The sequence below is a fragment of the Mesorhizobium sp. B1-1-5 genome (assembly GCF_006443065.1).
In the GTDB taxonomy this organism is placed as follows: domain Bacteria; phylum Pseudomonadota; class Alphaproteobacteria; order Rhizobiales; family Rhizobiaceae; genus Mesorhizobium.
In genome coordinates, this window is record NZ_VFWS01000033.1 from 1 (window position 1) to 44,537 (window position 44,537).

A 44,537-nucleotide genomic window follows, 5' to 3' on the forward strand; every position below is an offset into this window, starting at 1 on the left:
CCACCTTCTCCCACAAGGGGAGAAGGGAAGCCGGTGCTTGCCAAACGCATTCCCCCTGCTATTCTCTCAGCGAAAATAATTTTACACACAGGCAAACTTGTTTCTCGCTCGGAGGAGGGTTTTAGATGAGCCAGTCGCCCTACCCCGCCGTCCTGTCCGGACCGCCCAAGCCGAGCCTGATCCTTAGGCCCGGCCAGATCAGCCTGCCGCCGGGAACGGAGCGATATACCGTCCAGGGCAATGGTGCGGCGCTGATCGACGTCGAGGCCGGTGACAGCGTCAGCGTGAGCAATGTCGAGGGCGGCCAGCCCTGTGAGCTGCTGGCCTGGGACAAGTCCGGCATCACCGACCCCGGCATTTTTAGCGAACGATCGAACAGTAACGCCGCCGGCATCAAGGCGCTGCTCGCCGAAGACGACGACGGCCTTGCGGCGCTGCGCCTCAGCCTCGAGCGGCGGCAGGTGCAACTCGACCAGCCGAAGGCCGTGCGTGTGTTCGGCGGCGCCACGCCCGCCGGCACGGAGCAGAGCTTTGCCATCCAGCGCGGGGGCGCGCTGCTGATCGCGGCGCCCGGCGGGCCGATGCTGGTCGACGGCCACAACACCGCGACGCCGCTTACCGTCCTGGTGCGGCGCGCCACGATCCGCCTGAAGAACAGGTCGCAGCTTCCCGATCCGCTTGCCGATCCCGTGCTTGATCTTCGGGTGAAGTCGGCGACCGCAGAGGCCTATTTCGTCAAGGCCGGCGACTATCTGCAGATCATCGATGTCGATGGCCGGCAATGCACCGACTTCCAGTGTTTTTCCGCGCGCAAGCTGGACAAGGGCCGCGACCTGCCGCTCGACGTGACGACGACCCGCACGCTGATGGGTTCGGCCTATCCGATGCCCGGCTTGCATTCGAAATATTACGATCAGGACATGGAGCCGCTGGTCGAGGTGGTGCAGGACACATGCGGCCGGCACGACGCCTTCGCGCTCGCCTGCGCCGCCAAATATTACGACGACATCGGCTATCCCGGACACACAAATTGCTCGGAGAATTTCAACAAGGCGCTCTCGGACAACGGTGTGACGCCCCGCCCCGGCTGGATGGCGATCAACTTCTTCTTCAACACGGCGATCGATGCGCATGGCGTGATGGTGTCGGACGAGCCGTGGTCGCGGCCGGGCGACTATGTGCTCTTGCGCGCCCTGACCGACATCGTCTGCGTCTCCTCGGCCTGCCCGGACGACACCACGCCCGCCAATGGCTGGGATCTCACCGACATCCATGTGCGCGCCTATTCAGGCCAGCACAAATTCTCGCGAGCGATCGCCAGACGCATGAAGCCCGACTCGGAACCGAAAATGACCCGCGAGACAGCCTTTCATTCGAGCTTTGCCAAGCACACGCGCGACTTCGTCGAATATCGCGGCTATTGGCTCGCCAATTCCTTCGCCAAGGAAGGCCCCATCGCCGAATACTGGGCCTGCCGGCAGGCCGCGGTGATCATGGACCTGTCGCCGCTGCGCAAGTTCGAGGTCACCGGTCCGGATGCCGAAGCGCTGCTGCAATACACGCTGACCCGCGACGTCAAGAAGCTCGGGGTCGGCCAGGTCGTCTACACGGCGATGTGTTATGAGCATGGCGGCATGATCGACGACGGGACGTTGCTCAGGCTCGGCAAGGATAATTTTCGCTGGGTCGGCGGCGACGATCTTTCCGGCGAATGGCTCCGCGAGACGGCGAAAAAACTCGGCCTCAACGTGCTGGTGCGCTCCTCCACCGACCAGATGCACAACATCGCCGTGCAAGGTCCGAAGAGCCGCGACATCTTGAACGAAGTCGTTTGGACCTCGCCAGTGCAGCCCTCGATCAGCGAGCTCGAATGGTTCCGCTTCGCCGTCGCGCGCATCGGCGGCGGCAATGGCGTGCCTGTCGTGGTCTCGCGCACCGGCTATACCGGCGAGCTCGGTTACGAGATCTGGTGCCATCCGCGCGACGCCGAAAAAGTGTTCGACGCCGTCTGGGAGGCCGGCCAGCCGCACGGGCTGAAGCCGATGGGCCTGCAGGCGCTCGATATGGTGCGCATCGAGGCGGGACTGATCTTCGCCGGCTACGAATTCTCCGACCAGACCGATCCGTTCGAGGCCGGCATCGGCTTCACCGTGCCGCTCAAGACCAAGGCCGAAGACTTCATCGGCCGCGACGCGCTGATCCGGCGCAAGGAGCATCCGCAACACAAGCTCGTCGGCCTCGACATCGATGCCAATGTCGCCGTCGGCCATGGCGACTGCGTCCATGTCGGCCGCGCCCAGATCGGCGTCGTCACCTCCGGCATGCGCTCGCCGGTGCTCGGCAAGACTATCGCGCTGGCACGGCTCGACGTTACCCATGCCGAGATCGGCACGGAGGTCGAGATCGGCAAGCTCGACGGCCACGCCAAGCGGCTGCCGGCGCGTGTCGTGGCCTTCGCCCATTACGATCCGCAGAAAACCAAGCCACGTTCCTGATAGCGGCAACCCTTGCCTTCTTCCCTTGTGGGAGTAGGCAAGCGCCTGTTTCGCAAGTGCGATGTGCATGACATCCACAAAACGCTTGACGCGAAAGCGCGCCGGATCAATCTTCACTCTTAAGAAAAAAATACGACTGAGTGGAAACACGACAGGCCGACGCCGATTTGCCGGGGAGCAAGCTTCGCAAGAGCCGAAGCATCGCTGGCGGGGAACAACAAAAAGGGGAAGACACAAGATATGAGCACGATAAGCACGGCCCTCGAGCAGCCTGTCGAAAGCAAGCTGCTCAGGCATATCGACTGGCGCGGCGCCTTCTGGGTGGCAAGCGGCGTTCCAGCGCTGGTCCTGTTCTCGATCGGCGGCATTGCCGGCACGACCGGAACACTGGCCTTCCTGATCTGGACGGTGTCCATGATCATGGGTTTCCTGCAATCCTTCACCTATGCCGAAATCGCCGGCCTGTTCCCGAACAAGTCCGGCGGTGCCTCGATCTATGGCGCCACGGCATGGCTGCGCTATTCCAAGTTCATCGCGCCGCTATCGGTGTGGTGCAACTGGTTCGCCTGGTCGCCGGTGCTGTCGCTCGGCTGCTCGATCGCCGCCGCCTACATCCTCAACGCACTGGCGCCGATCCCGGCCTTCACCGAGACGTCGCCGGAAGTCGTCGCCTACATCGCCGCGCATGCCGGAACGGCGCCTGCCGACGCCATCGCCGCGGTGGCGGCTGCCGCCACGCCCGCGATCCGCACCTGGTCGCTGTTCAGCCATACGCTGGGTCCAGTGTCCTTCACCTTCAACGCCACCTTCTTCATCGGCGCGGTGCTGATGCTGATCATCTTCGCGATCCAGCATCGCGGCATCCTCGGCACGGCCAATGTGCAGAAATATATCGGCCTTCTGGTCATCATCCCGATGCTGATCGTCGGCGTCGTGCCGATCTTCACCGGCCAGATCGACTGGGCGAATTTCTCGCCGCTGGTGCCGTTGGCGACCGCCTACGCGCCCGACCCGGGTTCATGGAACATCGCCGGCTGGACGCTGGTGCTGGGCGGCATGTTCATCGCGGCATGGTCGACATACGGCTTCGAGACGGCCGTCTGCTACACGTCGGAGTTCAAGAACCCCGGCACCGACACGTTCAAGGCGATCTTCTATTCCGGCCTGCTCTGCATGCTGCTGTTCATCCTGGTGCCGTTCACCTTCCAGGGCGTGCTCGGCCTGAACGGCATGCTGGCGACACCGATCGTCGACGGCTCGGGCGTCGCCGACGCGCTGGCCGGCATGGTCGGCGGCGGCAAGCTGATCCACAGCCTGCTGGTCATGCTGATGATCCTGGCCCTGGTGCTCTGCATCATGACGGCGATGGCCGGTTCCTCGCGCACGCTCTACCAGGGTTCGGTCGATGGCTGGCTGCCGCGCTATCTCAGCCACGTCAACGAGCATGGCGCGCCGACGCGGGCGATGTGGACCGACCTCTGCTTCAACCTGATCGTGCTGGCGATCGCCTCTGCAGACGCGACGAGCTTCTTCTTCATCCTCGCCGTGTCGAATTGCGGCTACATCATCTTCAACTTCCTCAACCTCAATGCCGGCTGGATCCATCGCATCGACAACGGCCATATCAACCGTCCCTGGAAGGCGCCGACCTGGCTGCTCGGCATCGGCGCGATCTTCGCCTATGTGAACGCCATCTTCATGGGCGCCGGCGCCAAGGTGTGGAACCCGATGGCGCTGTGGGCCGGCCTGATCACCGCTGCCTTGATCATTCCGGTGTTCTGCTTCCGCCACTACATCCAGGACAAGGGCAAGTTCCCCGAACATATGCTGGCAGACCTCGGCATGGCGGGGGCCGACCTCTCGGTCAAGAAGGCGGGCATGCTGCCTTACCTGACGCTGATCGCCGGCGTGGCGGTGATGCTGATCGCCAACTGGGTGTTCGTCATCTGACACGGCAGCCTGAAGACAGACGGGCGCGCCTCGGCGCGCCCGTTCTTTTTTTGCCGATCGCCTCGATCTCGGCATCAAACCGGCCTTTCGGACCGCCTCGCTTGCAAAGAGCCGATCTTCTGGACGCTTCGGGCCGAGATTCTCGCGCAGCGTCGAACCTTCATCCGCGTTGCTGAAAAGCAATTCTGTTTTGCCGAAATCTTGCCCCAGCCCCCGCGGACCTTTGATGCAGATCATCCGCCACCGGCTTTCACCGATGGCGGATGATGCAGGTTGCCACGTCTATTTCTATTCCGCAGCCAAGGCCAGCTGCGGTCTTTCGATGCCTTCGACCTTCTCCGGCTCGGGTGCCTGCTCGTCGGCCTTGGCCTTCTTCGGCGCGCGTCCGAAGAACAGGGCGTAGCCGGCCGGCAGCACCAGGATGGTGAGCACGGTGGCAACGAGGATACCGCCCATCATGGCGTAGGCCAGCGGCCCCCAGAAGACGCCGCGCGAGATCGGGATCAGCGCCAGGACGGCGGTCAGCGCGGTCAGCATGATCGGCCGGAAGCGGCGCACGGCTGCACCCACGATCGCTTCCGATCGCTCCATGCCGGCGGCGATATCCTGGTCTATCTGGTCGACCAGGATGATCGAGTTGCGCATGATGATGCCGAGCAGCGCGATGACGCCGAGGATGGCGACGAAGCCGAACGGCGCGCCGCTGATCAGCAGCGCCGCGGCGGCGCCGATGATGCCGAGCGGACCGGTGGCCAGCACCAGCATCGACTTACCGAAATGCTGCAGCTGGACCATCAGGAGCACGACGATGACGGCGAGCATGATCGGCGCCTTGGCGGCGATCGAGGCCTGGCTTTCGGCCGAGTCCTCGGCACCGCCCTGGATCTCGACCTTGTAGCCGGGAGCGAGGCCGGCGCGCAGGTCCTTCATGTCGTTGTACATCTTGGTGACGACGTCGTTCGACTGCACCCCATCCGGCAGCGTGGCGCGCACGCTGATCGTCGGCAGGCGATCGCGCCGCCATTCGACGCCCTGCTCCATCACCGGCACGACCTTGGCCACTTGCGAGAGCGGCACCGAGCCGCCGAAGTCGGTCGGGATATAGACCGAGTCGACTGAAGAGAGCAGGTGACGGGTCGCCTCCGGCTCGCGGGCGACGATCGAGACCGTCTCCTCGCCGTCGCGGAAGTCGTCAAGCGGCGCGCCGGACATGGTGGCCTGCAGCATCTGGCGGATGCGCTGCGAGGTGACGCCAAGCGCCCGGGCTCGATCCTGGTCGATCACCAGCTTCATCGCCGGCACCGGTTCCAGCCAGTCGTCATGGATGGCGCCGAGCAGCGGATTGGCCTGGAATCTCGCCTTCACCTCGTCGGCGATACGGCGCACCTCCTTGCGGTCCGGGCCCATGACGCGCATCTGCACCGGCCAGCCGGTCGGCGGACCGAGGAAGAGGCGGTCGACCTTGCCACGGATCGAGGGGAAGTCCTGCGCCAGGATCTTGCGCATCTTGACGATCAGCCGCTCGCGCGCCGGCTCGTCCTTGGCCATGACCAGCAGCTGGGCGAAATTCGGGTTACGGAGCTGCTGGTCGAGCGGCAGGAAGAAGCGCGGCGCGCCTTCGCCGATATAGGTGGCGATGAAGCGCTTGTCCGGATCGCCCGCCATCTTGCCCTCAAACGACCTGGCCTGGTTTTCGACATCCTTGATCGAGGTGCCTTCCGGCAGCCACAGGTCGACCAGGATTTCCGGGCGCGAGGATTGCGGGAAGAAGTTCTGCGGGATGAACTGGAAGGCCCACAGGCTGGTGGCGAAGGTAACCAGCGTCATCACCAGAACGATGATGCGGTGGCGCACGGCCCAGGTGACCGTGGCGCGCAGCCGGCGATAGAAGCCGGTGTCGAACACGTCGTGATGGGTGCCGGCATGCTTGCGCTGCTTGAGGATCATGTAGCCCAGCCACGGCGTGAAATAGACCGCGACGAACCACGACACGACCAGCGCGATGCCGACGACGTAGAACAGCGTGCGCACATATTCGCCGGCGGTGGAGGCGGCGAAGCCGACCGGGATGAAGCCGGCCGTGGTGATCAGCGTGCCGGTCAGCATCGGGAAGGCGGTCGAGGTGTAGGCGAAGCTCGCTGCCTCGATCTTGACCAGCCCCTCCTCCAGCTTTCGCTCCATCATCTCGACGACGATCATGGCGTCGTCGACCAAAAGACCGAGAGCAATGATGAGCGCGCCGAGCGAGATGCGCTGCAGGTCGATGCCGATCTCGTACATGATGGCGAAGGTGGCGGCCAAGACGAGCGGGATGGCGATGGCGATCACCAGGCCCGAGCGCCAACCGATCGACAGCAGCGAGACTGCAAGCACGATCAGCAGCGCCTCGCCGAGCGCCTCCATGAACTCGCTCACCGCGTCCTTGACGACCTGGGGCTGGTCGGAGATCTGATCGACCGACACGCCGTACGGCAGCCCTGCCTCAAAGCGCTGATAGGTCGCCTCGACATCCGTGCCGACGTCCCTGACATTAAAACCCTTGGCCATGACGACGCCGAGCTGGACGCTCTGATGGCCGTTGAAGAGGTATTTGTTGTCGTAAGGATCCTGGAGGCCGGAAGAGACCGTGGCGATGTCGCCGAGGCGCGTCACCTGGTTGCCGGAGCGCAGCCTCAGCTCGCGGATATCCGCGGCCTTGGTGACGTCGCCCTCGACCGAGATGCGCACCGAGCGCAGGCCGGTGTCGACCGAGCCCGCCGGATCCACGGCATTCTGCCCTTTCACGGCGTTCTGCAGGTCAAGGATGGTCAGGCCGCGCTCGGCCAGCGCCTTGGACGAGACGTCGATATAGATCTTCTCCGGCTGGTCGCCGATGATGACGGCCTTCTCGACGCCCGGCGTCGTCAACAGCATGTCGCGCGCCTGGATGGCGAACTTCTTCAGCTCCGGATAGGTGAAGCCGTCGCCGCTGATCGAATGCAGCGTGATGAAGGTGTCGCCGAACTCGTCGTTGAAATAGGGGCCGAGCAGGCCCTGGGGCAATTCATTGGAGATGTCGCCGACCTTCTTGCGCACCTGGTAGAAGGCGTCCTTCACTTCATCGGTGTTGGTGTCGCCCTTGACCTGCAAGGTGATGATGGCGCTGCCGGCGCGGGTGTAGGAACGGACGAAATCGAGATGCGGCGTTTCCTGCAGCTTGCGCTCGATCTTGTTGACGACCTGATCCTCCATGTCCTGGATCGAGGCGCCGGGCCAGATCGCCTGCACCACCATGACGCGGAAGGTGAAGTCGGGGTCTTCCTTCTGGCCCATGCGCATCAGGCCGAGCGCGCCGGCAAGGATGATCAGCCCGAACAGGAATCGCGCGATGCTTGGATGTCCGATCGCCCAACGCGAAAGATTGAAGGGCCGCTTTTCAGTGCTGCTGTCGCTGGTGGTCATGGCATACTTCCAGTCCAATTGATCGGCAAGGCACGCTCGCTCGGCATGCCGCTTCCAGTTCGGTGGGCTTCCGGGCGGCGAGACCCCTCAAGCGGAGAGAGACTCGCAAATCGCGCTTGACGCGGCACTGCTGCGGGGGAGCCAACATGCCGGCATCTCACGATCGGGGCGTTCGCCGCCCGGAACCCATGCTTTCCCCGGCTCGCGGCGCAGGCAGCGAGAGCGGGAAAGGCGTTCGTTACGCCTGACTTCAGGTTTTAGTTCGATGCATGTCGTTGTCCCAAAACCGCTTCGCACTTTTGGGCGACAAGCATCAGTGCAGGCTGCTGGTGGTCGCGACGTCGTCCTCCGCCGAGGCGGATTGCTGAGCGTCGCTTGCAAGCTTGACCTTCAGGTTCTCGGTCATGAACTGTGTGCCGGCCGCCACCACGACGTCGCCCTGTTTAAGGCCGTCCGCCACGGCGACACCGTCGGCAGTGAAATTGGCGACTTTGATCGGGCGCGGATGGACTGTGTCGGAGGCGCGGTCGACCGTCCAGACGATCTGCTTGCCATCCTTCTCGGTCATCGCGGTCAGCGGGATCGACACGAGCTGCGCCTTGCTGCCGACGGTTGCCTCGACATTGGCCGTCATGCCGAGCAGCACGCGCGGATCGTTGGGCAGCGAAACCCGGACAGCGAAGGTACGCGACTGCGGATCGGCGCTTCCGGCGACCTCGCGGACCTTGCCGTCAAGCGTCAGCCCTTCGTCCGACCAGAAGCTCGCCTTGACTTCCTTGCCGGGCTTGAACCCTGCAATATCCATCTCCGGCACCGCGATCGAAACTTCCTTCTCGCCGTCCACCGCGACCGTCATGACCGGCGTGCCGGCGCCGACCACCTGGCCGACATCGGCGGAGATGGCGGTGACGATGCCGGCCTGGCTGGCCTTGAGATCGGTGTAATGGACCTGGTTCTGCGCCTGGGCCAGCGTCGAGCGGGCGGCATCGCGCGTCGCCACAGCCTGGTCGTAGGCCAGCCGCGCCTGATCGAGCTGCGACTTCGGCGCGAAGTTCTTGGCATAGAGCTGCTCGGCGCGCTTTCTGGCGAGATCGACGGTCTCGACCTGGCGTTCGGCGGCGTCGAGGCTGGCCTGCGCGCTCTTCACCGACAGCTCGTAGTCAGACGGGTCGACGCGGGCGAGCACGTCGCCTTCATTCACATGCTGGCCGATATCGACCAGACGCTCGGTAACCTTGCCGGCGATGCGGAAGCCGAGATTCATCTCGGTGCGGGCGCGCACCGAACCGGAGTAGTCGAGCTGGCGAGTGGTCCGCGCCTCGCCGATCTCGACCACCTTGACCGGCCGGACGACTTCCTGAACGACCTCGGCCTTTTCCTGGCTGCAGCCGGCAAGGGCAAGCGCGGCGACGACGATGCCGATGGCGGGGAGGCCGGCGGCCGGCAGCCTGCGGAGGATGGAACTGGGCAAAGACACTTTAGCACTCCCGAACTGGAGATGATCTGTCGACCGCACGCGGCGGACGGCTTCTATTTCAAGGCTCTGATGGCGTAGTCGATAAGTTCGTCGGGCATTGCCCGGTTGGTCTTGGCAAGGCACTGCGCCACCATCTGCGGGTGGCACAGAATGACGGTGGCGGCGCCGAAGCAGCGCGCGGCGGTTTCAGGATCCTGCTGCCTGAACTCGCCTGCCTCGATGCCCTCGCGGATCACCTCGGCGAACAGGTCGTGGATACTGTTGACGTGCTTGTCGATGACGGACCAGTCGCGCTCCAGCGCGACGATGACCATCTCATGCACCTTCTGCTCGTCCAGCATGGTCTCGAGCGTCATCTTGTACTGGGCATGAATATAGCGGCTCAGTCGCTCCTCGGCGCTGATCGGGAGGTGCATGATCTCGTAGGCCATGTTGTAGCTGGCGCCGAGCATGCGGCCGCAGACGGCCTGGTGGATTTCGACCTTGGAGGCAAAGAAGCGGTAGATGTTGGCGGGCGACATGCCGAGCTCGCGAGCGATGTCGGCAACATTGGTCTTGCCGTAGCCATAGTGGCGGAACAGGCGCTCGGCGCAGTCGAGAATGCGGGTCACATTCTCCTGTCTGGCGGGGTCTGCCACGATGTTGGCGGCTTCTGACATAGCGCTTTCGTTTTGATGAGTGACGAATTTCAATTTTCATCAGTCGTAAAACGAAAGCGGCGAGGAGTCAACGCGAAATCGACGTACGCGTATAATTTGGTGACAGGTGGTGACAGGAACAAGCATGCGATGAGCGATGTTGGCGGTTGCATACTGCGGCTGTGACGTCGTCATCCACGGGCGGAGCAAGGAGCGAAGCGACGCGCGCAGACCCGAGGATCCATTCCGCGGCATTTGCCGAAGAACGAAGCCGGCTCAACAAGTTACGCTGATATCCGCCTAACATTCGCTGACGGCTATTGTCGACCCGTTGGAGCACGGCCGCATGGTCACGGAATGGATCCTAGGGTTTCCGCGACGTCGCTTCGCGACTGCTCCACCCTAGGATGACGACCTCACTGGTGCCGGCGAAAATTGTCGGAGTCCTGGGGGCTGCGCTCACACCCCCTTCGCCATCTCCCGTAGCCGGAACTTCTGGATCTTCCCCGTCGACGTCTTCGGGATTTCGGCAAACACCACCGCCTTCGGCACCTTGAAGCGCGCCAGCAGCCCTCGGCAGTGCTCGATGATCTCGGCCTCGGTCGCGCTCTTGCCGGGCTTCAGCTCGACATAGGCGACCGGGACCTCGCCCCATTTGTCGTCCGCGCGGGCAACCACACCGCACGAGGCAACCGACGGATGCCTGTAGAGAGCGTCCTCGACCTCGATGGACGAGATGTTCTCGCCGCCCGAGATGATGATGTCCTTCGAGCGGTCCTTCAACTGGATATAGCCGTCCGGATGCATGACGCCGAGGTCGCCGGAATGGAACCAGCCGCCGGCGAAGGCCTCGTCGGTCGCCTTGCGGTTCTTCAGATAGCCCTTCATGACGATGTTGCCGCGGAACATGACCTCGCCGATGGTCCCGCCGTCGGCCGGCGTCTCCATCATCGTACTGGGATCCATCACCGCAAGACCTTCGAGCGCGGCATAGCGCACGCCCTGGCGCGCTTTCTTCTGCGTCCTCGGTCCCTTCTCCAGCGCGTCCCACTCATAGTGCCATTCGTTGACGACGGCCGGCCCGTAGGTTTCGGTCAACCCATAGAGATGGGTGACGGCAAAGCCGGCATCGGCCATGCCGGACAGCACGGCCTCCGGCGGGGGCGCTGCGGCGGTGTTGAAGGTCACGGTCTGCGCGAACTGCCGCTTGTCCTCGTCCTTGGCATTGATCAGCACCGACATGACGATCGGCGCGCCGCACAGATGCGTGACGCCGTGGTCGGCGATGGCGTCGTATATCGGCTTCGCCCGCACCCAGCGCAGGCAGACATGGGTGCCGGCCTGCACGGCCAAAGTCCAGGGAAAGCACCAGCCGTTGCAATGGAACATCGGCAGCGTCCACAGATAGACTGCGTGCTTGGCCATGCCGGCATGGATGGTGTTGGTATAGGCCATAAGCGCCGCGCCGCGATGGTGATAGACGACGCCCTTCGGATTGCCCGTGGTGCCGGAGGTGTAGTTGAGCGAGATGGCGTCCCACTCGTCATCGGGCATCGACCAGGCGAAAGCCTCGTCGCCGGCGGCGACGAACTCCTCGTAATCAGCTGAGCCGATCCGTTCGCCCTTCGGATAGGGCGCGTCGGCGGCATAGTCCGGATCGTCATAGTCGATGACCAACGGCTTCACCTTGGCCAAGGCCAGCGCTTCCTTGACGACGCCCGAGAACTCGCAGTCGACGATCAGCACCTTGCTGTCGGCATGGTCGAGCTGGAACGCGATGACGGCGGCATCGAGGCGGGTGTTCAGCGAATGCAGAACCGCCTTGGTCATCGGCGCGCCGAAATGCGCTTCCAGCATCGGCGGCGTGTTGGACAGCATCACTGTCACCGTATCGCCTTTGCCGATGCCGTGCTTCGCGAGCGCCGAGGCAAGCTTCAGCGAGCGACGCCAGAAATCCCGGTAGGTGATGCGCTGGCGGCCATGGATGATGGCGACATGGTCGGGATAGGTCTTGGCCGCGCGCTCGAGATAGGTGAGCGGCGTCAGCGGCTGGTGATTGGCGGCGTTCCTGTCGAGATCCTGTTCGTAGGGATTGGCCATCCCATTCTCCCCGATGATCTTTTCGAACTTTCTAACCTTAGGGCCGCCGTCACGCTATCCCCCCTTCGTGGCTGAAAATGCTATGCTGCGCCGGCTTGGTGGAATGGCGATCCGGATTGCGCCGCACCGCTAGGCGATCGCCGCTCACGCATGCAAATTTGACTTTTGTCGAGAGCCGTGACTAATGTCAGCCGAGGAGGCGGCATGGCGATCAGACCGGCAGAACAGCTCATCCACAAGGCCGCCTGGCTTTACTATGCGCATGGCCTGCGTCAGGACGAAGTGGCGAGCCAGCTCAACATTTCTCGCGCCTCGGTCGCCATGTATCTGCGCAAGGCGCGCGAGACCGGCATCGTCAACATCTCGACCTCGACCCAGCTCTTCACCGACGACGTCATGGCGCGCAAGGTTGAAGACGCCTTCGGGCTCGACGCCGTCTGGATCGCGCCGGAAAATGCTTACCTTGCCGATCCCTCGACCGATATCGCCGTGTTGGCGGCGAGCGTCTTTCTCGAGCTGGTGAAAAAAGGCGACCGCATTGGCGTCGCCTGGGGCCGCACCGTCTACACCATCGCCGACATCATGTCCTATGCCGACCTGCAGGACGTCACCGTCGTGCAGCTCTGCGGCAACCTCGGCGCGCCCTATTCCTACCGGCCCGACCAGTGCACGATGGAGATCGCGCGACGGCTGAATGCCAAGGGCCTCAACTTCTACGCCCCGCTGGTTCTGTCGACGGAAGGCCTGGCGCAAGGTTTGCGCGCCGAGCCGGTGATCCGCGACCAGCTGGCCGGCATCGCCGATTGCGATCTGGCGCTTTATTCGGTGGGCGCGGTCGACGCCGACAGCCATCTGGTGAAATGCGGCGCGCTGTCGCCGGCCGAGATGGAAGCGTTGCGCAGCCAAGGTGCCGCCGGCGTCATCGCCGGGCAGATCATCGACACCAGGGGCGAAGTGCTCGACTGCAGCTACAACAGGCGCGTCATTTCCGCCGAGCTCGCCTCGCTACGCGCCATCGAGAAGCGACTGATGGTGGTGCAGGAAGACACCAAGTTCGAGCCGCTGCTTGCGGCCATCGCCGGCGGGCTGTGCACGCATCTGGTGGTCGGCGCGCATATGGCCGAGCGCCTGCTCCAGCACGCCGGCGCGGCAACGAAAAAGGCCTCGTAGAAAACCACCTTCGCCGCTTCTGTCATCACGACGTCGCGGCCTTCTGTTCATGAGCAAGAAAAGACGGAATCGGACGGATCGACATGCAGAACCTTTGGAATGACGCCGACGCGGAAAAGATGGTTGCCGACTATGCCAGGAAGGGCGTCGGCCGCGACCTTGCGCTGCGCGTCTACACGACCCGACTGCTCGGCGGCGAGCCGCGCCTGGTGCTGCATGGCGGCGGCAACACCTCGTGCAAGACCAAAGCCACCGATCTGGTCGGCGACGAATGGGACGTGCTCTGCGTCAAGGGCAGCGGCTGGGACATGGCCGTCATCGAGCCGCAGGGCCTGCCAGCGGTGAAGATGGGCGCGCTGCTCAAGGCGCGCTCTCTGGACAAGCTCTCCGACGAGGACATGGTGGCCCTGCAGCGCTCCAACCTCATAGATCCGTCCTCGCCCAACCCGTCGGTCGAAACGCTGCTGCATGCCTTCCTGCCGCACAAGTTCGTCGACCACACGCATTCGACGGCGATCCTCGCCATCGTCGACCAGGAAGACAGCAAGCCGCTGATCAAGACCGTGTTCGGCGACAAGATGGGTTACGTGCCCTACATCAAGCCGGGCTTCGACCTCGCCAAGGCCGCGGCGGAAGTCTTCGACGCCGACCACAAAGTCGAGGGCCTCATCCTCGACAAGCACGGCATCTTCACCTTCGGCGACGATGCCAAGCAGGCCTATGACCGCATGATCCACTATGTGACCATGGCCGAGGACTATGTCGCCAGGAACGGCAAGCCGCAGCCGGCCAAGGCAGCGCTGCCGGCGAAGCTTGCCAAGCCCAGCGACATCGCGCCGACATTGCGCGGTGCCGTTGCCGTGGCGCGCGGCGAAGGCCGCTTCGACCGCATGATCAGCGACTTCCGCACCTCGGACGCGATCGTCGACTTCATCAACACCGCCAAGATCGCCGAGCTGGCCGGGCGCGGGGTGTCGACGCCGGACCTGTCGATCCGCATCAAGACCGGGCCGATGGCGGTACCGGCGCCCGACGTGGACAAGCCCGGCGACTATAAGGCTGCCATCCGCAGCCATGTCGATGCCTTCGTCAAGGACTACACCGCCTATTTCGAGACCAATGACGCGCTGGACGACGTCAAGCGCACCATGCTCGACCCGATGCCGCGCCTGACTCTGGTGCCGGGCCTCGGCATGTTCGGCCATGGCCGCACGCTGAAGGACGCCAAGATCGCGTCGGATGTCGGCGAGATGTGGATCGAGGCGGTGCGTGGCGCGGAAGCCATCGGCAATTTCCATCCGCTCTCCAAGGCCGACCTCTTCCCGCTCGAATACTGGTCGCTCGAGCAGGCCAAGCTCGCTTCGAACAAGCCGAAGCCGCTGACCGGCCAGGTGGTGCTGATCACCGGCGGCGCCGGCGCCATCGGCGCCGCGACGGCAAAGCTGTTCGCGGCCAATGGCGCGCATGCTGTGATTGTCGACCTCGATCCCGCCAAGGCCGCGGAAGCGGCGGAGGCGGCCGGCAACAACTCGATCGGCGTCGGCGCCGACATCACCAAGCCTGACGAGATGCGCGCCGCCTTCGACAAGGCGGTCGCCATCTATGGCGGCGTCGATATCCTGGTCTCGAATGCGGGTGCAGCCTGGGAAGGCCGCATCGGCGAATTGGACGATGCCACGCTGCGCAAGAGCTTCGAACTCAATTTCTTCGCCCACCAGTCAGCGGCGCAGAACGCGGTGCGCATCATGCTGGAACAAGGCACCGGCGGCGTGCTCCTCTTCAACACCTCCAAGCAGGCGATCAATCCCGGCCCGAAATTCGGCGCATATGGCATCCCGAAAGCCGCGACATTGTTCCTGTCGCGGCAATATGCGCTTGACTACGGCGCGTATGGCATCCGTTCCAATGCGGTCAATGCCGATCGCATCCGCTCGGGTCTCTTGACCGACGCGATGATCGCCAGCCGTTCCGGCGCGCGCGGCGTGTCGGAAAAGGAATACATGTCCGGCAATCTGCTCGGGCAGGAAGTGACGGCCGACGACGTCGCCCAGGCTTTCCTGCATCAGGCGCTGGCCGAGCGCACCACGGCGAATGTGACGACGGTGGACGGCGGCAACATCGCGGCAGCCCTGCGCTAATGCCAGTCCTGTAAAACAGCAGGCTTGCGGGAATGCCCCTTTGTAGCTACATTGTAGCTAAAAAGGAGTCGAATATGGCAACAGATACGGTAGTCCGCGCTCGGATCGATAGCGCAACCAAGGATCAGGCCATGGAAGCCTTGGCGGCTATGGGCCTGTCGGTTTCCGACGCTATTCGCATACTGCTGGTCCGTGTCGCCGCCGACAAGGAATTTCCCTTTCCGGTGAAAGTCCCGAACGCAACCACACGAAAGGCGATGGCCGAATTGGAGAAGGGTAAGGGCAAGCGTTTCGCCTCGGCCGACGAGTTGTTCAAGGATCTGGAAATCTGACATGTTGATCCCCGTTCGCTCCGGGCAATTTCGCCGGGATGTGAAGCGTATGGAGAAGCGTGGCAAAGACCTTGGCAAATTGCGTGAGATATTGGGTCTGTTGATCGGCGAACATGAACTGCCGCCGATTTACAAGGACCACCCGCTGAAAGGCGAATGGAAAGGCTATCGCGACGCTCACATCGAACCGGATTGGCTTTTGATCTACCGCGTTGCCAATGACGAACTGCAGCTTGCACGAACCGGTTCTCATTCGGACCTTTTCAACGAGTGAGGGCCGCGACTGACGGTGGCAACATCGCGGCCGCGCTGCGCTGACCAGGCAATGGCACCCACTCCTGGAGCGGTTCGTCATTCTACGAAAACGAAGACGTCCCCGTGTTGACGCGGTTCCGGACTGAAGGCCTCTCAGGCTTCTGCTGAAGAACTGCTGGACCCCGTCAAAATCCACTCCAATCCTTCGCGTAATGCTCAGCCAGTTCAAGGGGCGCCTGGTGTTTCGCATGCGGGGCTCCAACCTTGATCACTGGTGGAGTTCCAGATGGCGGCAAAAAGACTTCGTATCGGCGTGCTCTTCGGCGGGCGCTCCGCCGAGCATGAGGTATCGCTGCTTTCGGCAACCAACGTCATGGCTGCCTTGGAGCTGGCGAAATACGACGCCGTGCCGATCTTCGTCACCCGCGAAGGGCAATGGCTGCTGAGCGGCTTCGAGGATGGCGCGCTGGCGGCGCCGTCGGCCGGCACTCAGCTCTGCCTGGTGCCGGGCGGCCATGGACGGATGCTGGCGATCTCCGCCGGCGGCGTGCCCCACGACCTGCCCGCCATCGATATCCTGTTTCCGGTGCTGCACGGCCTGCATGGCGAGGACGGCGCGGTGCAGGGCCTGGCCGAGGTGGCGCGCGTGCCGCTCGCCGGCTGCGGCATCCTCGGCTCCGCGACGGCACTCGACAAGGATATCGCCAAGCGGCTGCTGAAAGCGGCCGGACTGCCTGTCGCGCGCTCGGTGACGATCGGTGAAGGTGCCGCGCCTTCGCTCGCCGAACTGGAGGACCAACTCGGCCTGCCGCTGTTCATCAAGCCGGCGCGGCAGGGGTCGTCGGTCGGCGTCGCGAAGGTCAATGCCAGCCAGGAATTCGATCGGGCGCTCGAGGAAGCCTTCCGGCACGACCGCAAGCTGCTGGCAGAAGAATTCGTCCGTGGCCGCGAGATCGAATACAGCGTGCTGGAGAGCCCCGCGGGCGAACTCTTCGTCTCGCGACCCGGCGAGATCGTGCCTGCGGAGAGCCACGGTTTCTACAACTATAACGCCAAATATGTCGACGAGAATGGCGCGGCCTTGATCGTGCCGGCCGACCTTTCACCGGAGGTCGAGGATGCCATGCGCGATGCGGCTGCAAGAGCGTTCAGGGCGCTCGGTTGCGACGGCATGGCCCGCGTCGACTTCTTCCTGATGCCGGACATGCATTTCCTGATCAACGAGCTCAACACCATTCCTGGCTTTACCAACATCAGCATGTACGCCAAGGCGATGGCGGCGAGCGGCGTCAGCTATCCGGAGGTCATCGACCGCCTGGTGGCGCATGGGTTGGCGCGCGCCGGCCGGTGAAAAAGACCTGAGGAATTGGACGCGAGTTGCCGTTTGTCTTGGCGCAGGATCTCCGCCCATTTTCGTGAAATCGGCGCAAACGCCGGGAATTGGTTGAAGCCGCCCCAACCTCGTCATTCTATGGCGGAGCAAGGAGCGAAGCGACGCGGCGAAGACCATATTCCATTCCGCGACTTGAAAGCGCCGCCACGGTGCAGAATTCTGCTCCGTTGCACGCCTTGGCGAAAGTAACGGAATGGATTCCAGGGTCTGCGCGACGGAGCTTCGCTCCTGCTCCGCCCTGGAATGACGACCGCGATGGGCGTTTCGGCCAATCTCCAACGCATGCCACCTGACAACGCAAACAGAGCCGACGGGTCAAAATCCTGCGCTGGGGCGACTAGGCCGTCATCGTGGCCACATCACTCCGGCAGGCCGGCTTTGCGGAAGCCGTCGACGAAATGCTCAAGCATCGCGTCGTCGCGGAACGGCTCCGTCTCGACCCAGCGCTGCGTGGAGAAATGCGGATTGCCGACGAGGAACAGCGCGACCTCGGTGCGCGCCTCGTCGAGACGGCCGAGCTGCGCCAGGCTTGCCGCCAGAAAGCGGCGCGAGCTTGTGCGGTAGGTCTCGTCCCGACGCAGCGTCTCGACGGCCGCTTCGTAGTCACGGGCCGCATACTGTGCCTGGCCGAGCGTCAGATAATACCAGCTCGGCGGAAAGGGGTTGAGCCGGAAGGCCTTGCGGATGTGCTCCAGGCCCTCGCCTATCCGCCCGCCCAGCACGTCGATGTCGGACAATGTAGCCCAGATATCGGCCTCGTTCGGATCGAGCTCGATCGCCTTGGCGAATTCCGCCTCGGACCGTTCGAAATCGCGTTCATAGGCGAGAAGGTTCGCCAGAACCCAGCGGCAACCGGCATCGTTGGGATCGATCGCCACGGCCTTGCGCGCCAGTTCCAGGGCCGTGCTGCGGGCGGGCTCGAACGGCTCGCCCCAATGCACCCAGCCCATCCAATGGTTCATGGCCAGCCAGCGATAGGCCTCGGCATAGTCCGGGTCGAGCGAGATCGCGCGCGTCAGCATCAGATGCGCTTCGCGCGCCATTTGCGGCGACTCGTCGAACAGTTTTCGCGCCCGCACGACGAGATCATAGGCTTCGAGGCTCTTCGGCCGGTTGCGCTCCGGCAATGCGCGCAGCCGCCCGAGCAGCGCTTCCACAATCTTGCCTGTCGCCTCGTCCTGAACGGCGAAGATGTCCTCAAGGCCGCGATCGAAGCGCTCGGCCCAGAGATGCTCGCCGCTCAGCGCGTCGATCAGCTGCGCGTTGATGCGCACCCGCCTCGCGGCGCGCCTGGCACTGCCCTCCAGCAGGTAGCGCACGCCAAGCTCCCCGGCGATGGCCCGCACATCCATGGCTTTGCCCTTGTAGGCAAAGACCGAGTTGCGCGCGATGACGAAGAGGCCCGGGATCCGGGAGAGATCGGTGATCAGGTCTTCGGTCAGGCTGTCTGCGAAAGAATCCTGCTCGAGATCGCTGCTCAGATTGACGAATGGCAGCACAGCGATCGACGGCTTGTCGGGCAGCGGCAAGGGTTTGCGTGTGGCGTCGGGCCGTTCGACGGTACCTGTGAAGCGGTAGCCGACACGCGGCACCGTCGCGATCCACTCGCCGCCACCGGCCGCCGGGCCAAGCAGCTTCCTGAGCTGCGCGATCTGGACGGTGAGATTGCCTTCCTCGACGGCGGTGCCCGGCCAGGCCGCATCCATCAGCTCGGCCTTGGCCAGGATTTCGCCCGGACGTGCGACGAGCGCCTCCAGCAGCTTCAGCCCGCGATGGCCGGCTGCGACGGGAACATCGCCCCGGAGCAGCGTTCCCGCGCCCGGATCAAGCACGAACGGTCCGAAAGCGAAGCGCGATCCCTGCATGCGGCGATCTATAGAGCAATTCCAGGAAAAGTGTGAAGCGGTTTTCCGTCCGGAATTGCGTAAAAACAAGGGGATAGAGCGTCTCACCGTTTCCGTGAAACGGTGAGACGCTCCAGCCGATTTGGAAGTTTTGAGAACTATTTGGGACGGCTTAATTACGCCGCCGGCCGCCTGCGGCACACTGCAATCTCAATCAGGTCGAGGGTTCAAAACCCTCATTCGATGGAGGTTGCCATGAACGATAGCTTCACGCCCTCTACGTGTCTGGCGGCGGCACCGGCAACGCGCTCAAGGCGCGGGCGCTTTAGCCTGGCGGCCTTGCGCAGCCTTATCGCCGAGCGGCGCAAGCAGGCCTATTTCCGCTTCGAGCTCAAGCGCATGGCGACGGACAATCCGCATCTGATCGACGATATCGGGCTGACGAGAAAAGAGCTCGAGGCGGAGATCGCCAAGCTGCCCTTCTGGCAGCGATAGACCGCCTCGGACCGGCTGAAAAACAGAGAGCGGCTCGTTGGACCGCTCTCTTCATTTGCGACCGTCCGAACTTTACTTAGCGTTCGGGTTCGGCATCCAGGCAGGCATCGCGACATCGGCATGGGCGAACTGCGGCAGCTTGGCCGACAGGTCCTCCATGTTCTTGATGTCCTTGTCGATCAGCTCCTTTTGGGTGATCAGCGTCGGCGGCACGATGACGTTGTGGCCGGGATCCTCGCCGGCGAGCAATTGCGCCAGCGCTCGCACCGAGACCTGGCCGACGACGGCCGGGTTGGTGGCGGCGGTCGCCGCCCAGGCGCTGTCCGGCTCGCGCATGGCGGCGATGTCCGAGGTCGAGATGTCGGCCGAATAGATCTTGATGCCCTTGTTCAGCCCCGCCTCGTCGACGGCGATCTTCACGCCCTTGGCGAACTCGTCATAGGGCGCGAACATCACCTTGATGTCGGGATGCGCCTGCAGCACCGAGCGCGCCTGGTTGGCGACGGAGTTGGCGATCGGGTTGTCGAGCGTGCCGAACATGGCGACCTCGCTGATGCCCGAGTACTTCTTCTTCACGTCGACCCAGGTCTCGTTGCGTCGGTCGAGCGGGGCGATGCCGGCGACATAGACATAGCCGGCCTTCCAGCTCTCGCCATTGTCCTTGACGGCCTGCTCGAGCGCGAGCTTCGCCAGGTCGCGGTCGGACTGCTCGACCTGCGGGATCTTCGGGTTCTCGACATTAACGTCGAAGGCGACGACCTTGATGCCGGCGTCAACAGCGCGCTGGGCGGCGTCCTTCATCGATTCCGTCAGGCCATGCTGGATGATGATGCCCTGCACCCCGAGCGCGATCGCCTGATCGACCATGTCGGCCTGGAGCGCTGCGTCCTGGCGGCTGTCCAGCACGCGCAGATCAACGCCGAGCGCCTTGGCCTGCGCCTCGACGCCGGAGAGATAGGCCTGGAAGAAGTCGCCGGTCGACAGATAGCGCACCAGCGCGATCTTGACGCCCGGCTTGTCGAACGGCGCCGGACGGTCCGCGGCAAGCGCCGTTCCCTGCATCAGCAGCGCCGCACCGGCGAGGCCGAGTGCCGCCTTCCCCAAAAGTCTTCTTGTGATGCTCACTTGGTTTTCCTCCATTTGTTATGCCCCGGTCGAAACTATCTCTTGCCCCTGCCGGAAAGGGCGAAGGTGAAGACAAGGGCGACGACAAGCACCGCGCCCTTGACGAAATCTTGCGTATAGTAAGGGGCGTTCATCATCGTCAGGCCTTGCAGCAGGACGCCGACGAACACCGCGCCGACAGCCGTGCCGAAGGCGTTTGGCTTGGCGGCGCCGAGCACCGCGTAGCCGATGAGCGCCGCCGCGACTGCGTCGAGCAACAGATTATTACCCGAGGCGATGTCGCCGCGTCCAAGCCGGGCGGCGAGCAAAATCCCGCCGATCGAGGCGAAAGCTCCCGAAATCACATAAGCCCAGATCTTGTATGCCTTGACAGGCGCGCCGGCGAGCTCGGCCGCCCTCTCATTGCTGCCGACGGCATACATCATGCGGCCGAAGCGGGTGTATTCTAGGAAGAACCAGATCAGCACCGCGAGCACGACGAGCACGACGACCGAAACCGGGATCAGGCTCGGGATGAAGAAGTCGATGCGGTGGCGGCCGAGCGCCAGGAACGCCTCGGAGAACTTGCCGTTGGCGATCGAGCCGTCGGGCATGGTCATGCCGGTGGCGATCGAGCGGCCTTCCGTCGGAATGCGCTGCAGGCCGAGCAGCAGGAACATCATGCCAAGCGTCGCCAGAAGATCGGGCACGCGCATATAGACGATCAGCCAGCCATTGATCAGGCCGACGATAACGCCGATGACAAGGCAGGCGATGACGGCGATGATGGCGTTCTGCTCCAGCACGACCATGGCATAGGAGGCCGCCATCATAGCGCTGGTGGCGACCGAGCCGATCGAGAGATCAAAGCCGCCGACGACCAGCGTCGCGGTGACGCCGAGCGCCAGCACACCGGTGATGGCCACCGACTGGAAGATGAACACAGCGCTCTGCGGCGAAGCGAAGCCGTCGGCGGCGACCGCGAAATAGGCGATCAACCCGACCAGCAGGACGATGAAGCCGTAGCGGATGGCGTAGTCGCGCAACGTCATCGAACGCTCCCGTGCCGTTGCCTTGCCCGCCAAACTGGAACTCATGCCTGCACTCCGGGTCTCGTCATCCTGCGATCTCACGCCGCGCTGTGAAGCGGTCCGCCGGCCACTTCCGCCAGCAGCCGGTCGAGATCGATGTCATCGTTGCGGTGCTCGCCGACGATCGTGTGTTCCGACATCACCAGGATGCGGTCGGCGGTCTCCAGCGCCTCGTCGATCTCGGTGACGAAGATCAGCGTGGCGCGGCCGTCGGCGCTGGCTCTTAGTTTGGCGGCGATGTCGCGACGCGCCGAAATGTCGACACCCTGGAAAGGCTCGTCGAGGATGGAGAGGCGTGAGGCCTGCGACATCCAGCGCGCCACCATCACCTTCTGCTGGTTGCCGCCGGAGAGCGCCGACAGCTCGTCCTTCTCCGAGCGGCAGACGATGCCGAGCTCGTCGATCTGGCGGCGAGCAGCGGCGCGCTCGGCGCGCTTCTTCATGACGCCGAGGTCCGACATGCGTTTGAGGAACGGCAGGCTGATGTTGCGTTCTATGTTGAAGCCGCCGACGATGCCGCTCGCGGCGCGATCCTTGGCGACGAGGAAGACGCCGGCGGCGATCGCCTCGCGCGCCGAGCCCGGCGCGTAGGGTTTGCCGTCCATGTGCATGCTGCCGGCGAGCGGCCGGCGCACGCCGAAGAGCGTCTCCGCCAAAGCCGTCTTGCCGACGCCGACCAGGCCGGTGATCGCCACCACTTCCCCGGCGCCGAGCGTCATCGAGATCGGCCGCGAACCTTGCGCGAGCCGCAGGCCCTCGGCGGTGAAGACGGCTCGGGCCGAGCTTCTGGCAACGACCTTGTCGAGATGGATCTTGCGGCCGAGCATGGAGTTGACCGCACCCTCATAATCGAGCGGCTTCCGGTCGAAAATGCCGGAGACCACGCCGTCGCGCATCGACACGATGCGGTCGGCCAGTCGCCTGATGTCGGACATCCGGTGCGAGATATAGAGGATGGCGACGCCCTGCCCGCGCAGCCGGTCGATCAGCGAGAACAGCCGGTCGGCTTCGGCGCTCGACAGCGAGGAGGTCGGCTCGTCGAGGATCAGGACCTTGGGCTTGTGCGCCATGGCGCGGGCGATGGCCACCATCTGCCGATCCGCCAACGACAAGTCGCTGACGCGCGCCTTGAGGTCGATGGCAAGTCCCATGCGGTCGGCGACGGCTCTCGCCTCGGCGCGGACATTGGCAGGCTTGAAAAGCAACGACGCGCCTTTGCCGCTCAGCCGGTCGAGCGTCAGATTGGTGGCGACGTCGAGGTCGGCGACCACGCCGTCATTGATGTTCTGGTGCACGGTGACGACGCCGGCGCGAATGGCCTCGGCGGGGGTCTGGGGGTCGAAGGCCTTGCCGGCGAGCCGCATCGAGCCTGCGCCGTGCTCGTAGACGCCGCTGACGATCTTGACCAGGGTGGATTTGCCGGCGCCGTTGGCGCCCATGAGCACGGTCACCTCGCCCGCAAAGAGGTCGAGCGAGATGCCGCCAAGCACCTCGTTCTGGCCGAAGGATTTCCTCAGGCCCTCCACATGGAACACGGCATCTGCGCCCATCCATTCCTCCCGGATCGTGACGCTATGGGCTCATTCGGCAATTGTCAACACGATTGACATTTGCCAGAGCGCTTCCTAGCTTGGCCCCGCCGCCGTGGCTCCGCTATCGTCGGAAACCACGCGCAGGAGGGAGAGCATGACCGGGAAGTTCGAAGCATTGTCGGTGGAAACGCTGCCGAAGCGCCTTGGCGAGACCGCGGCCCTGACCGAACGCATCGGCAGCAACACCAGCCGCTGGAAGGTACGCGAGGTCGGCGACGGCAATCTCAACCTCGTCTTCATCGTCGAAAGCGACGAGGGTGCCGCGGTGGTCAAGCAGGCGCTGCCCTATGTGCGGCTGGTCGGCGACAGCTGGCCGCTGCCCTTAAAACGCTCCTTCTTCGAATATCATGCGCTGACCCGGCAAGAGCGCCGTGCGCCCGGCTCGGTGCCGGCGATCTACCATTTCGACGAGAGCCAGGCGCTGATCGTGATGGAGTATCTGGCGCCACCGCACATCATCCTCAGGCGGGCGCTGATCGACGGCCGCGAATTGCCGAACATCGCACGCGACATCGGCCTGTTCATGGCGCGCACGCTGTTCCGTGGCTCCGACCTGTCGATGGCAGCCAAGGAGCGCAAGGCCGATCTTGCGCTGTTCGCCGACAATGTCGAGCTGTGCGACATCACCGAGAACCTGGTGTTCTCCGACCCCTATTTCGACGCCAAGATGAACCGGCATACCTCGCCGCAGCTCGACGGCCTGGTCGCCGAGCTGCGCGCCGACCGCGACCTCAAGGTCGAGGCGCAGCGGCTGAAGCATCTGTTCGCCGCCAATGCCGAGACGCTGCTGCATGGCGACCTGCATTCCGGCTCGATCATGGTGACCGACAGCGAGACCCGGATGATCGATCCGGAATTCGCCTTCTACGGCCCGATCGCCTTCGATGTCGGGATGCTGCTCGCCAATTTCTGGATGGCCTTCTTCTCGCAGCGCGGCCACGAGGAAAAAGGCAGCCGCGACTCCATGCGCGCTTATCTGCTCGGCGTCACGGCTGAGACCTGGGCGACCTTCCGCGCCGAGTTCTCGCATCTGTGGCGGACCGAGCGGACGGGTATCCTCTACCAGAAGAGCCTGTTCGAGGATCAGGGCGACCTGCTCGGCTCCGAGCAGGCGCTCGACCACATGCTGCATTCCATCTGGACCGACCTGCTCGGCTTTGCCGGCATCGAGGTGCATCGCCGCATCCTGGGTCTCGCTCACAATGCCGATTTCGAGACCATTGCCGATCAAGACCTGCGCGCCACATGTGAAGCCAAGGCTTTGCGCTTCGGCCGCCATATCGCCGTCAACCGGCGCCAGATCCACAGCATCGACGAGGTCAACAATCTGGCCGCGCGGATCGAACAGGAGAAGAGCCTTTGAACGTCGGCGAACGCCACTATCGCACCATCTGGCTCAGCGACGACAAGCGCTCGGTCGAGATCATCGACCAGCGCTGGCTGCCGCATGAATTCCGCATCGAGAAGATCGGAAGCGTCGCCGGCATCGCCACCGCGATCCGCGACATGTGGGTGCGCGGCGCGCCGCTGATCGGCGTCACCGCCGCCTATGGCGTTGCCATCCAGATGAAAGACGATCCGTCGGACGAAGCGCTCGATGCGGTATGGGAGACGCTGCACCGGACACGGCCGACGGCCATCAATCTGCGCTGGGCGCTGGACGAGATGCGCCGGCACCTCAAGCCGCTCGCGCCGGTGGAACGCCCTGAAGCGGCCTACAAGCGCGCCGCGGAGATCGCCGACGAGGATGTCGGGCTGAACCGCGCCATCGGCGAGAACGGGCTTGCGATCATCAGGGAGATTGCGGCGAAGAAGAAGCCGGGCGAGAGCGTCAACATCCTCACCCATTGCAACGCCGGCTGGCTGGCGACGGTCGACTACGGCACCGCCACCGCGCCGATCTACCTGGCGACCGAGGCCGGCATTCCGGTGCATGTCTATGTCGACGAGACGAGGCCGCGCAACCAGGGCGCCCAGCTGACCGCCTGGGAGATGGCCGGGCACGGCGTGCCGCACACGCTGATCGTCGACAATGCCGGCGGCCACCTGATGCAGCGCGGCGACATCGACATGGTGATCGTCGGCACCGACCGCACCACCGCCAATGGCGACGTCTGCAACAAGATCGGCACCTATCTCAAGGCACTCGCGGCCGCCGACAATGACGTGCCCTTCTATGTCGCGCTCCCCTCGCCCACCATCGACTGGACAGTGGCCGACGGGCTGAAGGAAATCCCAATCGAGGAGCGCTCCGGCGACGAGGTTTCGCTGGTGTGGGGGAAGACGGCTGACGGCAAGATCGCGCAGGTGCGGGTCTCACCGGATGCGACACCGGCGGCGAACCCAGCCTTCGACGTGACGCCGGCAAGGTTGGTGACAGGGCTGATCACCGAGCGCGGCGTGGCCAAGGCCTCGCGCGAGGGGCTGAAGGCGATGTTTCCGGAGCGTGAGTGACTAGCTGATCTCCCCCCAGCTCGTCGTCATTCTCGGGCTTGACCCGAGAATCCATGCCGTGACCTCCGTCGTCGAGCGCAACGATGCAGAATTCTGTGAACTTTGCAAAGCCTTAGCGCCACGGCATGGATCCTAGGGTCTGCGCGCGTCGCTTCGCTCCTTGCTCCGCCCTAGGACGACCGCGATATCGTTGACAATTGACAACACCTTCCTGCCCCTCCATACCTTCGCCGTTAATGTTCTCAGGGCGGGGTGAAAGTCCCCACCGGCGGTAAGGGCGATTTCGATCGCTCAAGCCCGCGAGCGCCTTCCGCGTAAACGGAAGGGTCAGCAGATCCGGTGCGATTCCGGAGCCGACGGTTACAGTCCGGATGAAAGAGAACGTACGCAAGACGGCTCGCTCGCGCGGGCCGCATTTTGCGTCGTGCGTCCTGATTCTGGTTCGATACGGAAGGAAGGACCCATGAATCAGCATTTCCTCAAAGACCATACTGCCCGTCGTGTCGCCGTCATCCGGGCGCGTTGGCATGCCGATATCGTCGACCAATGCGTGACGGCGTTCGAGACGGAACTTGCCGCGCTCGGCGGCTTTGCCGTCGAGGTCTTCGACGTGCCGGGCGCCTACGAGATTCCGCTGCACGCCAAGACGCTTGCCGAGACCGGCCGTTACGCCGCGATCCTCGGCACCGGCTTCGTCGTCAATGGCGGCATCTACCGGCACGATTTCGTGGCGAGCGCCGTCATTGACGGCATGATGAACGTGCAGCTCGCGACCGGCGTGCCGGTGCTGTCGGCGGTGCTGACGCCGCACAACTACCATGACAGCGCCGAGCACCACCGCTTCTTCCACGAGCATTTCACCGTGAAGGGCAAAGAGGCGGCGAAGGCCTGCGTCGATATCCTCGCCGCGCGCGCAAAGATCGCTGCGTGAAAGAGCTGCCGGGCGAGGAAACCCGCCCGGCATGCTTCGGTCCGGTTACAGCTTCAGGTCGAAATTGATCTTGAAGGTGTGCCCCTGGGCTTGCTTGGCGATCTGCCCGGAATAGGATGCGCCGAGCGTTGCCTTGGGCGACAGGAACACATCGAAACCGGCTTCCAACGCCAATGCGTCCCTGGCGATCGGCACGCCCGCGCTGGCGAAGGACGCCCCGGTATTGAAGGTAAGCGTCGTCGCCGGTTGGACATCGCCATAGGCGTGCTGCCAGCCGAGCATGCCATGCAAGGCGGTCATGCCCGTTCCGAACCGTGTCGAGGCGCGCAGGCCCAGCGTCGAGAAAGTATTTTGGCTCGACGCACCCTGACTGGCCAAAGCCGAGGTGGTGCCGCCGGTTTCGGCAAAGCCGTTTGCGTCCAGATGGACATAGGCCAGATTGGCGAAAGGTTCGAACGCGCCCAGGCTCGTGTCGAGCTTGTAGGCGAGCTCGCTGAAAGCCTGCGCCGTCTCGGCCCTGTAGCCGGCCGACAACTGTTCGCTGAAGGCCGGGAAGACGACGTTGCGCCGCACGTCGATATCGTGCCAGCCATAGATCGCGCCTGCCCGGAAGCCGAGACCTCCCCATTGCGTGCCGGCATAGAGGCCGAGATCGTAATTGTCGCTGGTGCCGGAGGAAGCGCGGTCGCTGACGTCGAAATTGGTGCGGCTGTAGCCGGCAAGCACGCCGAGCCGCCAGCTTGCCAGCGGAATGTCGGCGCCGCCGACGAAGCCGGCGGTCGTGCGGTCGAAGCCGGAGGCATCGCCCGAGCCGCTCGCATTCCCGGTCATCGCAAGCGCCTCGCTCCAGATCACGATGCCGTCGGCAGTGGCAGGCGCGGCATGCAGCCCCGTGGCATCGATGGCGGCCGTGGTCAGGGACGCGTCATCCGCATCGAAGGCGGAACGGAGCCGGCGGTTTGCCGAATCCCGGGCGAAGCGGCTGTCGTTGACAAGCGCGCCCATGATGTCGGCATGGACCTCACCGGAAAGCGCGTTCCCGTAGGGGCGCAGATAGCGGTAGAAGCCGACGGCCTCCTCGTCCGGATTTCCCTCCAGCGCTTCCCGGTTGAGGATGTACATCGACCAGCCGTCCTTGGTCATGTTGAAGGACAGACCTTCGACCTCCTGCTCGCGGTCGATCTTCAGGTTGCCCAGGTTCTCGACTTCGCCGGTTTTCAGGTTCGCCCGGTAGATGATCTTGTCGTCATTGTCGGTGGAGAAATACATCCAGCCGTCGAGCAGCTTGCCGCCTTGCGCCTGGTCGATGGTGTGCGACAGCGGGATGTATTCCTTGAAGCTCCAGTCCGAGAGATTGTAGACGGTTAATTCCGTGGCGTTCTCATAGGCCATGCCGTAGCCGAGGCCGTTCTTGGCGTCGACGGCCACCCAGCTCGCAATGTCATGGATGCCGTGCGGCGGATTGAGCGCAAAGGCTTGGCCGGTGAAGCTCAGGTCGCTGGCGCGGTAGACCGCGAAGACCGGGTTTTCGTACTTGCCGCCGGTGACCGGGTCGCGCGTGCTGGAGTCGAGCGAAATGTAGAGGTAGCCGTCGGCATAGTCTATGTCGCCTATGTGATTGAGCCCGATGTCGGAATATTGGGACGGGAGCTTGAGGACATCCGGAATGGCCGGCGAAACCTGCAGGCTAGGATTGTAGTTCTTGTCGGTGCGCTCCAGCACATTGGTGCCGGAGAAATACCAGTTCGTTCCGTCTGTCGTCACACCCTGCTGCTTGGAGACGATCGCGTCGCCCGTGAAGGTCGTCTTCTCGATCATGATCCACGGTTCCACGGCGAAAGCCGGCGCCGACGCCATGACCAGAGCTCCGGTCATAAGAAGGCCGGCGGCCCTGGCTTTGGGAATGCAAGTTGTTGCCGTTCGCCTCGCGGGGCTGGCGCGGGTAATCATCAAGGAAGACATCTTTGTCGCGTTCCTGTTGTATGGCTCGTCGACAAGATTGCGCGCACGACACCGAGCGACGACGGGAGGCGCCGCCGGCGATGTCAGAAGCCCAGTTTTTTGTGGTTCTTCAGGTGCGGTTGCGCGGAATTTTGTCGATCGGCTCTGGCTGCTTTTTCAACGGTGTGCTTACTAGGCGGCGCACGTGACAATCATATGAATAATAGGAATAGTATGAAGATTAATGCCAGCCCCCGGATGCTCCGAATGACGCCGTCCATGGCTGGCTCCTCGCATACCGGCTTGCACGGCAGGCTACTCAACGAGATCGGCCACAGCATTGTCAGCGGGGAATTCACGCCCGGCGACCAGTTGCCGAACGGCGACGACTGGAGCGCCTCTTATGGCGCCAGCCGCACCGGCCTTCGCGAAGTCATCAAGGTTCTGGCCGGCAAGGGCATGGTGGAGATGCGCCCGCGAACGGGAACGCGGGTGCGTCCGCGCCGGGACTGGAATTTCCTCGACCCAGACGTGCTGATGTGGCGGTTCGGGCCGCGGGCGACGGCCGAAGATGCGCGCTCCCTATTCGAGCTGCGCCGCGCGATCGAGCCGATGGCCGGGGCGCTCGCGGCGGAGCGCGCCACGCCCGAGCAGATAGCCGAGCTGTGGGCAATCCTGGACGAGATGGAAAAGGCCGGCGACGACGGCGAACGCTTCGCTGTCCCCGACCTCGCCTTCCATCAGTCCATCCTGCAGATGTCCGGAAACGAGCTGATCGGCTCGCTGGCGGCCTTGATCGAGACGGCGCTGATCATCAGTTTTCGGCTTTCCGACGACAATCCGGCCGGGCAGAGTCATTCGCTGAGGCTGCATCGGGAAATCGCCGAGAACATCGAGAGGCGCGATCCGGCAGCCACCAGCAAGGCCCTGATCGCCCTACTGGACGGAGCGGAGGAAGATGTGCGGCTTTCGCTCGCGGCAAGGCAAGGTGGCCGGACATAGCGCCGGCGCGCCTCCTACAGGCTGTAACAAGAATTGCGCCGCGCGGGCCGGCGGGCTGTTGCGATCCGGCGGGATTCCGGCCAGAAGCAACGGGACCGCCCGCTCGGGCGGCCTTTTTTCGAACAGGGCTCGAACCAGATACGGGAGACTATTCGTTGGCTCGCATCACACTGAGACAATTGCTCGACCATGCCGCCGAACATGGCTATGGCGTGCCTGCCTTCAACATGAACAATATGGAACAGGGGCTCGCCATTATGGAGGCGGCCGAGGAGACCAAGTCGCCGGTCATCCTGCAGGCCAGCCGCGGCGCGCGCGCCTATGCCAATGACGTGGTGCTGGCCAAGCTGATCGATGCGCTGGTCGAGATCCATCCCGACATCCCGATCTGCATGCACCTCGACCACGGCAACAACGAAGCGACCTGCGTCACCGCCATCCAGTACGGCTTCACCTCGGTGATGATGGACGGCTCGCTGAAGGAGGACGGCAAGTCGCCGGCCGACTACGCCTATAATTCCAGCATTACGCGCCGCGTCGTCGACATGGCGCATTGGGGCGGCGTCTCGGTGGAAGGCGAGATCGGCGTGCTGGGCTCGCTGGAAAGCGGCGGCGGCGAGCAGGAGGACGGCCACGGCGTCGAGGGCGCGATCAGCCACGACCAGTTGCTGACCGACCCGGTGCAGGCCGAGCAGTTCGTGCGCGACACGCATGTCGACGCGCTGGCCGTCGCCATGGGCACCAGCCACGGCGCCTATAAATTCTCGCGCAAGCCGGACGGCGCGGTGCTGGCGATGAATGTGATCGAGGAGATCCACCGCCGCCTGCCCAACATGCATCTGGTCATGCACGGCTCGTCCTCGGTGCCGGAAGAGCTGCAGGAAATCATCAACAAATATGGCGGCCAGATGAAGCCGACCTGGGGCGTGCCGGTGGAAGAGATCCAGCGCGGCATCAAGCATGGCGTGCGCAAGATCAACATCGACACCGACAACCGCATGGCGCTGACCGGCGCAATCCGCAAGGTACTGACCGAGAACCCCAGCGAGTTCGATCCGCGCAAATATCTGACGCCGGCGATGGCGGCGATGAAGAAGCTCTGCAAGGAGCGCTTCGAGCAGTTCGGCACCGCCGGCAACGCGCCGAAGATCAAGCCGATCCCGCTGGCCGACATGGCCAAGCGCTACAAGTCGGGCAGCCTCGACCCGAAATTCGGCTGAGCCAACTTTCCCGCGGCCGGTTTTCAGCCGGTCGCGGTAGCCGGCCCTGCCCTCGCCCTCGGCATCCGCGTGGCGGAACTTCATGCCGGCCAAAACGGTTCCTGCTCTGACGCCTCCCGTGCCCGCTCACAGGGAAGGAGACAACCATGAGCAAGGACCGTGATGGCGAAGGTCCGGTGTTTTCCGGGCAGGACGCGCGACAGGGCGAAATCATCCTGCGCACGCGCACCCGTCGCATCATCTTCATCGCCGGGCTGGTCGGCATCGTCGTGCTGGCGCTGGTGCTGAGCATTGCCGTCCGGTGAGGGCGATTCGCGCACGATAGAGTAGCGGCCAGGGAACCATCGGCGGCCAAGCCTAGTTGAGCATTCCAGACGCAACGGAGGGCGCGCTTAGGCTGCCCCGACGGACCATGCTCACGCCGCTTTGCTGCGACATGCCGCTTCATCCGACCTGGCCGGACCTCGTCGCGCGGCTGCTGGTCACGCTGCTTGCAGGCTTCCTCATCGGCCTGAACCGCGAGGCCCGCGGTCATTCCGCCGGGCTGCGGACGACCATCCTTGTCGGCCTTGCGGCCTGCGTCGCAATGGTCCAGGCCAACATGCTGCTCGATGTCTCCGGCAAAGGACCGGACTCCTTCGTGCGCATGGATGTGATGCGTCTTGCGCTCGGCGTGCTCACCGGTGTCGGCTTCATCGGCGGCGGCGCTATCTTGCGGCGCGGCGATCTGGTCACCGGCGTCACCACCGCCGCCACGATGTGGATCATGACCATGATCGGCCTTGCCTTCGGCGGCGGCCAGTATGGCCTCGGCGCGATTGCAACCGTGCTGACGCTGGTGACGCTGCAGGCGCTGAAATGGGTCGACCTCAAGATCCGGCGCAATCACAAGGCAATCCTTTCGGTCTCCTGGCCGAAAAACGCGCCGCCCGACCTCGAGGAAATGGTACGGCCGCTTGGTTACAGTGCCCGCTTCGTCGGCATGGAGCACGACGCCGACCGTGAGCGCTTTGTTTATTCCTTCAATATTCAGTGGAAGCAGCCCGACGCTATCCCACCTTCGACCGACGTGCTGACGCTTGTCGGCGAGCATTGCGCGGTCGAGCGCTTCGAGGTGATCGGCGAGAAGCCGTTCTGAGCGTCGTAACGGAGGATGCTTGAAATCGTCCCGGACATGAAACTTTCCCGCCCGCAGATGGTTCTGGGCAAGATGGTACTTGTCCATGATCGGTAGGCATTGATGGCCGAACTTTCTCTGACGCGCGGCCGGATGGTCGATGTCCAGATCGCCCAACGTGGAATTCATGACCGCCGGGTCCTGGAGGCCATGCGGGAGGTTCCACGCGAGGCCTTTGTCGATCCCGATTTCGAGGAATTCGCCTATGAGGACACCCCTCTGCCGATCGGCAAGGGTCAGACGATCTCGCAACCCTTCATGGTCGCCTACATGATCGAAGCCGCTGAGATCGATCCCGGCGACCGCGTTCTCGAGGTTGGGACGGGTTCGGGCTACGCGGCGGCGGTGATGAGTCGTGTCGCGGCCCGCGTCTACACGATAGAGCGCCATGCGATGCTCGCCGAGATCGCCCGACAGCGGTTCGAACGCCTCGGCTACGACAATATCGAGGTTCGCGCCGGCGACGGCACCAAGGGATGGAGCGACGCCGCTCCGTTCGATGCCATATTGGTGGCCGCAGCCGGTCCCGGCGCGCCGCTGGCGCTTCAGGAACAGCTCGATGTCGGTGGCCGTCTGGTGATCCCCGTCGGCAAGGAGGTCGACGACCAGCGGCTGCTGAAGGTCACCCGGACCGGCGCAACGACCTACGAGGAGGAAGACCTCGGTGGCGTGCAGTTCGTTCCGCTCATCGGCGAAGAAGGTTGGGCGGAACGGCCTCGATATGAAGACGATCGACCGGCGGTGGTCACGCCGCAACCGCGCGAAAGAAGCCTGCCGGAGATGATCGCGGTCGCCGCCGAGCCGCTGCCGGATTTCGAAGATCCGGCCTTCGGCGATCTGTTCGACCGCTTCGCGGACCGGCGTGTTGTCCTTCTCGGCGAGGCCAGTCACGGCACCTCCGAATTCTACAAGGCGCGCGGCGCGATCACGCGTCGGCTCATCGAAAAGCATGGCTTCAGCATCGTCGCGGTTGAAGCGGACTGGCCGGATGCCGCGGCCATTGACCGCCACGTCCGCCATCGGCCGCCGCGCGCGGCCACAGAGTCGCCGTTCCAGCGCTTTCCCACATGGATGTGGCGCAACACCGATGTCGACGCATTCGTCGGCTGGATGCGGGATCACAATGGAGGCCTCGACGATGTAAACCGCCGGGCCGGCTTTTACGGTCTCGACATCTACAATATGAGCGCGTCGATTGCGGCCGTCCTGCGCTATCTCGACCAGGTCGATCCGGAAGCCGCCGCCGCTGCGCGGCAACGCTATGGCTGCCTGACCCCGTGGCAGAAAGAGCCTTCCACATACGGGCGCGCCGTGCTCACCGCCGGCTATCGCAAATGCGAACAAGCCGTGCTGGAGCAATGTCAGGAGCTGCTTGCAAGACAGCTCGACTACGCTCGACAGGACGGCGCCGACTTTCTCGATGCCACGCAGAATGCAAGGCTGATCGCAGCCGCTGAACGCTACTATCGCATCATGTATTACGGCGGGGCGGAATCCTGGAATCTCCGCGACACGCACATGTTCGAGACGCTAGAGCATCTTCTCGAGGCGCGCGGCTCGGAGTCAAAGGCCGTCGTCTGGGCCCACAACTCGCATATCGGCGATGCCCGCTTCACCGAGATGGGAACGATCAGGCAGGAGTTGAACATCGGCCAGCTCTGCCGCGAGCGCTTCGGCGACCAAGTGGCGCTGGTCGGCTTCGGCACCCATTCCGGAACCGTGGCCGCAGCTTCGGATTGGGACGATCCGATGCAGGTCATGCGGGTGCGCCCTTCGCATGCGGACAGCTACGAACGGCTCTGCCACGACAGCGGGGTGTCGCGGTTCCTGCTCGATATGGACCGCGACGCCGCGCTGAGACATCGCCTGCTGGAGCGGCGGCTGGAGCGCTTCATCGGCGTGATCTACAGGCCGGAAACCGAACTGCGCAGCCACTATGCCGATGCCTCGCTGCCGCGGCAGTTCGACGCCTTTGTCTGGTTCGACAAGACGAAAGCGGTGACGCCGCTTGGGCCGGAGCATGCCCGGACCGGTGTACCCGAAACCTATCCGTTCGGACTTTGACGATGTCGGAGTCTCGGAACACAGCGGTGGCCAAACACGCTCGGGAACATTCGCTTCGACCAATCAGTTCCTCATCCAGCAAATCTTGGAAGGAGCCTGCCATGAGCACCAAGCATCTCAAATCGCGCAAACCGAGCGACGCCGATCTGGAAAACAATCCAGGCATCGGAACGTCAAAGGGCAGCATCAAGGAAGGCGATGATCTCGAGCTCGGCGAGAACACGACCGAAGGCGACGTCGAGAACGACACAACGGCCAGCGGCGGCATCAATCCGCGGCAAAAAATGCGCACGAACAAGTAGCGTCTAAGCCGGGCGAACGCCTCACATATCCGTTTTTGGCTCCTCCGCGTCGGCGCGAACGAGCTTGATGTCGGCCGCCAGGCGCCGATGTCTTCGCGGCGCAGCGCCGCCGCCATCATGTCCGCCGGTTCCTGCCCTCCCCTATTTTTTAATCTACCAGTCCAGCTCTTGAACGTCGTTCATTTTTCTCTTGAACGCGGTTCACAATGTGCTATGTTGCGCATCTGAACAATGTTCAAGGATTGTATCCGGCCTGAAACAGACCGGCGCCGGTCCGGCTTAACGCTGAAACGAAAGGATCATATCGATGCTCGCCGACAGCCAAGCCCGCAAACAGTCACGTGCCTGGAAGGCCTGGAGACCGATCGTGGACGACAGATTCCAGGTGCCGAGAACAAGAAACAAATGGTTCGGATTGAATCGCAGTAACGAAGCTTAACGGCTTCCCGATAAACAAGGCTCAAACCGCGCAAGTGTCCGCTCAATCCAATCGGATTGCCAGCCGGGACTTGCCCAATGGAAATTGCCATGAACACCCATCTGATGATGTCGCGGCGCTTCGCGCCTCTCTTCTGGACGCAATTCCTCTCAGCCTTCAATGACAATTTCCTGAAGAACACGCTGGTGTTCCTCATTCTCTTCACGCTTGCCAAGGACCAGGCCGCGTCGCTGGTGACGCTGGCGGGCGCTGTCTTCATGGCGCCCTTCCTGCTGCTGTCGGCGCTTGGCGGCGAGATCGCCGACCGCTTCGACAAGGCGCTGATCGCGCGGCGGCTGAAGTTCACCGAGATCGCCGCGGCCGCCGTAGCCGTCGCCGGCATCGCGCTGTCGTCGATCCCGGTGCTGATGACGGCGCTATTGATGTTCGGCACCATCTCGGCGCTGTTCGGGCCGATCAAATACGGCATCCTGCCCGATCACCTCGAACGCAAGGAACTGCCCAAGGCCAATGCCTGGATCGAGTCGGCCACCTTCGCAGCGATCCTCGGCGGCACCATCGCCGGCGGCGTCGTCTCCGCCGATGGCATCGGCGTTTGGGTGTTCGGACCGATCATGATGGCGCTGGCCGTCGGCTGCTGGTTAGTCAGTCGTTACATCCCGTCCACCGGTTCGGCCGCGCCCAATCTTGCCATCGACAAGAACATCTTCCGCTCGACCTGGCGGCAGGTCGCCGAATTGCGCACCGACACGCGCATCTGGCGTGCCGGCCTGATGACCTCCTGGTTCTGGCTGGTCGGCGCGATCGTGCTGTCGATCCTGCCGACGCTGATCAAGGATTCGCTCGGCGGCAACGAGATCGCCGTCACCGCCTATCTTGCCGTGTTCGCCGTCTCGATCGCCGTCGGCTCGGCCATCGCCGCCTGGATGTCGCAAGGGCGCATGGTGCTGCTGCCCGCGCCGGTCGGCACCGCGCTGCTGGCGCTGTTCGGCCTGCATCTTGCCTGGACCATCGGCAGCATGCAGCCCTCGCCGAAGTCCGAGACGCTTGCCGCCTTCTTCGCCGGGCCCAACACCATCCGTGTCGCCATCGACCTCGCCGGCATGGCCATCGCCGCCGCCTTCCTGGTGGTGCCGACCTTTGCCGCCGTGCAGGCCTGGTCGCCGGAAGCGCGCCGCGCCCGCGTCGTGGCCGCCGTCAGCATCGTCAATGCGGGCTTCATGACCGTCGGCGGCATCCTCGTCGCCGCTATCCAGGCAGCCGGCGTCTCGATCGCAGGCATCCTGTTCGGCCTTGTCGCAGCCAATGCCATCGCCGCCTGGCTGATGCTGAAATACCTGCCGACCAATCCGTTCCGCGACTTCGTGTCCATCCTGTTTCGCGCCTTCCTGCGCCTGGAGATCGAGGGCATCGAAAACCTCAAGGCGGCCGGCAAGGCGCCGATCCTGGCGCTCAACCATGTCAGCTTCCTCGACGGTCCGCTGGCGCTGACCCTGACCGACGAGGAACCGGTCTTCGCCATCGACTATACGATCGCACAGGCCTGGTGGATGAAGCCGTTCATGAAGCTTGCTCGCGCGCTGCCGCTCAATCCGGCGAAGCCGATGTCGACCCGCACGCTGATCAAGATCGTGCAGGGCGGCGATCCGCTGGTCATCTTCCCGGAAGGCCGCATCACCGTCACCGGTGGCCTGATGAAGGTCTATGACGGCGCGGCCATGGTGGCCGACAAGACCAGCTCGATGGTGGTGCCGGTGCGCATCGAGGGGCTCGAGAAGAGCTACTTCTCGCGGCTGACCTCGCAGCATGTGCGCCGCCGCCTGTTCCCAAAGGTCAAGGTGACCATACTGGAACCGGTGAAGCTCGAAGTCGCGCAGGAACTGAAGGGCCGTCAGCGTCGTGCCGCCGCCGGCTCCGCGCTCTACCAGGTGATGTCGGACCTGGTCTTCCGCACCCAGGACATCGGCAAGACGGTGCTGGAGAAGATCATCGAGACCGCCAACGAGCGCGGCATGAAGGAGCTCGCCGTGCAGGATCCGGTCGCCGGGTCGCTGAGCTACGGCAAGCTGCTGACGGCCGCCGCCGTGCTCGGCGAGAAGTTCGAGCATCTCTATGCCGGCCAGCAGACATTGGGCATCATGCTGCCCAACGCCAATGGCGCCTGCGCAGCACTTCTCGGCGTGATGTCGGCCGGCAAGGTTCCCGCGATGATCAACTTCACCGCCGGCGCCGCAAACATCCTGTCGGCCTGCAAGGCGGCCGAGGTGCGCACCGTGCTCACCTCCCGCGCCTTCGTCGAGCAGGCAAAGCTCGGGCCGGTGGTCGAGGAGATCGGCCGTTCGGTCGACATCGTTTGGCTCGACGACCTGCGGGCCACGATCGGCCTCAAGGACAAGCTGCTCGGCCTGTTGCGCAAGACGACGCCGCGGGTGGCTCGCAAGGCGGACGATCCGGCCGCGATCCTGTTCACCTCAGGCTCGGAAGGCACGCCCAAGGGCGTGGTGCTCACCCACCGCAACATCCTGGCCAATGCCGCGCAGGCTGCCTCGCGCATCGATTTCCACTCGGGCGACAAGGTGTTCAACGTGCTGCCGATCTTCCACTCCTTCGGCATGACGGCGGGCACGGTGCTGCCGCTGATCTCAGGCGTGCCGGTCTATTTCTACCCCTCGCCGCTGCACTACCGCATCGTGCCGGAACTGATCTATGCCTCGAACGCCACGATCATCTTCGGCACTGACACCTTCCTCTCCGGCTATGCCCGCACGGCACATCCTTACGACTTCCGTTCGGTGCGCTACTGCTTCGCCGGCGCCGAGCCGGTCAAGGCCGCCACGCGCACGACCTATATGGAGAAGTTCGGCTTGCGCATCCTGGAAGGCTATGGCGTGACCGAAACCGCACCGGTGATCGCCATCAACACGCCGATGTACAACAAGTCGGGCAGCGTCGGCAAAATCATGCCCGGCATGGAGTATCGGCTGCAGCCGGTGCCCGGCGTCGACGAAGGCGGTCGGCTCTTCGTGCGCGGCCCGAACGTCATGGCCGGCTATCTGCGCACCGAGAATCCGGGCGTGATCGAGCCGCTCGCCGATGGCTGGCATGATACCGGCGACGTCGTGACAGTCGACGACGCGGGCTTCATCTCGATCCGTGGCCGCGCCAAGCGCTTCGCCAAGATCGGCGGCGAGATGGTCTCGCTGGCCGCGGTCGAGGCGCTGGCCGGCGAACTCTGGAAAGGCTCGCTGTCGGCCATCGCCACGATGCCCGACGCGCGCAAGGGCGAGAAGCTGATCCTGATCACAGAAGCGCCCAACGCCACCCGCGCGGACTTCCTGGCCTTCGCCAAGGCGAACGGCGCCATGGACCTGATGGTGCCGGCCGAAGTGCGCGTCGTGGCGAAAGTGCCGGTGCTCGGTTCCGGCAAGCTCGACTTCGCCGGCGTGACTAGGATGGTGCGCGGCGAGGAAGACCTGAAGGTCAAGGCCGCCTGACCCGGCGTGCGAACAGGCCGGTGCGAAACGCCGGCCTGTTCATTGCCAATCCCTGCCGGGTCCAATCTCTCCGCCGAGGGCAGGCGGCGCGCCCAGGCAGGGTAGGGAGCGGCTAGGAACCGTGGCGCACTGACGCTCCCCGATCACCGGCTCAGGCCGCGTATCTTGCCATGACGGGCTGCCTCGACCATTGCGCGTACCAGGTGTCGAAGAGCTTGAGCTGCTGCTCGGCATAGCCGCGCTGGCTGTCGCTCAGCGCATCCGTCTCGTTGAAATGCAGCCTGTATTCGGGATTACCCTTCAACACCATCATGTGCTTGAAATAGAGCACGAGGTCCGGTCCCTCGTCGAAAGAGGACAGCACGGCCAGTGCCGCGTCCAATTCCTGCGCCAGCCGGCGCGCTTCGGCATCTCCTTGCGCCGCCGCCTGGCTGAGGCCCACCAGATGCAGCACTTCCTTGGGCAGGACATTGCCGATGCCGGTGATGGCGCCCGAAGCGCCGCAATTGACGAAACCGTGGAAGACGGCGGTATCGACACCGATCATCAGCGCAACGTCATCGTCGCGGCTGGTGATGTTCTCCGCCGCGTAGCGCAAATCCGCCGGGCCGCCGAACTCCTTGAAGCCGACCAGGTTCGGATGCTCGGCGCGCAGCGCGAAGAAGAGGTCGGCGCGCGTGGCAAAGCCGTAATAGGGACTGTTGTAGATGACGGCCGGCAGGTCGGGCGCGGCGGCAAGGATTGCCTTGAAGTGGTGGCGCTGCGCGCTGACCGAGGGGCCGCGCGACAAGACGCGCGGGATGACCATCAGGCCCCGGGCGCCGACCTTTTGCGCATGGGCGGCGTGCGCCACGGCGCTGGCGGTGTTGACCGCGCCGGTGCCGACGATCACCGGAACGCCGGCCTTCACCAGGCGCTCGACGCCTTCCATGCGCTGCGCGTCGTTCAGCAGCGGCCAGTCGCCCATGGAGCCGCAATAGACGACGGCCGACATGCCGGCGGCAATCAGCTCGCGCCCCTTGCGCACCAGCGCGTCGAAGTCGGGAAGTCGGTCATCGGTGCAAGGCGTCATCAGCGCCGGCATGCAGCCGGAAAAAACATTGGCGGGCATCTTCGAAGTCTCCTTGAGGCAGGCATGCGGAATGACCAGTTTGGCCCGGCGCAGCACCGCTTGCCAAGCGGATAGTCGCTTTTCCGGCTGAAGCGAGCCTCAAACGGTCACGACGATCTTGCCGAACTGTTCGCCTGCTTCCAGAAAGCGGTGCGCCTCGGCGATCTTCTCGAACGAAAACGTCCTGGCGATGACCGGCTTCAACGCGCCTGATGCGAGGCCGTCGAGGATGAAGCGCTTGGCGGCTTCCAGCCGTATCGGATCGCCGGTGATCTCGTGGACGAGGTAGCCGCGCAGCGTCAGCGTCTTCGCCAGGACATCGGGCAGCGGGAACGGCGTCGGCTCGGGGCTGAGGCCGCCATATTCGATGAGAATGCCGCCGCGCGCCATCGCGGCCGTCAGCGGCGTGAAGATCGGACCGCCGACCGCGTCGAGGACGACGCGCACGCCTTGCGGTGCGATCTCCGTCAGCCTCGCTTCGATATCCTCCTCGGCCAAGGCCAACACATGCACCGCGCCGGCATCGAGCAGCGCCATCTTCTTGGCCGATGTTCGGGTGACGGCGATCGGCACCGCACCAATTCTGTTGGCGATCTGGATGGCGGCCAGTCCGACGCTGCTCGAGGCCGCGGTGATGACGACGGGCTCGCCGCGGCGGAGACGGGCGATATCGACCAGCCCGCCATAGGCGGTGAGATATTGCATCCATGTCGCGGCGGCGGCTTCGAACGAAAGCGATGGCGGATGTTTCACCACAAGCTCGGCCGGAAAATTCACGAGCTCGCCATAGGCCGGCCAGCGCGCCATCGAGCGCGGCGGGATGATGCTGACCGCATCGCCCAATGCGAAGACTTCCACGCCGGCTCCCACCGCCTCGACGATCCCCGCCGCTTCGAGGCCGAGGCCGGACGGCAGCGTCGGCGTTTCGATGTAAGAGCCGTTGCGCATCAAGGCTTCGGCGCGGTTCAAGCCCAACGCCCTGACGCGGATCCGCACCTCGCCGGGTCCCGGCGACGGAACATCGATATCCTCGATGCGAAGCACCTCTGGACCGCCGTGACTGTGAAAGCGAACAACCTTTGCCATCCTGCAACTCCAAACCCAACCGATGGAATGGACTATGCAGCGGTATCGGGAACCGATAAATCGGCATGCAGGCAGAACAGTCGAAACAGTTGGTTTTGAATATGGATCGCCTCGAAAGCATGGAAGTGTTCGTCAAGGCTGTCGATCTCGGCTCGTTCGCGGCCGCCGCGGCGGCGCTCGACCTGTCAGGGCCAATGGTCGGCAAGCATGTCCGCTTCCTCGAAGAGCGGCTCGGCATGCGGCTCATCAACCGCACCACGCGCCGGCAGAGCCTGACCGATTTCGGGCGCGCCTATTACGAGCGCTGCAGGATCGTGCTGGCCGAAGCGCAAGCGGCCGATGCATTGGCAGCCGACCACCTGTCCGAGCCGCGCGGCACACTGCGCGTGACGATGCCGGCGCATTTCGGCCGCCACTGCGTCACGCCGATCCTGCTTGCGCTTGCCCGGCGTTATCCGACGCTGGAATTGGACCTGTCGCTCAGCGATCGCTTCGCCGATCTCGTCGAGGACGGTTTCGACCTGGCGATCCGCACCGGCACGCTGGACGACAGGGCCGGCATTATCGCGCGTCGCGTCGCGCGCCAGCGCATGATCGTCTGCGCGTCGCCGTCCTACATCGAAAGCTTCGGCCGACCGCTTCAGCCCGAAGACATCGCCAGCCATCAGGCGATCGTCTACCGGCGGCTCGGCCACGTGCTGCAGCCATGGTTGTTTACGCGTGACGATGACTCGGTGATGCAGATCGCCCCCGCCGGCCGGCTGCGGCTCGACGACCTCGACGCCATCGCCGATGCGGCAACCGACGGCATGGGATTGGCCTGGCTGCCATACTGGCTGGTGCGACAACGCATCGAGGGCGGCACACTGGTCCGCCTGCTGCCTGAGCAACGGGACTATCTCTATGACTGCCATGCGCTCCGGCTGCAGGCGCCGCACTTGCCGCTGAAAGTGCGGCTGGCCGTCGACGCGCTGGCGGCGGGATTGCCGAAGATGATGAGCTAGTGGCGCTGCACAGGAATTTTGACAGGTCGGCGCTGTTTGCGTTGGCAGATAGCATGCGTTGGAGATTGGCCGAAACGCCCATCGCGATCGTCATTCCAGGGCGAGCAGGAGCGAAGCTCCGTCGCGAAGACCCTGGAATCCATGCCGTTACCTTCGCCAAGGAATGCAACGGAGCAGAATTCTGCACCGTGGCGGCGCTTCCAAGTCACGGAATGGATTCTATGGTCTGCGCGCGTCGCTTCGCTCCTTGCTCCGCCATAGAATGACGAAGTTGCATGATCGGCCCTGAAACCCTTCAGCATTGCGGACATTCCGGGTTCGACGTCTATGCGGCTGATGCCTTTCACACTGTAGAGCGCAGAAGAGCCTGCATGTGTTCTGGCAGATCGAGCTCGCCGCGCGCCTCGATCTCCAAAAGATATCGGGCCTTGGCCAGGCGGTCGCCTTGCTTGACCGCCCGATAGGCGCAAATGGCCAGCAGCGCCCTCTCCTCCTCTCGGCCGGCCTCGATGTGGTCGCGGCTATGGCTGCCCCTTTTGTGGACGGCCTTGCCGAACGCTGCGTACGCTGCCTTGTGCGCCTCAATCAGGGCGAACAGGTCATTGGATGGTTGCCGGTCATGCCTCGGCGCCTTCGTACTGTGACCATTTGCTGCGACGGTCGAGGCGACGACCGCGCAGCCGGAATGAAAGAGCAAGGCGCGGCGGCTGATCCTGGACGTGGCGAACTCTCCTCTTCACTTTACGGCAGGCCCGAGCGGATGCCGTGAACATCACCAACACCGTAACACAACGGTTCGTGCATTCATGTCAGGATGGATAGCGAGGAAACCGCGCTTGAAGCTCGAGCGCGCGGAACATTCGAGTAGCCGGCTGACCGGACCGGAGCCGGTGAAGGGGTCGACATCCAAATGCAGGCCAAGCGCCTCACCGGTCTGATCGGCGGATTCCCGACGCAGATAAGAAAAAGGCCGGGCGCGAAAGCGGCCCGGCCAAAGTATGAAGGTCATAACCTTCAGAGGGGAACATCGCCCGGCGCAATGGGAGGAAAACACCGAGCGATAGCTCCTATGTGGGCCTGAAGCGGCATATTTTCCACGAACGGAATTCCAAAAAAAGCTGGAAACGCGAAAAAATCTCGCTCAAATCCGACGAAATCGTCAGCCGATGGCCGCTGCTTTTTCCAGAAGGTCGGCATAGTGACGCCGCGCCACGTCGGGATGCGACCGCAGGCGGCTTTTCAGTACATTGGTTCCGACGTTGCGGAAGAGCGGATTGTCGGGATCGCTGGCCGGGCCGCGCGCTTCGGCAGCGAGTTCCTCCGGCAGGTCGAGCAGCGGGATGGTGGCATCGAGCCGGGCGCTGAAGAAGAACGGCACGGAAATCCGTTCTATGCCAGCCGGCGGCGTGACGACGCGATGCACGGTCGCCCTGAGATAGCCGTTCGAGGCGAGCTCCAGCAACTCGCCGATGTTGACGACGAGCGTTCGCGGGATCGGGTCGACATCGACCCAGCTGCCGTCATATTCGACCTGCAGGCCCTTGTTCTCATCCTGCAGCAGAAGCGTGAGAAAGCCGCCATCCTTATGCGCGCCGACGCCCTGGTCGTCGCCGGTGGCGTGGCGGCCAGGATAGCGCACGATCTTCATGCGGTGGTTCGGCTCACCGCGATAGATCGGATCGAAAGCATCCTCCGGCTGGTCGAGCGACAGCGCGAAGGCTTTCAGCAGCCGGATCGCCACGTCGGTCGCCTTGGCCTGCCAGGCAAGCAGCGCGGGCTTCAGATCGGGAAGCGCGGCCGGCCACTGGTTCGGACCCTGCAGCCGCGTCCAGGCCGGCACGCCCGGCCCTTGCGCAATCGTCGTGCGTTCGACGCCGATGTCGAGCTGCTCGCGCCAGTCGGCCCTGCCTTTAGTCAGCTCGCCGCCGGCGCGCGTATAGCCACGGAACTGCGGCGACTTGACCATCTCGATGTCGAGCTTGTCGGCCTCCGGCAAGGCGAAGAAGCGACGCGCGGCGTCGAGCACTGCATCGATCTTCGGCTGGGTGATGCCGTGGCCGCTCAGATAGAAGAAGCCGACATCGCGAGCGGCGGTACGCAGATCGAACAGAAATGTCCGCAGTTCCGATGCGCCCTGCTCCAGGCGGTCGAGATCGAGCACCGGAATTATTCTGGGCATGGACAGGCTCCTCTTGGCGATAACTCTTTTTTTCGCAATCCCGGACGGAAAACCCTGGAATTGTGACTGCGATCCCTTCGCACGATGACATCAGCATCATTGCCGGTGAAGAAACGCACCGCCCAATCTCATTGCAAACGGAGCAAGCCGGCGCTCAATTCCCAGCTTTTGCGGCAAATTGCGTTCGCGCCGGCATCCCTGCCCGACCAGTCAGCGATGATCCAGCCGCGCAACCAGCCGGTCGCCGATCCACTGGATGCCGCAGACCAGCACGATGAGAACGACGACCACGGCGACCATGACGCTGGTCTCGAAGCGCTGATAGCCGTAGCGGATGGCCAGATCGCCGAGACCGCCGGCGCCAGCCATGGCCGAGGCGCCGACCAGCGTCACCAGCGTCACGGTAAAGCCGGCGACGATGCCCGGTAGCGCTTCCGGCACCAGCGCCTCGCGGATGATCGCCCATCGGTTGCCGCCCATGGCGCGCCGCCTCAATCAGCCCGTGATCGACCTCGCGCAGCGAAACTTCGGCGATGCGGGCGTAGTAGGGCGTGGCGACGATCGACAGCCGCACGATCGCCGCCCAGGTGTCGATCGAGGTGACGCCGATCAGCCGCG

The 44,537-nt window shown here is 63.9% G+C and carries 32 protein-coding genes, 2 pseudogenes and 1 riboswitch; of the genes and pseudogenes, 19 read left to right on the plus strand and 15 right to left on the minus strand.

Translation table 11 applies throughout. The features are described 5' to 3' along the window. Positions 1–125 precede the first annotated feature (125 nt). Both FJ980_RS13355 and FJ980_RS13360 read left to right on the plus strand, forming a co-directional pair. Positions 126–2,495: an aminomethyltransferase family protein gene (locus tag FJ980_RS13355; RefSeq protein WP_140543357.1), complete on the plus strand. Its 2,370-nt coding sequence runs from the start codon at positions 126–128 to the stop codon at positions 2,493–2,495. A 240-nt stretch (positions 2,496–2,735) separates the two neighbouring features. Continuing rightward, on the plus strand, positions 2,736–4,445 hold the full coding sequence (locus tag FJ980_RS13360) for an APC family permease (protein ID WP_140543359.1): 1,710 nt from the start codon (positions 2,736–2,738) through the stop codon (positions 4,443–4,445). A gap of 288 nt (positions 4,446–4,733) precedes the next feature. On the opposite strand, the gene FJ980_RS13365 is transcribed toward FJ980_RS13360, so the two are convergent. The 4 genes from FJ980_RS13365 to FJ980_RS13380 form a co-directional block, all read right to left on the minus strand. After that, positions 4,734–7,886 (minus strand): efflux RND transporter permease subunit, encoded by a 3,153-nt coding sequence (locus FJ980_RS13365; protein WP_140543361.1) that lies wholly within the window; start codon positions 7,884–7,886, stop codon positions 4,734–4,736. 313 nt (positions 7,887–8,199) lie between these two features. Next, positions 8,200–9,363 carry an efflux RND transporter periplasmic adaptor subunit gene (locus FJ980_RS13370; RefSeq protein ID WP_140543363.1) on the minus strand — a complete coding sequence of 388 codons (1,164 nt, stop codon included), beginning with the start codon at positions 9,361–9,363 and terminating at the stop codon, positions 8,200–8,202. 53 nt (positions 9,364–9,416) lie between these two features. After that, positions 9,417–10,022, minus strand: coding sequence for a TetR family transcriptional regulator (locus tag FJ980_RS13375; protein ID WP_140543365.1), 606 nt, complete (start codon positions 10,020–10,022; stop codon positions 9,417–9,419). A gap of 438 nt (positions 10,023–10,460) precedes the next feature. Further along, positions 10,461–12,101, minus strand: coding sequence for an acyl-CoA synthetase (locus tag FJ980_RS13380; RefSeq protein ID WP_140543367.1), 1,641 nt, complete (start codon positions 12,099–12,101; stop codon positions 10,461–10,463). 204 nt (positions 12,102–12,305) lie between these two features. On the opposite strand from FJ980_RS13380, the gene FJ980_RS13385 reads away from it, so the two are divergent. The 5 genes from FJ980_RS13385 to FJ980_RS13405 all read left to right on the plus strand — a co-directional run bounded on the left by FJ980_RS13385 (position 12,306) and on the right by FJ980_RS13405 (position 17,347). Continuing rightward, positions 12,306–13,271 (plus strand): sugar-binding transcriptional regulator, encoded by a 966-nt coding sequence (locus FJ980_RS13385; RefSeq protein WP_140543369.1) that lies wholly within the window; start codon positions 12,306–12,308, stop codon positions 13,269–13,271. Between the two features lie 83 nt (positions 13,272–13,354). Next, on the plus strand, positions 13,355–15,409 hold the full coding sequence (locus FJ980_RS13390) for a bifunctional aldolase/short-chain dehydrogenase (protein WP_140543371.1): 2,055 nt from the start codon (positions 13,355–13,357) through the stop codon (positions 15,407–15,409). A gap of 74 nt (positions 15,410–15,483) precedes the next feature. Continuing rightward, positions 15,484–15,741, plus strand: coding sequence for a type II toxin-antitoxin system RelB/DinJ family antitoxin (locus FJ980_RS13395; protein ID WP_140543373.1), 258 nt, complete (start codon positions 15,484–15,486; stop codon positions 15,739–15,741). A 1-nt stretch (position 15,742) separates the two neighbouring features. Further along, entirely contained in the window at positions 15,743–16,015 is a 273-nt protein-coding gene (locus FJ980_RS13400; RefSeq protein WP_140543375.1) for a type II toxin-antitoxin system YafQ family toxin, read from the plus strand. Between the two features lie 267 nt (positions 16,016–16,282). Further along, entirely contained in the window at positions 16,283–17,347 is a 1,065-nt protein-coding gene (locus FJ980_RS13405) for a D-alanine--D-alanine ligase family protein (RefSeq protein ID WP_140543377.1), read from the plus strand. A 401-nt stretch (positions 17,348–17,748) separates the two neighbouring features. Here FJ980_RS13405 and FJ980_RS13410 read toward each other — a convergent pair whose 3' ends face one another. Then, positions 17,749–19,254, minus strand: a complete 1,506-nt coding sequence (locus tag FJ980_RS13410; protein ID WP_140543379.1) for a winged helix-turn-helix domain-containing tetratricopeptide repeat protein — start codon at positions 19,252–19,254, stop codon at positions 17,749–17,751. A gap of 234 nt (positions 19,255–19,488) precedes the next feature. On the opposite strand from FJ980_RS13410, the gene FJ980_RS13415 reads away from it, so the two are divergent. Next, positions 19,489–19,728, plus strand: coding sequence for a DUF1127 domain-containing protein (locus FJ980_RS13415; RefSeq protein ID WP_140543381.1), 240 nt, complete (start codon positions 19,489–19,491; stop codon positions 19,726–19,728). A gap of 72 nt (positions 19,729–19,800) precedes the next feature. Here FJ980_RS13415 and FJ980_RS13420 read toward each other — a convergent pair whose 3' ends face one another. From FJ980_RS13420 to FJ980_RS13430, 3 genes are all read right to left on the minus strand, one after another. Beyond that, on the minus strand, positions 19,801–20,853 hold the full coding sequence (locus FJ980_RS13420) for a substrate-binding domain-containing protein (protein WP_140543383.1): 1,053 nt from the start codon (positions 20,851–20,853) through the stop codon (positions 19,801–19,803). Between the two features lie 35 nt (positions 20,854–20,888). After that, positions 20,889–21,884, minus strand: coding sequence for an ABC transporter permease (locus tag FJ980_RS13425; RefSeq protein ID WP_140543413.1), 996 nt, complete (start codon positions 21,882–21,884; stop codon positions 20,889–20,891). Positions 21,885–21,961: 77 nt separating this feature from the next. Further along, positions 21,962–23,473, minus strand: coding sequence for a sugar ABC transporter ATP-binding protein (locus tag FJ980_RS13430; RefSeq protein ID WP_140543384.1), 1,512 nt, complete (start codon positions 23,471–23,473; stop codon positions 21,962–21,964). Between the two features lie 136 nt (positions 23,474–23,609). Here FJ980_RS13430 and mtnK point away from each other — a divergent pair, with 136 nt between their 5' ends. The 3 genes from mtnK (at position 23,610) to FJ980_RS13445 (ending at position 26,900) form a co-directional block, all read left to right on the plus strand. Then, positions 23,610–24,878, plus strand: a complete 1,269-nt coding sequence (mtnK, locus tag FJ980_RS13435) for an S-methyl-5-thioribose kinase (RefSeq protein WP_140543386.1) — start codon at positions 23,610–23,612, stop codon at positions 24,876–24,878. Continuing rightward, positions 24,875–25,969 carry an S-methyl-5-thioribose-1-phosphate isomerase gene (gene mtnA / locus FJ980_RS13440; protein WP_140543388.1) on the plus strand — a complete coding sequence of 365 codons (1,095 nt, stop codon included), beginning with the start codon at positions 24,875–24,877 and terminating at the stop codon, positions 25,967–25,969. The genes mtnK and mtnA overlap by 4 nt, the downstream gene beginning before the upstream one ends. A gap of 234 nt (positions 25,970–26,203) precedes the next feature. Continuing rightward, positions 26,204–26,356, plus strand: a riboswitch (FMN riboswitch). A gap of 76 nt (positions 26,357–26,432) precedes the next feature. Then, positions 26,433–26,900 carry a 6,7-dimethyl-8-ribityllumazine synthase gene (locus FJ980_RS13445; RefSeq protein WP_140543390.1) on the plus strand — a complete coding sequence of 156 codons (468 nt, stop codon included), beginning with the start codon at positions 26,433–26,435 and terminating at the stop codon, positions 26,898–26,900. Positions 26,901–26,945: 45 nt separating this feature from the next. Here the strand turns inward: FJ980_RS13445 and FJ980_RS13450 are convergent, their stop codons facing one another. Next, entirely contained in the window at positions 26,946–28,757 is a 1,812-nt protein-coding gene (locus tag FJ980_RS13450) for an autotransporter domain-containing protein (protein ID WP_181181193.1), read from the minus strand. 351 nt (positions 28,758–29,108) lie between these two features. Here FJ980_RS13450 and FJ980_RS13455 point away from each other — a divergent pair, with 351 nt between their 5' ends. The 7 genes from FJ980_RS13455 to FJ980_RS13485 all read left to right on the plus strand — a co-directional run bounded on the left by FJ980_RS13455 (position 29,109) and on the right by FJ980_RS13485 (position 38,539). Further along, positions 29,109–29,843 (plus strand): FadR/GntR family transcriptional regulator, encoded by a 735-nt coding sequence (locus tag FJ980_RS13455; protein WP_246676410.1) that lies wholly within the window; start codon positions 29,109–29,111, stop codon positions 29,841–29,843. Between the two features lie 155 nt (positions 29,844–29,998). Further along, the gene (fba, locus tag FJ980_RS13460) at positions 29,999–31,063 is read left to right on the plus strand and encodes a class II fructose-bisphosphate aldolase (protein ID WP_140543394.1); all 1,065 of its coding nucleotides are present in this window, start codon (positions 29,999–30,001) and stop codon (positions 31,061–31,063) included. 146 nt (positions 31,064–31,209) lie between these two features. Then, positions 31,210–31,368 carry a peptide ABC transporter permease gene (locus tag FJ980_RS13465; RefSeq protein ID WP_140543396.1) on the plus strand — a complete coding sequence of 53 codons (159 nt, stop codon included), beginning with the start codon at positions 31,210–31,212 and terminating at the stop codon, positions 31,366–31,368. 107 nt (positions 31,369–31,475) lie between these two features. Next, the gene (locus FJ980_RS13470; RefSeq protein ID WP_140543397.1) at positions 31,476–32,201 is read left to right on the plus strand and encodes an MgtC/SapB family protein; all 726 of its coding nucleotides are present in this window, start codon (positions 31,476–31,478) and stop codon (positions 32,199–32,201) included. A gap of 102 nt (positions 32,202–32,303) precedes the next feature. Then, the gene (locus FJ980_RS13475; protein ID WP_140543399.1) at positions 32,304–34,304 is read left to right on the plus strand and encodes a protein-L-isoaspartate(D-aspartate) O-methyltransferase; all 2,001 of its coding nucleotides are present in this window, start codon (positions 32,304–32,306) and stop codon (positions 34,302–34,304) included. A gap of 101 nt (positions 34,305–34,405) precedes the next feature. Next, on the plus strand, positions 34,406–34,606 hold the full coding sequence (locus tag FJ980_RS13480) for a hypothetical protein (protein WP_095768799.1): 201 nt from the start codon (positions 34,406–34,408) through the stop codon (positions 34,604–34,606). Positions 34,607–35,134: 528 nt separating this feature from the next. After that, complete coding sequence (locus FJ980_RS13485) at positions 35,135–38,539, plus strand: acyl-[ACP]--phospholipid O-acyltransferase (RefSeq protein ID WP_140543401.1); 3,405 nt, start codon at positions 35,135–35,137, stop codon at positions 38,537–38,539. 151 nt (positions 38,540–38,690) lie between these two features. Here FJ980_RS13485 and FJ980_RS13490 read toward each other — a convergent pair whose 3' ends face one another. Beyond that, the gene (locus FJ980_RS13490) at positions 38,691–39,650 is read right to left on the minus strand and encodes a dihydrodipicolinate synthase family protein (RefSeq protein ID WP_140543403.1); all 960 of its coding nucleotides are present in this window, start codon (positions 39,648–39,650) and stop codon (positions 38,691–38,693) included. 99 nt (positions 39,651–39,749) lie between these two features. After that, positions 39,750–40,736: a zinc-dependent alcohol dehydrogenase family protein gene (locus FJ980_RS13495; RefSeq protein ID WP_140543405.1), complete on the minus strand. Its 987-nt coding sequence runs from the start codon at positions 40,734–40,736 to the stop codon at positions 39,750–39,752. Between the two features lie 101 nt (positions 40,737–40,837). Between FJ980_RS13495 and FJ980_RS13500 the strand changes: the two genes are divergently transcribed. After that, positions 40,838–41,740, plus strand: a complete 903-nt coding sequence (locus FJ980_RS13500) for a LysR family transcriptional regulator (protein WP_140543407.1) — start codon at positions 40,838–40,840, stop codon at positions 41,738–41,740. Between the two features lie 343 nt (positions 41,741–42,083). Here the strand turns inward: FJ980_RS13500 and FJ980_RS13505 are convergent, their stop codons facing one another. The 4 genes and pseudogenes from FJ980_RS13505 to FJ980_RS13520 form a co-directional block, all read right to left on the minus strand. Further along, a complete protein-coding gene (locus tag FJ980_RS13505; protein WP_246676411.1) occupies positions 42,084–42,437 on the minus strand; it encodes a hypothetical protein in 354 nt (117 codons plus the stop codon). A gap of 135 nt (positions 42,438–42,572) precedes the next feature. Beyond that, positions 42,573–42,682 (minus strand): annotated as a pseudogene (locus FJ980_RS35375) (aldehyde dehydrogenase); the annotation flags it as partial. A 217-nt stretch (positions 42,683–42,899) separates the two neighbouring features. After that, complete coding sequence (locus FJ980_RS13515; RefSeq protein WP_140543411.1) at positions 42,900–43,919, minus strand: isopenicillin N synthase family oxygenase; 1,020 nt, start codon at positions 43,917–43,919, stop codon at positions 42,900–42,902. 210 nt (positions 43,920–44,129) lie between these two features. Beyond that, a pseudogene (locus FJ980_RS13520) lies at positions 44,130–44,537 on the minus strand (ABC transporter permease subunit); the annotation flags it as partial.

What these genes read in the sequence shown, in the direction of transcription:
- FJ980_RS13355 (WP_140543357.1), top strand. Translation starts at nt 126, where the DNA reads ATGAGCCAGTCGCCCTACCCCGCCGTCCTGTCCGGACCGCCCAAGCCG.
- FJ980_RS13360 (WP_140543359.1), top strand. Translation starts at nt 2,736, where the DNA reads ATGAGCACGATAAGCACGGCCCTCGAGCAGCCTGTCGAAAGCAAGCTG.
- FJ980_RS13365 (WP_140543361.1), bottom strand. Translation starts at nt 7,886, where the DNA reads ATGACCACCAGCGACAGCAGCACTGAAAAGCGGCCCTTCAATCTTTCG.
- FJ980_RS13375 (WP_140543365.1), bottom strand. Translation starts at nt 10,022, where the DNA reads ATGTCAGAAGCCGCCAACATCGTGGCAGACCCCGCCAGACAGGAGAAT.
- FJ980_RS13380 (WP_140543367.1), bottom strand. Translation starts at nt 12,101, where the DNA reads ATGGCCAATCCCTACGAACAGGATCTCGACAGGAACGCCGCCAATCAC.
- FJ980_RS13385 (WP_140543369.1), top strand. Translation starts at nt 12,306, where the DNA reads ATGGCGATCAGACCGGCAGAACAGCTCATCCACAAGGCCGCCTGGCTT.
- FJ980_RS13390 (WP_140543371.1), top strand. Translation starts at nt 13,355, where the DNA reads ATGCAGAACCTTTGGAATGACGCCGACGCGGAAAAGATGGTTGCCGAC.
- FJ980_RS13395 (WP_140543373.1), top strand. Translation starts at nt 15,484, where the DNA reads ATGGCAACAGATACGGTAGTCCGCGCTCGGATCGATAGCGCAACCAAG.
- FJ980_RS13400 (WP_140543375.1), top strand. Translation starts at nt 15,743, where the DNA reads ATGTTGATCCCCGTTCGCTCCGGGCAATTTCGCCGGGATGTGAAGCGT.
- FJ980_RS13405 (WP_140543377.1), top strand. Translation starts at nt 16,283, where the DNA reads ATGGCGGCAAAAAGACTTCGTATCGGCGTGCTCTTCGGCGGGCGCTCC.
- FJ980_RS13410 (WP_140543379.1), bottom strand. Translation starts at nt 19,254, where the DNA reads ATGCAGGGATCGCGCTTCGCTTTCGGACCGTTCGTGCTTGATCCGGGC.
- FJ980_RS13415 (WP_140543381.1), top strand. Translation starts at nt 19,489, where the DNA reads ATGAACGATAGCTTCACGCCCTCTACGTGTCTGGCGGCGGCACCGGCA.
- FJ980_RS13425 (WP_140543413.1), bottom strand. Translation starts at nt 21,884, where the DNA reads ATGACGTTGCGCGACTACGCCATCCGCTACGGCTTCATCGTCCTGCTG.
- FJ980_RS13430 (WP_140543384.1), bottom strand. Translation starts at nt 23,473, where the DNA reads ATGGGCGCAGATGCCGTGTTCCATGTGGAGGGCCTGAGGAAATCCTTC.
- mtnK (WP_140543386.1), top strand. Translation starts at nt 23,610, where the DNA reads ATGACCGGGAAGTTCGAAGCATTGTCGGTGGAAACGCTGCCGAAGCGC.
- FJ980_RS13445 (WP_140543390.1), top strand. Translation starts at nt 26,433, where the DNA reads ATGAATCAGCATTTCCTCAAAGACCATACTGCCCGTCGTGTCGCCGTC.
- FJ980_RS13450 (WP_181181193.1), bottom strand. Translation starts at nt 28,757, where the DNA reads ATGGCGTCGGCGCCGGCTTTCGCCGTGGAACCGTGGATCATGATCGAG.
- FJ980_RS13455 (WP_246676410.1), top strand. Translation starts at nt 29,109, where the DNA reads ATGACGCCGTCCATGGCTGGCTCCTCGCATACCGGCTTGCACGGCAGG.
- FJ980_RS13465 (WP_140543396.1), top strand. Translation starts at nt 31,210, where the DNA reads ATGAGCAAGGACCGTGATGGCGAAGGTCCGGTGTTTTCCGGGCAGGAC.
- FJ980_RS13470 (WP_140543397.1), top strand. Translation starts at nt 31,476, where the DNA reads ATGCTCACGCCGCTTTGCTGCGACATGCCGCTTCATCCGACCTGGCCG.
- FJ980_RS13475 (WP_140543399.1), top strand. Translation starts at nt 32,304, where the DNA reads ATGGCCGAACTTTCTCTGACGCGCGGCCGGATGGTCGATGTCCAGATC.
- FJ980_RS13480 (WP_095768799.1), top strand. Translation starts at nt 34,406, where the DNA reads ATGAGCACCAAGCATCTCAAATCGCGCAAACCGAGCGACGCCGATCTG.
- FJ980_RS13485 (WP_140543401.1), top strand. Translation starts at nt 35,135, where the DNA reads ATGAACACCCATCTGATGATGTCGCGGCGCTTCGCGCCTCTCTTCTGG.
- FJ980_RS13490 (WP_140543403.1), bottom strand. Translation starts at nt 39,650, where the DNA reads ATGCCCGCCAATGTTTTTTCCGGCTGCATGCCGGCGCTGATGACGCCT.
- FJ980_RS13495 (WP_140543405.1), bottom strand. Translation starts at nt 40,736, where the DNA reads ATGGCAAAGGTTGTTCGCTTTCACAGTCACGGCGGTCCAGAGGTGCTT.
- FJ980_RS13500 (WP_140543407.1), top strand. Translation starts at nt 40,838, where the DNA reads ATGGATCGCCTCGAAAGCATGGAAGTGTTCGTCAAGGCTGTCGATCTC.
- FJ980_RS13515 (WP_140543411.1), bottom strand. Translation starts at nt 43,919, where the DNA reads ATGCCCAGAATAATTCCGGTGCTCGATCTCGACCGCCTGGAGCAGGGC.